Annotated in this window: 29 protein-coding genes, 1 tRNA gene and 3 pseudogenes; 20 read left to right on the top strand and 13 right to left on the bottom strand. The window is 32.9% G+C overall.

Annotated elements, in window-relative coordinates; translation table 11 throughout:
* Window positions 1–208 precede the first annotated feature (208 nt).
* A complete protein-coding gene (locus ACGH6Q_RS09590) occupies window positions 209–1,642 on the top strand; it encodes a hypothetical protein (RefSeq protein WP_411592688.1) in 1,434 nt (477 codons plus the stop codon).
* A 102-nt stretch (window positions 1,643–1,744) separates the two neighbouring features.
* Here ACGH6Q_RS09590 and ACGH6Q_RS09585 read toward each other — a convergent pair whose 3' ends face one another.
* On the bottom strand, window positions 1,745–3,337 hold the full coding sequence (locus tag ACGH6Q_RS09585; RefSeq protein WP_174798174.1) for an ABC-F family ATPase: 1,593 nt from the start codon (window positions 3,335–3,337) through the stop codon (window positions 1,745–1,747).
* A gap of 746 nt (window positions 3,338–4,083) precedes the next feature.
* Here ACGH6Q_RS09585 and ACGH6Q_RS09580 point away from each other — a divergent pair.
* From ACGH6Q_RS09580 to ACGH6Q_RS09560, 5 genes and pseudogenes are all read left to right on the top strand, one after another.
* Window positions 4,084–5,844 (top strand): hypothetical protein, encoded by a 1,761-nt coding sequence (locus tag ACGH6Q_RS09580; protein ID WP_411592687.1) that lies wholly within the window; start codon window positions 4,084–4,086, stop codon window positions 5,842–5,844.
* A 269-nt stretch (window positions 5,845–6,113) separates the two neighbouring features.
* Window positions 6,114–6,200: pseudogene (locus tag ACGH6Q_RS09575) on the top strand (riboflavin synthase); the annotation flags it as partial.
* Window positions 6,201–6,301: 101 nt separating this feature from the next.
* Complete coding sequence (locus ACGH6Q_RS09570) at window positions 6,302–6,856, top strand: YbhB/YbcL family Raf kinase inhibitor-like protein (RefSeq protein WP_065589802.1); 555 nt, start codon at window positions 6,302–6,304, stop codon at window positions 6,854–6,856.
* A 25-nt stretch (window positions 6,857–6,881) separates the two neighbouring features.
* Window positions 6,882–7,664 carry an AraC family transcriptional regulator gene (locus ACGH6Q_RS09565; RefSeq protein WP_085164084.1) on the top strand — a complete coding sequence of 261 codons (783 nt, stop codon included), beginning with the start codon at window positions 6,882–6,884 and terminating at the stop codon, window positions 7,662–7,664.
* A gap of 212 nt (window positions 7,665–7,876) precedes the next feature.
* A complete protein-coding gene (locus tag ACGH6Q_RS09560; protein ID WP_411592692.1) occupies window positions 7,877–8,743 on the top strand; it encodes a carboxylate/amino acid/amine transporter in 867 nt (288 codons plus the stop codon).
* Window positions 8,744–8,747: 4 nt separating this feature from the next.
* On the opposite strand, the gene ACGH6Q_RS09555 is transcribed toward ACGH6Q_RS09560, so the two are convergent.
* Both ACGH6Q_RS09555 and yaaA read right to left on the bottom strand, forming a co-directional pair.
* Window positions 8,748–9,704, bottom strand: coding sequence for an AEC family transporter (locus ACGH6Q_RS09555; RefSeq protein ID WP_411592686.1), 957 nt, complete (start codon window positions 9,702–9,704; stop codon window positions 8,748–8,750).
* Between the two features lie 7 nt (window positions 9,705–9,711).
* Window positions 9,712–10,485 carry a peroxide stress protein YaaA gene (gene yaaA, locus ACGH6Q_RS09550; protein ID WP_411592684.1) on the bottom strand — a complete coding sequence of 258 codons (774 nt, stop codon included), beginning with the start codon at window positions 10,483–10,485 and terminating at the stop codon, window positions 9,712–9,714.
* A 73-nt stretch (window positions 10,486–10,558) separates the two neighbouring features.
* Here yaaA and ACGH6Q_RS09545 point away from each other — a divergent pair, with 73 nt between their 5' ends.
* Both ACGH6Q_RS09545 and rnz read left to right on the top strand, forming a co-directional pair.
* Complete coding sequence (locus ACGH6Q_RS09545) at window positions 10,559–10,786, top strand: YccJ family protein (protein ID WP_034910542.1); 228 nt, start codon at window positions 10,559–10,561, stop codon at window positions 10,784–10,786.
* A gap of 6 nt (window positions 10,787–10,792) precedes the next feature.
* A complete protein-coding gene (gene rnz, locus ACGH6Q_RS09540) occupies window positions 10,793–11,710 on the top strand; it encodes a ribonuclease Z (protein ID WP_085164082.1) in 918 nt (305 codons plus the stop codon).
* A gap of 57 nt (window positions 11,711–11,767) precedes the next feature.
* Here the strand turns inward: rnz and argE are convergent, their stop codons facing one another.
* From argE to cmoA, 4 genes and pseudogenes are all read right to left on the bottom strand, one after another.
* Window positions 11,768–12,925, bottom strand: a complete 1,158-nt coding sequence (gene argE / locus ACGH6Q_RS09535; RefSeq protein ID WP_411592682.1) for an acetylornithine deacetylase — start codon at window positions 12,923–12,925, stop codon at window positions 11,768–11,770.
* Window positions 12,926–13,170: 245 nt separating this feature from the next.
* Window positions 13,171–19,191, bottom strand: a complete 6,021-nt coding sequence (locus tag ACGH6Q_RS09530; protein WP_411592681.1) for an alpha-2-macroglobulin family protein — start codon at window positions 19,189–19,191, stop codon at window positions 13,171–13,173.
* 233 nt (window positions 19,192–19,424) lie between these two features.
* Complete coding sequence (gene cmoB / locus ACGH6Q_RS09525) at window positions 19,425–20,393, bottom strand: tRNA 5-methoxyuridine(34)/uridine 5-oxyacetic acid(34) synthase CmoB (RefSeq protein WP_411592680.1); 969 nt, start codon at window positions 20,391–20,393, stop codon at window positions 19,425–19,427.
* A 37-nt stretch (window positions 20,394–20,430) separates the two neighbouring features.
* Window positions 20,431–21,153: pseudogene (gene cmoA / locus ACGH6Q_RS09520) on the bottom strand (carboxy-S-adenosyl-L-methionine synthase CmoA); the annotation flags it as partial.
* An 81-nt stretch (window positions 21,154–21,234) separates the two neighbouring features.
* On the opposite strand from cmoA, the gene ACGH6Q_RS09515 reads away from it, so the two are divergent.
* Together ACGH6Q_RS09515 and rnd are read left to right on the top strand one after the other, a co-directional pair.
* Window positions 21,235–22,380 carry a metallophosphoesterase gene (locus ACGH6Q_RS09515; RefSeq protein WP_411592679.1) on the top strand — a complete coding sequence of 382 codons (1,146 nt, stop codon included), beginning with the start codon at window positions 21,235–21,237 and terminating at the stop codon, window positions 22,378–22,380.
* Between the two features lie 28 nt (window positions 22,381–22,408).
* Entirely contained in the window at window positions 22,409–23,491 is a 1,083-nt protein-coding gene (gene rnd, locus ACGH6Q_RS09510; protein ID WP_296302576.1) for a ribonuclease D, read from the top strand.
* A gap of 27 nt (window positions 23,492–23,518) precedes the next feature.
* Here the strand turns inward: rnd and ACGH6Q_RS09505 are convergent, their stop codons facing one another.
* Window positions 23,519–24,211, bottom strand: coding sequence for a 5'-methylthioadenosine/adenosylhomocysteine nucleosidase (locus ACGH6Q_RS09505; RefSeq protein WP_065607417.1), 693 nt, complete (start codon window positions 24,209–24,211; stop codon window positions 23,519–23,521).
* Window positions 24,212–24,309: 98 nt separating this feature from the next.
* Here ACGH6Q_RS09505 and ACGH6Q_RS09500 point away from each other — a divergent pair, with 98 nt between their 5' ends.
* Window positions 24,310–25,080, top strand: a complete 771-nt coding sequence (locus ACGH6Q_RS09500) for an SDR family oxidoreductase (protein WP_411592678.1) — start codon at window positions 24,310–24,312, stop codon at window positions 25,078–25,080.
* 27 nt (window positions 25,081–25,107) lie between these two features.
* Window positions 25,108–25,977 (top strand): co-chaperone YbbN, encoded by an 870-nt coding sequence (locus tag ACGH6Q_RS09495; RefSeq protein WP_065589816.1) that lies wholly within the window; start codon window positions 25,108–25,110, stop codon window positions 25,975–25,977.
* 251 nt (window positions 25,978–26,228) lie between these two features.
* On the opposite strand, the gene map is transcribed toward ACGH6Q_RS09495, so the two are convergent.
* Window positions 26,229–27,017, bottom strand: a complete 789-nt coding sequence (gene map / locus ACGH6Q_RS09490; protein WP_174798184.1) for a type I methionyl aminopeptidase — start codon at window positions 27,015–27,017, stop codon at window positions 26,229–26,231.
* A 221-nt stretch (window positions 27,018–27,238) separates the two neighbouring features.
* Between map and rlmC the strand changes: the two genes are divergently transcribed.
* From rlmC to ACGH6Q_RS09475, 3 genes are all read left to right on the top strand, one after another.
* Window positions 27,239–28,381 carry a 23S rRNA (uracil(747)-C(5))-methyltransferase RlmC gene (rlmC, locus tag ACGH6Q_RS09485; RefSeq protein WP_411592677.1) on the top strand — a complete coding sequence of 381 codons (1,143 nt, stop codon included), beginning with the start codon at window positions 27,239–27,241 and terminating at the stop codon, window positions 28,379–28,381.
* Window positions 28,382–28,633: 252 nt separating this feature from the next.
* Window positions 28,634–30,202, top strand: a complete 1,569-nt coding sequence (gene gshA / locus ACGH6Q_RS09480) for a glutamate--cysteine ligase (protein WP_174798185.1) — start codon at window positions 28,634–28,636, stop codon at window positions 30,200–30,202.
* Window positions 30,195–30,974 (top strand): endonuclease/exonuclease/phosphatase family protein, encoded by a 780-nt coding sequence (locus ACGH6Q_RS09475; protein ID WP_296302568.1) that lies wholly within the window; start codon window positions 30,195–30,197, stop codon window positions 30,972–30,974. The genes gshA and ACGH6Q_RS09475 overlap by 8 nt, the downstream gene beginning before the upstream one ends.
* Here the strand turns inward: ACGH6Q_RS09475 and ACGH6Q_RS09470 are convergent.
* The 3 genes and pseudogenes from ACGH6Q_RS09470 to rnhA form a co-directional block, all read right to left on the bottom strand.
* Complete coding sequence (locus tag ACGH6Q_RS09470) at window positions 30,955–32,190, bottom strand: transglycosylase SLT domain-containing protein (protein WP_065639678.1); 1,236 nt, start codon at window positions 32,188–32,190, stop codon at window positions 30,955–30,957. The genes ACGH6Q_RS09475 and ACGH6Q_RS09470 overlap by 20 nt on opposite strands.
* A gap of 40 nt (window positions 32,191–32,230) precedes the next feature.
* Window positions 32,231–32,959 (bottom strand): annotated as a pseudogene (gene gloB / locus ACGH6Q_RS09465) (hydroxyacylglutathione hydrolase).
* Window positions 32,960–33,044: 85 nt separating this feature from the next.
* A complete protein-coding gene (gene rnhA, locus ACGH6Q_RS09460; protein ID WP_065589823.1) occupies window positions 33,045–33,518 on the bottom strand; it encodes a ribonuclease HI in 474 nt (157 codons plus the stop codon).
* A gap of 179 nt (window positions 33,519–33,697) precedes the next feature.
* Here rnhA and dnaQ point away from each other — a divergent pair, with 179 nt between their 5' ends.
* The 3 genes from dnaQ to ACGH6Q_RS09445 all read left to right on the top strand — a co-directional run bounded on the left by dnaQ (window position 33,698) and on the right by ACGH6Q_RS09445 (window position 34,906).
* Window positions 33,698–34,432 carry a DNA polymerase III subunit epsilon gene (gene dnaQ / locus ACGH6Q_RS09455; protein WP_411592676.1) on the top strand — a complete coding sequence of 245 codons (735 nt, stop codon included), beginning with the start codon at window positions 33,698–33,700 and terminating at the stop codon, window positions 34,430–34,432.
* Window positions 34,433–34,548: 116 nt separating this feature from the next.
* Window positions 34,549–34,625: transfer RNA gene (locus tag ACGH6Q_RS09450), tRNA-Asp, on the top strand.
* Window positions 34,626–34,711: 86 nt separating this feature from the next.
* Entirely contained in the window at window positions 34,712–34,906 is a 195-nt protein-coding gene (locus tag ACGH6Q_RS09445) for a DUF454 family protein (RefSeq protein WP_411592690.1), read from the top strand.
* Between the two features lie 179 nt (window positions 34,907–35,085).
* On the opposite strand, the gene ACGH6Q_RS09440 is transcribed toward ACGH6Q_RS09445, so the two are convergent.
* Window positions 35,086–36,138, bottom strand: a complete 1,053-nt coding sequence (locus tag ACGH6Q_RS09440; protein ID WP_411592675.1) for a dihydroorotate oxidase — start codon at window positions 36,136–36,138, stop codon at window positions 35,086–35,088.
* Window positions 36,139–36,659: 521 nt separating this feature from the next.
* On the opposite strand from ACGH6Q_RS09440, the gene ACGH6Q_RS09435 reads away from it, so the two are divergent.
* Window positions 36,660–39,431, top strand: a complete 2,772-nt coding sequence (locus ACGH6Q_RS09435) for a flavocytochrome c (protein WP_411592673.1) — start codon at window positions 36,660–36,662, stop codon at window positions 39,429–39,431.
* Between the two features lie 29 nt (window positions 39,432–39,460).
* Entirely contained in the window at window positions 39,461–40,426 is a 966-nt protein-coding gene (locus ACGH6Q_RS09430) for an FAD:protein FMN transferase (protein WP_085164070.1), read from the top strand.
* Window positions 40,427–40,720 lie beyond the last annotated feature (294 nt).

Genomic DNA, 40,720 nt, shown 5'->3' with positions numbered 1-40,720 from the left:
CACAACACAACACAACACAACACAACACAACACAACACAACACAACACAACACAACACAACACAACACAACACAACACAACATTAATTTATTCTTTGTGTAAAAAAATATTATCAAGTAAATTCCTCAAAAATTCATTCTTTGTTTATAAAAATTGCCATAAATACATTATTTATTATCTTAGATTGATAAAAATACGAAAAATTCAGATGATAAATTTCATCTTTTTTATCTTTATGACATTATTGACCATTACTAATAGTTATGCTGCTTTATCTGCAAAGACAATAAAAACAATTGAAGGTTCAGCCCCTTATATCAAATTAAATGGCTCTGCTATTAATGGACTAGCTGATTTATTGAGTTTTCAAAAACCTGATATTTCCTCTAACTATGTAGTAATTCATCCATCAATAAATAAAGTAATTTATGCGCATAATGGGGATAAATTTAATCAATTTATTACAAAAGTTGTTGCTGATGGACAACCAAAACGTTTATCAAATATTGTGGGAGTAAGTTATGGTGATGATGATGGTGATTTCGCTCATTCAACTATGGGAATAACAGGTACATTAACTGCTACTTGGCGCTATCGACAGTCAGATGGTACGATAAGAACGTTATCTGCTGATGAATTAAAAAACAAATTAGATTCATGCCAAAGCCCATATCAATTGACGATTAGCGCTAATGGTGTTAAAGCGCAATCTCAATATGGTATACCATTTGAACATGCTTATGGTAGTCTTAGTAAAACGTATACAATAAAAGTTGATGATTTCAAAGTTTGCTATATAAAGCCTGCTAGTTTACAAATTTATGATGCTTCTGGCGTTAACAAAAACACTTGTACCAATACAACAAATTGCAAATTTATTGGTGGTTATAATCCTAGAGTTTTCTTCCCTAATGAGGGTTTTTCGGCTTTGGCTCCTACTAAATTCCCCACAACGGCTTTTGATAAAGCAAAATTTACTTTAAGAATGAGTAATGAACAAAGTGATTATATTTATACATCAAGTAATCCAAATTTAGTCTCAATAAGTAATGTAGCGGGAAGTGAAGGTGTTGTTACCTTTAATTCATCCGTTCATCCCAATTTACCTTTTAATGTAATTTTAACAGCAAAGACAAAACCCAATACAATAAGGCCTTCAAAAACGTTTATTTATTCTTTTACCATTAAAAAATGGATACGAGCACTTCCTCCAACACAATATAAAACAGAGGAGTATTTAAATACTGGAAATGGTATTTTTCCTGCAGCTAATGCTTGTGCTGGACGTGATTTAGGGATGATTAGTGCAGAAGAAGCGGCAAGTTATTTTTATTCACCAATGGAACTCAGCAATGCTCCAAGTGCAGCAACAGCTATAACCGGGAATGGAACTGGATCATTTCCTGAATGGTATCATAATCGAGAAGCCCGATTATCTCGAGATATAGATGGGACGTTTTATGGTGAATGGGGGAATTTATATAAAGGTTATCCTAAGAATGGTTTTGATTTATCTCAAGGATGCACTTGGAGTAGTCAGGCGTATACAAATGAACTTATATTTGGCATTGATATCCAAAATGGTTATGTTGGTTATAATTTGCTTAAATATGATGGATGCACTCCTGTTTGTCGAAAATAGCATCGATAAAAAGCTACTTTAGCATTGTATAAAAACAATAAAAATTATTAACATACAGAAAATAGCCACATTCGTATTTGTGGCTATTTTTAGTATGGTTAATTATTCAATCCCTTGGCTACGCAAGTAATCTTCATAATTACCTGTATAGTCAATCACTTTTTCAGGTGTGATTTCAATAATTCGTGTTGCCAACGAACTAACAAATTCACGATCGTGTGAAACAAAAAATAGCGTGCCTTGATAAAGCTCTAATGCCATATTGAGTGATTCGATAGATTCCATATCTAAATGGTTGGTTGGCTCGTCCATAACAATAATATTTGGGCGTTGCATCATCAATTTACCAAATAACATACGTCCTTTTTCACCACCTGATAGTACTTTGACTTGCTTTTTAATATCATCTTGTGAAAATAACAATCGGCCTAAAATACTACGTACGGCTTGCTCGTCATCGGTTGGCTGCTTCCATTGACTCATCCAGTCAAATACAGTTAAGTCGCCTTCAAATTCGTATTCGTGATCTTGTGCATAATAACCAATATTGGCATTTTCAGACCATTTTATATCGCCTTGTTCGGGAGTAAGCTCGCCCATTAGTGTTTTTATTAATGTAGTTTTACCAATACCGTTAGTCCCTAAAATAGCGACTTTTTCGCCCACTTCGACCATTAGGTTTAAGTTTTTAAATAGTGGACCATTATCAAAACCTTTGGTCAGGTTTTCAACAACAAGCGCATTACGGAATAGTTTTTTATCTTGTTCAAAACGAATAAATGGATTTTGACGACTAGAGGCCTTGACTTCTTCAAGTTTAATTTTTTCAATTTGTTTTGCGCGCGAAGTTGCTTGTTTTGATTTAGACGCATTGGCACTAAATCGACTAACAAAAGATTGTAGCTCACTGATTTGTGCTTTCTTTTTGGCATTGTCAGCTAATAAACGCTCTCTCGCTTGCGTTGATGCTGTCATATAATCATCATAGTTACCAGGGTAGATGCGAAGCTCACCATAATCCATGTCTGCCATATGGGTACAGACCATATTTAAAAAATGGCGGTCATGCGAAATAATAATCATGGTGCTTTCGCGTTGATTTAAGGTGTCTTCAAGCCAACGGATAGTATCGATATCCAAGTTATTGGTCGGTTCGTCAAGCAATAAAATATCGGGATTTGAGAATAAGGCTTGGGCTAATAATACTCGTAATTTCCAGCCTGGTGCGATTTCGCTCATTAATCCATAATGTTGCTCAATTGGAATACCAACACCTAATAATAATTCACCCGCACGAGCTTCAGCGCTATAACCATCCATTTCGGCGTATTGGGTTTCTAAATCAGCAACTTTAAAGCCGTCTTCTTCGCTCATTTCGGGAAGTGAATAAATGCGATCACGTTCTTGCTTAATCTGCCATAATTCGGTATGCCCCATAATTACGGTATCAAGCACGGTAAACTCTTCAAAAGCAAATTGGTCTTGGCGTAACTTACCTAATCGTTCATGAGGATCTAAAGCAACATTGCCAGAGGTTGGCACTAAATCACCACCAATAATTTTCATAAAAGTTGATTTACCACTGCCATTGGCGCCAATTAAACCATAACGATTGCCATTACCAAATTTAACTGAGATATTTTCAAATAATGGCTTACTGCCAAATTGCATTGTGATGTTATTTGTACTTAACACTAGAATTTACTCTCTTTAACATGCGTTTCACTCATATAAGTAATAATTAGCCTTTGAGTGAAGTCGCGGAAATATGAATTGGCGCATATTATGCCATAATTAATCATTTTTGAGGATCTTTGTTTTAGATAACGGCATTTAAGGAGGAGATATTTAATTATTAATATATTGTAAAACATATGAAAAATCAGTGATATTTACTCTTTATGATTAAAATAATTCCCTAAATTCTACAAGATGTTAACCGTTTATCAAATTGCTTTAAACAACGTGAATCATTTCTAAAATTTATTTTTATTTTTGTTTCCAGGTTAATAGCGGAAAAATATCATCACTTGATATTACCATAATAACTCATTGATTTCCCTTAAAACCTTTTGAGTGAAAAATTCATTTAAATCAACATTCTATCTGAGAGATTTTTATTGTAACATGCACTAATCTTTTAAACATCTGAAGTGATTGATTTGTCGTTGAAAACTATCGACAAATCAATCCCAACAAAATTTAAATTTTATACTTAATTATTTTTTATACTGAAACACATAGTTACCTGAAACTTTTTGACAACATTCTCAGGGTTTTCATCGCAGACAAAAGCGCCCTAATGAATCAATAATTATCTTTTTACACTCCTTAACAAATACCCTAATTTCAAATTTGAAAAAACCGTTTAACCTATTTATACTTTATATTGAGTATATAAAATTAAAATAAATATATATTGAAACAAAGGAATTAGAAACATGTTAACATGTTGTTTAATAGCTAGCTATCACTTGAGTTTATTTTTTGGATTGAAAACAAGACGTAATTTATTGATGGTAAGCATTACCAATTCGCTAATGCCTTTTCATTTAGGATTAAATTCGAATTTTAATTTACTTATAAAATCTTCAAGGTTTTTATTATCTCATTTTTCCATCACACTATTATTTATTGTTATAAGTCTATTATTAACTGCCAATATCAATATAGCAAATGCGTTAAGTGCGACAACCAGTAATGTAATCAATGGTAGTGCACCATATCTAACCTTTGATGGTGGATTAACTAAGGCAGAAAATACCAAAGCATTACTTGCAATAACTTTAGCAGATGAAATGGAGATAAAAGCAAATGAAGATGTATCAAGCATCATAAAGCCGATAGAGCTACCACAAAGTATAAAAAAGTTTAGTGATATAAAAACAGTGGTGCCACTCCCAACATCAGGGAATAGCTATTATCCAAGTTTTGATTTAAATAATTTAATTGGTACTCCATACAATTATTGGGGCGATGATGATGGCGATGGTGATATAAGTGCCACTGGAAGTATAACTGTAAAGTGGCAAGATAATATGGGTAACGATATAACAGCAAACGTAAAAGCAAACCCAACCGAATTATTAAGTACTTCATGTGCTGCAAATTATCAATTAACGATAAAAGCAACCTCAGGCGAATTATCAACACGGTATGGTTCACCTAAAAAAAGTACTTTTAATGCAATAGAGCACACTTATTATATTAAACCACATAAAAATAATATAACCCCTTGTTCTGTATTATATGCACAACCCAATTTGGCCCATGATGACACTGCTTATGGCGACTATTATAATGAAAATTCAAATGGTGAGACATGGGTTGCTTGGAAGGGGTACAAAGTATCGAGTGCATCAAATAGTGGAAATTACGAAAATGACTCAAGCATAAAAGAAAATAACTTTCCAAGTACAGGATCGCATGGATTGTATTTTTATTTGTTATTTGAAGGTATAACGCCAGCCGAAGTATTAGCAGCCAATGGTAATCTAGTTAGTGCAGAAGAGGGGGGAAATGTCAGTTTAATATTAAGCACCGAAAATACGCCAAGATGGAGGCATGCGTATTATGGACCTAAACCATATGGGTATAGCGAGCCAGGTTTGAAGATAACGTTAAAAGGGCCGCGTTATAACTCAAATGATAAAAGTTTTAACCCTGTAACTTTTAAACTGTATGCTGATAGCAGTAAGAACAAATTATTATATGAATTCAGGCTAATGCGTTGGTATATAGCACAGCCTAATGTTGTGTATAATGGAACAGGAAATGGCACAGATGCTCAAACAGCTGTAAGGAATTATTGTCACAGTTTAGGAAGCGGTTATCGAATACCTGATATGAATGATTATACGAACACTAATTGGAGAGGTTGGTCAGGTGGGATACCTGGACGGAATAAATGGGCTGCTCTTCGTCAATTGAGTTACCAAACTGGAGGAAGATGGATAGGGGGAATATTGAATGAATGGGGATGTATAGTCAATGACTGGAATGCTGCAGGCTCTGGTGGTGCATCCAAATGCAATGGTTATACTGGAACCGATTGGGATAGCTATATGTATTGGAGTGCAGATGTGTCATTAAGTGGTGGTTATAAAGGTAAAGGAATGTGGGTAATATCGAATGTTGGTGCACCTCGTGTTTTCGGGGATTTTTCCTATTCAACTTATCGCGCTGTCTGTGTTACACCATAAAAAGACACTAATGGCAAATCCTTTGCACAGGATAGTTGCTGGTGAAATCTGTTTATCTCTAGGATTTACTAGCATTGTTTACAGTAATTTGAAAAATTGCTGTAATGGATATACATAAAAAACAAAACTAACGCCTTATTACAGACAAGAGATATGGCGCTTATATCATAAACGGTCACTGATTTGGCTAAAAGCTTTATGGTCATTCGCCCAACCATTTAACGTATTAAAGAAAGCCCGATTGAAGCTTTTGCCTTTTTGACAAGTAAGTAGGAGACAAAGTCAAAATTGAAATTGACTCACAAACTCAAGCCATTGTTGATATGGTTGAACGAGTATTAGCCGCAAGAGAATGATAATATTAATCGAATTTGTGTCATATTTAAGCTAATTTGTGCTGATTATAGATTGAAAATTCCTTATGATGGCTTTTATTTAATAGTTAAAAGAGGTTAACATGCGTATTTTGTACAAAGCGAAAGCCATTATTTATAGTACATTATTATTGAGTACAAGTTGCAGTAATGCGGCACAATTACAATTAACTAGCACTGATCTTGTCGATAGCGGGTTTACTGCTCGGTTTATATCCAATCAATTTGGTTGTCAAGGCGAAAATATATCTCCGCAAATTTCATGGCAAAATCTACCCAAAGCGACAAAAAGTTTAGTATTAACTATGTATGATCCTGATGCACCAACGGGTTCTGGTTGGTGGCATTGGGTGATTGTTAATATTCCTGTACAAACGCCGTTTATTAAACAATCAGCAGGAAATAATCCCAATTTATTACCTAAAGGAAGTAGGTTAGTACGTAATGATTTTGGCGTGATAAATTACGGTGGTCCATGTCCTCCGCTAAATTCGACTCATCGATATCAATTTACACTTTATGCACTAGACATTGATCACATTGAGGTTGATGAACAAACCACACCAGCTCTAATTGGTTTTATTGCTAATTCGCATCAAATAGCGAAGGCAGATATGATTTACTCCTACTCACGTTGATATTGGTTAATAGGCTATTAGGATTATGGATTTTGCTTCAATTGGTCGAGTGACTTATATAACACAACGTTGTAATCAAACCCTAAAGCAGATTCAAAGCAATGATCCAATGATTGTCTATGTCATAAATGGCGAAAAACAGATTGAATGTGAGGGCGAATATTTTAAGGTAAAAACAGGTCAATTAGTCCTGATTCCAGCAGGTAATTTAATGAATATAAATAATTTTTATATTGATGATAAGGATTATCAAGCCATCTGTTATTCTTGGCATGCACAGTTAATAGACCAATTTGCTTTATCTCATCTTTATCAGAATAGTCAAATTCTTAAAAAAATTAAAGTTGAAACAATATTACCTGAAACTTTTATTACTCGATTGGTACAAATTAAAACAGAATTATTGACCCATAACCAATGCAATTCTAATCTTGTTAAACATTTATTTATTGAATTATTAATTAGATTATCTGCATTTGGTGTGTATTTTCCCCTGAATAATAACCCAAAAATTAGCCAAAAAATTCGCGAAATTATTAACCAGCAGCCAGACAAAAAGTGGCAGGCAGCAGAAATTGCTAAACAATTTGCTATGAGCGAATCAACTTTACGACGACATCTTGCTTTAGAAGGATATAATTTATCCAAAATTATCTTAGATATAAGAATGAATTTTGGTTTAATGCTGTTACAAACTACCCAAAAAACGATCCTACAAATTGCCCAAGAAGTGGGATATGAATCAGGCTCTCGTTTTGCTTTTTACTTTAAACAACGTTTTGGTTTTTCACCAAAGAGGCTACGTTAGTCAATTTTTTATCACTAACATTTAATTTTATTTATTAAATTTTTTTATGCGTGTTCATTACCGTGGTTTCTCAAATTACTGTATATAGCGACAATTGTTCTTACAGGTTGTCAATTATTTTCTCATAGTAATCAATTTTTATGATATAAAGTTTACAAGTGTTAAGCCAATTGATACGATCTGTATCTAGTTATTTTTTATATTCATCAATTATGCTTTATCTTATTTTTGTGACAATTATTTGGTCATTCTCATTTAGTTTTATTGCGGTTTATTTAAGTGGACAAGTCGATTCTTGGTTTGCTGTTGTAATGCGAGTGCTATTTGCCTTTATAACTTTTATTCCATTTTTACGTTTTAAAAATATTCGTTTTAAGCAGATGTTGCTTTTAATGGGAGTAGGGGCATGTCAATTAGGGATTATGTACTTTTTTTATTATAATTCTTTTCAATATATTTTGGTGCCTGAAGTTTTATTATTCACTATTTTTACACCAATCTATGTCACGGTTATTTATGATCTATTGCAACAACATCCTTTAAGGCTTAGCTATCTTTTAATGGCAATTATTGCAGTAGTTGGTGCAGCCATTATTCGTTATGATCATATTAGTGCCAATTTTATTATCGGTTTTTTATTAATTCAGGGCGCCAATATTGTTTTTGCATTAGGTCAAGTAGGGTATAAAAGGATTATGGAGGTTTATCCAATGCCCCAACATCAAGCTTTTGCTTGGGTTTATTTTGGAGCAGTGATTGTTGCCAGCTTTGGCTGGCTGCTGTTTGGTGATGCATCAAAATTACCAACAACTAATTTGCAATGGGGAATTATTATTTGGCTTGGAATAGTTGCTTCTGGTGTGTGTTACTTTTTATGGAATTATGGTGCAACCAAAGTGGATTCGGGCACTTTGGCTATTATGAATAATGTAGTTATCCCAACAGGAATTTTAGTGAATGTAGTGATTTGGCATCAATCATTAGACTGGTTACGCTTTATATTAGGTAGTGTAGTTATTGTGTTGGCACTATTGCTACACTACAAAATTAAAAATCGATCATTGAGTCAAGCACAATAAGCAGTTAAGGTAAATGTGTCATAATCGATAAAATTAGCGGCGTTGTAATAGAAGACAGCGTCGTTGATATTAGTAAGCTTGAAGCAATAGGTCCTTGTAACACTTCAAACTGTCTTGCCATCATATAACAATTTATTGCAATTGAAACCGAACTAAGTAATACCACTACCTGTAATTCCAAAGTTGGTAAACCTAATAGTTTACCCATAATGTAAGTAACAATTGGCAATGCAGCTAATTTTAAAATACAGATAGAGGTCGTAATAAGTAATTTGTCGCGAATTTTATATTCAGCCAGTCCCATACCTAGCACAATTAATGAGAGTGGTGCAGTCATATCGCTGACCATTTTTGTTGACTGATTGATAAATTTGGGCATAGGTAATCCAATATAATTTACGACAATCCCAGTGAAAATACCTATAATAATAGGATTTTTTGATACGTTTTTTAATGCTTTGATAAAGCTCCGTCCAGAAAATTTACCCATTTGAACAAATTCAATTGATACGGTAGCAAGTGTCCATAAAATCAGAGCGTTAAATATAACAATAATGGCTACAATGGGGATTGCTTTCTCGCCAAGTAGCATTTTGATGATGGGAATGCCAACAAAGACGGTATTAGTATAAATACCACCCATAGCAAAAAGTGTACTTTCTGAACCTGTTAATTTAAATAATTTTGATGCAACCAAACAACCAAACGCAAAGACGATAAATGATCCACCAAAAAAGACAAATAACACATTTATATCGATCTGTGACTGTTCAGAAAAGTGGCTCATGATCTGAAACAGCATAATCGGAAACGCTATATAAAAGGTAAATTTGGTTAAGCTGTCGGTCACAGTTTTTTGCCAACGACCAATTTTAACAGCTAAATATCCTAATAAAATTAAGATAAATAAAGGCAAAGTAGATAAAAACTGTGCCCATAATGTAGTAAGAAATTCCATCATTATTATTTTATTGATGATTGCGTATAAAGTACCATTCTAAGTCAGTTGATCGTTTCGAATCAAATTGATAGCCTTCTAGATTAAAACTTTTAATATCGTCACTCTTTTCAATGCAATTTTTTATAATGTATCGGCTCATTAGTCCGCGTGCTTTTTTTGCATAAAAACTGATAACTTTATAGGTATCTTTGCTTTGATCTAAAAAAATAGGCTGAATTATAGTTGCATTTAATTGTTTTGGTTTGATCGCTTTGAAATATTCGTTTGAGGCTAAATTGATTAATGTGCGATGTGATGTTTTGGCTAGTTCACTATTAAGGTGTTGAGTTAATTTATCGCCCCAAAATTGATAAAGATTAGTGTTACTACCATTTTTTAAGCGGATCCCCATTTCTAACCGATAAGGTTGAATTAGGTCAAGTGGTCTTAAAATACCGTAAAGACCTGATAATATTCTTAAATGGGATTGTGCAAACTTTAGATTTTTATCAGTAAAATCTTCAACATGTAATCCTTCATAAACATCACCTTTAAAAGCAAGTATAGCTTGTCTTGCATTTTCAAGATTAAAATCACTATGCCAATCTTTAAATCGCTCATAATTAAGTTCGGCTAATTTTTTGCTAATAGACATTAAGTTAGCTAAATTCTCAACACTTAGTTTTTTGCAATCTTGAATAAGTTTTTTAGTTGAGTCAATAAATTGAGGAAGTGTGTAATTTGGGGTTAATAATGGAGATTGGTAATCCAAAGTTTTCGCCGGAGAAATAATTGTTATCATACGTATTTAGCCTATTGTGTTTTGCAGTAAATAGGTTTATTTTACCTCTAATTCAACTCAAAGGAGTAGCAAAATGAACATCGATAAAAAAGAAATACATGATATTAAATCTTGGGCTTCTGTTCGTGAAACCTCGATTGAAATTGCTGAGGCTATTTTTGAGCTAGCTAACCATGATGAAAAACTTGCCGAACAAATTTGGTCAGAAGGTAGTGATGAAGTGTTGAAAATTGCGTTTTCTAAAACCAAAGCGGATAAGTTGTTCTGGGGTGAGCAGACTATTGAACGTAAAAATGTTTAAATCTTTATGAATTTGACTTTTTTAGGGACAAGTGCTGGTTCCCCAACATTACAACGTAATGTGAGCAGTATTTTATTGGATCTTAGGCAAGAGCGGGGTAAGTTCTGGCTTTTTGATTGTGGTGAGGCAACTCAGATGCAAATGCAAAAAGCCAAGTTTAGTCTTGCTAAACTTGAGATCATTTTTTTAACACATCTACATGGCGATCATCTGTTTGGACTACCAGGTGTTTTAACTTCCCGTTCCTTGATGCAGAATCAATCTCCTTTAACATTGATCGCTCCGAAAGGAATTAAAATCCTTATCGAAACTGTCATTGAAATTAGTTATTCTTGGTTAACCTATCCTCTTAACATCATTGAGCTTGAAGAAAATTGTACCGTTTTTGAAGATAATCAGTTTCAAGTAGAAGCAAAATTATTACAACATCGTGTGCCGTGTTTTGGTTATCGTATTATCGAAAAAGATCTACCTGCTCAGCTTAATATCGATAAATTAAAGCAAGATAATATTCAGGCTGGTCCTTTTTATAACGATCTTAAAAATGGTAAAACAATTACACTTGATGATGGGCGAATAATTAATGGCACAGATTACTTAGGTCAAATTAAAAAGGGCCGAAAATTAGCCATTTTAGGTGATACTATTCCTTGCCAAACCTCAATTGATCTTGCTAATGATGTTGATTTGCTTGTTCATGAAGCAACCCAAGAACATGCTTTAGTTGATAAGGCTATTGAACGTGGTCATTCCACCACTATACATGCGGCAACGATTGCCAAACAAGCTAATGCCAAAAGACTTATAATGACTCATATAAGCCCAAGATATAATTTGAATAACAATAAAAAGTTAGTTAATGAAGCAAAAAGTGTTTTTGCAAATACTGAAATCGCTACCGATTTTGCAACTTTTTCCATTTAGTTAGATTTATTTTATAAGATTTCGCCGATGTTATTTTATCGGCGAATAAAAAACAGATTAAAGACAAAAATCCTTAATTAGTTGTTCTATTGCTATTTTAGTTGGTTTTAAAAAGTTCATTGAAATAAACTCATCGGGCTGGTGTGCTTGTTCAATTGAACCAGGTCCTAATACAATCGTTGGTGAAATTTGGTTTAGGTAGGGGGCTTCTGTGCTGTAGTTGACTGTCTGCGCACTATGACCGACTAATTTTTCAATGTGTTGTAATGCTGGATGATCTTTTTTACACTCATAGCCCGGAATTGGGGCAACTTCGTATTCTATAGCAATTCGATTTGGATATTTATCCATAACGGGTTGCAGTGCTTCACAAAGCGCATGATAAAGTGAATCAACATCGTTATCGGGCAATACACGAATATCAATCACTAGCTCACAACAACCGCAAATACGGTTGGCTGCATCCCCCCCGTGAATAACACCTAAATTTAGAGTAGGGTAAGGAACGCTAAACCCGTCATTATGATATTGTTCTTTAAATTTTTGTTTTAGTACTAACAAGCGTTCAATGACTAAATTCATCACTTCGATAGCGTTAATACCTTTATCGGGATCGCTAGAATGCCCTGATTTACCAATGACTTTAATGGAATTAGAGATAAATCCTTTATGTGCTCTGATGGGGATTAACGATGTTGGTTCGCCAATAATAGTACAGTCAGGTTGTAATTTAGTATTCTTCGCAAAAAATGCGGCACCAGCCATTGAAGTTTCTTCATCGGCGGTGGCAAGGATATAAATGGGTTTAGTTAACTTTTTAAGATCAATATCACGCAGGGCATCTAAAATAAAGGCAAAAAAGCCTTTCATATCAGCGGTGCCAAGTCCATATAACTTATTATTTTCTTCCGTTAATTTAAATGGATCTTTACTCCATTGCCCATCATCAAACGGAACAGTGTCACTGTGTCCACTTAGCAATAAACCACCTTGGGTTTTATTTTCGCTATTTGAATAAGTAGCTAACATATTATATTTATGACGAGTATTAGGAACAGCTTGGATATCAATAGCAAAACCTAAATCTTCAAACCAACAGGCTAACTTGTCGATGAGTGGTTTGTTAGAATAATCTAATTGCTCGTTAGTAACGTTACTAATTGTAGGTATTGAAATTAGTTCGTTATATATTGTTAAAAAAGACGGTAGGGCCATAAAAATTACCTTTAAATGTTAAACGAAAATATATTATTTTATAATGCTATAAGCATAGCATTTACCTTTTCATTTGCCTATCAATAACCTTATTGTTTCATTTTCTGTTTTATATTAAGCATAAAATTAATTTAATCGTTTGAATATTAAAAGCAAGGTTTAGAATATGTTTTTTATTATTATCGTTATCTTTGATAAAAACGGGCTATAAGCCCGTTTCAGTGATTGATTAACTGTAAAAACAACTATTGTTGTGGGATGATTCTTATCTTTTGCCCACCTTTTGATACCGCTTGAATATCACGATCATACATTGCTTCACCAAATGCAGGTGGAATGCTATAGATTCCTACATTAGTTGCTTTTATTTGATAGGTGAATTCTTGTATTTTATTATTATAAGTTGAACCATAAATAATAACACGATCTTCACGTACATCTGTATATTCAGGATACCAAGTGTATTTTCCTGTTTTTATACTAATTGGTGAAATCCAGCCATAATTTTCATCATAATCATCTTCTTCATAGTCATCATATTCTTCATTATCTTGAATATATTCGTCATAATCTTTTTCCTGAGAATTTATTGGTTGTTGTACTACTTCAAAACCACCTGGTAGTAAATCAACAATGGCAATATTAGTTGCACCTTCATCTGCTAGTGCTCGGATTCTAACTGTTACGTTAATTTTATCGCCAAGTTTGACTTGTTCAACAGGTTTGCCATCAAGATCAGTAAATTCACGATATACTTCAAGCCCCCTTTTAATTGGCTCTTTAGGGATATCTTTGTCATAACCTTGTTCAGACAGCATATACCAAACAGGTAAGCTTGATTTATTAGTTATGCTTAATTGTGCATCTTGATCATTAAACTTGCCTTTAGCTAAAATTCCACTTAAATTTGCAATAATTCTTTGTTTTTCTGCATCCTTTGATATTGCATTAATTTCAAGAGTATCTTTAGATAAATTTGATTGTTCAATGCTCTGCGAATAACTACTTAAAGCCAATATTGTCATTGCTGCTGATTGAGTAGTATATTTTTGTTTATTTAGCATGATAACCATATTTTCTAATGCTTGCGCAGGAATATCTTTTGCTTTTTCAGGAAAATGTTTGCTAATTAAATAGATTTTTCCTGCATTAACGACCAGTGGATCATAATAGTTGTTTAGCCACCAAGCACGATCATATGCAGCTTCTAATTGTTGCCAAACAGGTTTGATTAATTTATTTGCTTCTTTATCCATCTTTAACATTTTATATGATGAAGCTAAATACATTGCTGTTATATCTTTTTTCCATGAATCATCTTTTCGATTAAGATTGCTAATGGTAGAGGCTAAATAGCTTGTTGTAACTTGATTTTGCCTTGTTAATAAATAGATAGCATAAGCACGTACTCTTAAACCATAAGTACTAGTATCACTAGATTCAGCAATTGTTTGCAAATATTTATTAGCATTATCAAGCATTTTTTGGGGAACTTGATAACCCATTTCTTTTGCTTCAAGCATAAAGTTTACTGCATATAATGTAATAAATGGATCAACATTATAAGTTGAGTACCATAAACCAATTGCACCTTCACTATTTTGGCGAGATTGCAGCACTTGGAATAATTCTGATAATGGAGCTATTCCTTCTTTTGAGGCCAGATCAAATTCCTTATATTTACTAGCGATCAAAATAGGAATCGCGCGACTAACAATCTGTTCAGAGCAATAATGAGGGTAATCCTGCAAATAGGTACTTAGGCCTTTACTTAGTATGAATGGTGAATAAGCTGCAGCAGCTTCACGTTTACTTAAATTATTATACATGTCTCTAAAATCAGTAAACGTTTGTTTATGATCTGCCATTCTTCCCATTCTTGTGATTAATCTGTATTCAGTTAATGGCCGTATTGAAAGGCTAATATCACGAGTAATTGTTATATCATTATAGTTGGCGGAAAAGTGAAGATCGCCATTACCAAGCTGATCTGTTGCTTTAAAGTTAAATTTTAAAACCCCATCTTTGCCATTAGCCAATTCGATGGTTTTTTTATTATCACTCGTGATTGATAGATTAGGAGTGGTTGAAACTTTAACATTAATAGGAATTACTTTATCACCAATATTTTCAATAAGATTAGTTACGTTTAGTGAAACTTCAAACTCATCATTTGGTGCAGCAAAATATGGGACATTAGGTTGTAAAACAATATCATTATGTACTGTTGTTGACATTTGAGTATGTCCCATTGTTTTGTCACCAACTGATACTGCCATGATACGAATTTTGCCATTAAAATAATCAGGCACTTTATATTCAATGGTTTTATCGCCATCGACATCGATAATACCTGACCAATAAGCTACTGGTTCATCTATTTTCCGTTTAAATGGATTTAAATGATTTGATAAGACATCATCATTATCACCATCACCACCAGGTGCTGAAGCTGTTATTAAATGTCGAAATTCTGGCAATATAAGATCTAAAATTTGCGACGTTCTTACAGATAGTGCTTTTTTGCGTAAGAAGCTATTTAATGGATCTTTCAGTTTATAATTTGAGACTTGCAAAATTCCTTCGTCTACGGCAAATACAACTGCTTTTTGTGGCGTATTTGTGTGTATTGTAATTGGTAGCGTATCTCCAGGTTTTATTAGTGATGGTGCTTGTAATACGATTTTATCGTTAAATTGATCATTTGAAATTTTGAAAGGTATAACACCGTAACTAAGTGGACTCATAAAAATTTCATCAGAATTTGGATCACGAATAAATTGGACATTAATATAACCATTACCACCAATGTCTTTTGGTAGGGTTATTTTTTGTATTGAGCTTGTTGTATCTGTGTGGAACCACTTCCAAGCATACACTTTGTCGCGCTCAATAGTAATAATACCACTACCTACATAAGGAGCTGTGATTGAGACTTCTATTTCATCACCTGGATTATATTGTGCGTCTTTAATTTTTAATGAAAGCTCCGCATTACGGTCTAAATTACGAGTAACATTCGCTTTACCTACAATAGAGTATTTACCTTGGTAAAGTAATTTGTCATCATTATTTTTGATTTGAATAATATAATTACCAGGGTTTTTACTATCTAATTGATACCTAGTTTTATCTTGATTAATCTTAAATGGTTGTTCAGATAGAACCGATTCTTTACGGCGTGATTCATATTTATAAACACCTGAAGATTGTCTAACTAATACCGATAGATATTTTTCTTCAATTAAAACAAGTTTTAGATCAGATAACTCTATTTTTTCTAAAGTCGGATTTATCGCTATAAAATCAATATGACGAACTGAATCCCTGTTAATATATCTTAAATTGCCATCCGCTTTAGCTCCGACTAAATAATCATTTGGTGAAATAAAGGTGCTTGCAGTTGTCGCAACGCTTCGTCCACTATCAGGCTCAAAAACATCGGTTAACATTCTTAGCGTGTAGTTTCCTTCAAAGCTTTGTATATTGTCATTGAGATTGAGTTTTACTATACCGTTTTCATCTGTTGTTTTTTCATCTAATTCAACTTTAAAACTATTTCTTTCACCAGAAATATTTTGGTAGAAATAGTAATCTTCATATTTTTTGAAATAAGGTGTTGATGGTTCAAGAATTAATGTATTTGTGACTCGACGATTAGTTGCATCAGTACCGATTAGGTTTTTGGCTTTAATCTCAGCTTGGATATTTTCAGGTTTTAACCAACCATCTTTTATTTCTGGCAACAACTTAAGAGAAACAGCAGTTTTATCTGGTTCAAATTCACGAACTACAACCGAACTTGAGCCTAATAGGATTCGCGATTCTTCATCATCATTTTTCAAATATAAATTAATATACCAATCACCAGTAGGGGATTCATAGTTAGTTTTATAGCTAAGTTCATTAAAACCTGATTTATTTAGTACAATCGATTTTTTGAGTGCTAGATTGGATTTTGGATCGTAAATTTCTGCTTCTACGGTGATCCCCTCTAAGGAATTAGTCCATTTTTGAGCTCTAACTATGGTACCTATATGGAATGTGTCGCCAGGGCGATAAACACCTCGATCTGAAAAGATGTGAGATCGTAACTCCCCACCTTCAAGGGTTTCACGAATGCCGCCGATATCAAAACGAGATAGATTTAAATTTCTTTCATAACTTTTGATTGGTAAAAATGATAGGTCACGGTCTTTTTCAACAACATATAAAAGAGGCTTGATGCCTTGATAATATTCAGACAATGGCGCAAAACGAACATGACCATTATCATCTGTAGTTTTAGACGTAATAGCAATCCCATTCATGCCTAGAACTGAAACTTTAGCACCGCTAATGGGTTCGCCTGAACTTATTGATTGAATAAAGAGATCATTGGATTGATCAAGTGACTTTTTGGCGATAATTCCTAAATCAGTAACGACAATAAAGCGTGAAGCCATGAACTCATATTTAGTATCTTTTTTATCTTTTCCATAAAGCCTTAACAAAAAGACACCACGATTCTTATTCCCATTTGTGTTAGCTGTTAAGTAACGAGTTAAATCGACATTTGTGTATTTAACTTCTTCAGGAGCACCTGTAACATCTTTAGTTATGCTATATTTTTCAACAAAATGATCATTATCTAATTCGCCAAAATTCATATCGTTAAATTCATAGCTTTCATTAAATGCTACTAAATGTTGAAGCTGTGAAGGGATAACGCGATCTATTTCTAACTTCATCTGCTCTATATTGCGCGATACTATAGGTAGTTTTTTCTCGCCAGATAAAGATAATAAAGAACCTGATGCGGCAAAATCAAGATAAGTTGGGTAACTAGGAACTGTTAATATTGTCTGATAATCTTGTTTTAAAAAATACCCCTCTTGAGAAGATAAAGGTTGATTAACTTCAATATATACCTTTGAGTTTTGTTCAGTTTTAAATTCAAAGCTAATTTGATTCTGATAAGCAAGTTCAGTATCAATTGGTTTTATTGATATTGGAGTTGCTCTTTCGAGTATTTCTGGTGTTACATTGTATTTTGTTTCGTATCTACCAGAAGATCTATTGTAATAGCTTTCACTATAAGAACCATTGTTATTTTCAGGTAATTGCCAAACTTTGATTGCTTTCGATACATCTTCAGATCTTACGGCATGACTTAATGATAAAACTAATACCTGCTGTATTTTTTCATTGCTTTTTTCAACCAATGTAAGCTCTGTTCTTGTAACACTTAAATGATATTTATCTGGTACAGTTACACTATTAGTTATATCATAATTCATTGAGTTACCACCTAAAGTTGATCTAACCCCTTTGTTAATTGTTATTTTTAAATAACCTTCTTTATCAAGTAAGGGAATAGGTGTGCTCTTTATATATGCGATTTTGTCATTATCACCATAGGTTATAGTAAAATCGACATGGTTTAAGAATTCATCATAGTTTTTTTCGTATGAATTGTCAGATTTCTTCTCTTTTTCATAAAGCGATAAAATAATATTTTTTTCAAAGCTTTGCCTATCAACAGGATGACTAAATCTGATTGTATTTATGACGTTCCTAATATTTGTTTCTGTAGGGTTGGAATAAAGCTCACCTCGATTTTTGAAATTATATTCAAAATTAGGAGAAATAAAGGAAAAGGTTGCACTATTTTTTTCTAGTTCGCTATTTTCAGCCAATAATTTTGACTTATCCAATATGACTGTATATTCAATACCAAGTGGCCACTTTCTCTCTTTTGGTGTGAATTTTATTGTTGAATCATTTGACCATATCCATTTTCCCTCAATGTTTGGTGAAATACTAATACCTTCTGTTATTTCATCTTTATTGATTGATTCTAGGGGAATTGGTGGGCGTTTAGCACCGGTGAATTGGATATATATTATATCGTTACTTGTACTTGGTGGGACTAATTTAGCTGAATAGGTATTTATTACTATAGGTGCTGGTTCAATCGGTTTTGGGCGGTTTAAATACCAATGATAGGCATAATTTCCTGAAAAATAAGCAATAAATCCTAAAATAATACTTGCGCTAATTATAGTTTTTATTTTTTTTAATACAGAACCTGTCGCATAGTAAAATCTTTTTGCATCAGGTAACCAACTTGGTGTTGACCATTTAATATCGCCAATAATTGGGCTAAATAGCCAAAAAATTCCTTTTATTAAAATAAATAAAAAAATAAGAAAGGTACTAATTATTTCCCAAGCCTTTTGCAGTATATTAAAAGGTAACAGCAAAATAAATTTGAACAACTCCATTGTTTATTTCCTATTTCTAAAAAAAATTAATGATTTATATAAAATAATTATATTTAAACACATAGTTACCTGAAAGTTTTTGACAACACTTTTTTTGTCTTTTAGTGATAGATGTTAGTCAATTAAAAAATAAACCAAATATAACTTAAGATACTATGATTTCTTACATTTCAAGGCAACCTGTAGCGGAACCTTAATTCATAAAGCTAATAACGCTTTTTTTTATTATATTATTATTTTTTTGCGATAAAAACAGCTCGCATTGGGGCAGGGTAGCCTTCAATTGTTTTGGTTGAATCATCTGGATCTAAAAAGTTGGCCAGAGAATCTGATGTCATCCATTCAGTTTTGCGTTGTTCATCAAAATTAGTTAATGATATATCAACCATTCTTACATCTGAATACCCACATTTTTCCAGCCAATTAATCATTGTAGGAGTAGAAGGTATAAAATAGACATTACGCATTTGTGCATAACGATCACCTGGCATTAACGCTTGATGTAATTCTCCATCAATAACCAAAGTTTCAAGTACTAGTTGTCCACCTTCAACCAATTGATCCTTCAATTGGAATAAATGGTCAAGTGGCGAGCGGCGATGATATAAAACCCCCATTGAAAATACGGTATCAAAAGCATTAAGTTTAGGGAGATGTTCAATTCCAAGTGGTAATAAATGTGCTCGCTGATCGTTACCTAGTAGTTTACGAATAGCTTCAAATTGGCATAGATAAAGCGCCATAGGATCAATTCCGACAGCAAGTTTTGCTCCAGCGCCAATCATTCGCCATAAATGATAACCACTGTTACAACCCACATCTAAAACAATTTTATCTTCTAAACAATCAATATGTTTAATTAAGCGTTCCCATTTCCAATCTGAACGCCATTCTGTATCAATATCAATTCCATACAAGTGGAAAGGGCCTTTGCGCCATGGCATCATATTTTTTAATAATTGTGTTATCCTCTGCCGTTCACCCGTAGAAAGAGGCTCTTTTGATTTCGCTGTGACACTATGTAATAAATCAATTTGATAAGGTGAGATGGATGGTAAATGTTTAATACTGTTTAGCCATTGATTAAAGCGACTATCTATGTTTTGTTTTTGCCAATTTGCGAGTTGTGCAGGTAATACTTCAAGCCAACTACTAAGTCTATTTTTTGCGATAATCTGGTAAAAATCACCAAAATCAATCATTCTGTTATCCTTTATCAATTACGCTTAAATTAATCTGTTATTTTATGGCAATAATAGATCCAAAATTAAAACATTGGAACCAAGTGTCAATGTGTTTAAAACCAGCTTTAGATAGTCGCTGTTTATGTGTTTCGATAGTATCTGTTAGCATGACGTTTTCCAGCATGTTACGTTTTTGACTGATTTCAAGCTCACTATAGCCGTTAGCACGTTTAAAATCATGATGCATATTAAATAGTAATTCATCAATGCAGGTATCACTAAAACTAAATTTTTCAGATAGGACTAAAATGCCATTTGGTTTTAACGCATTATAGATATTATTTAAAACACGTTGACGATTTTCAGGAGTTAAAAATTGTAAGGTGAAGTTGAGTACAACCATTGATGCGTTTTGCATGTTAATATGGCAAATATCATCACAAATTACGTCTACAGGTGTGCTTGATTTGTAGGATTCAATATGCCGCTTACAACGTTCAACCATTGGCTGAGAATTATCAACCGCAATAATATGGCAATTTTCTTGGTTGACATTGCGTCGAATAGATAATGTAGCAGCGCCTAATGAACAACCTAAATCATAAATCATTGAATTAGGTTGTACAAATCTTTCGGCTAGCATGCCGATCATCGAGATAATATTAGAATAACCAGGAACAGATCGCTGCACCATATCAGGAAAAACTTCGGCAACTTTCTCATCAAAAGTCCAATCCCCCAATTTTTCAATAGGTGTGATGAATAATTGGTCTTTTTTAATATCCATAAAAAGTTATTGGTACGAAAAAAAATAATTTTGTTATCATATCATTATTCGTCTTCAATTGTTCAGATAATTATGAGTTTTATTTATTTTTCTATTTTATTTATGATGATAGTGATCAGTATTTTAATGATTGCTTATTTAGGTAAACGATGGGCATTTTGGTTCAATTTTCATTTTACTGGTTATTCTAAAATCATCTATTGGTTAATTGTTGCAATTGCTGGATTATCACTGGTGCTTTCTAGGGCATTAGATGGTATTTTTAATAAGCTATCTCTGATTTTTAATATTATTTTTGCTGGATTTTTGTGTAGTATTTTTATTTTATTGATTTTTGATGCGATCTATTTGCTCTGCAAAAAAAAATTAAAGCCTAACTTACTGCTTAGAATTGTTTATGTAAGTTTAGTTTTTTCACTATTTTATTACAGCCATGAAATGGCAATTAGTCCGAAAACCGTTTATTATCAAGTAAAAATAGATAAACCTGCTCATGTTGAAAATCTGCGTATTGTGCAGCTTAGTGATATTCATATTAATGAATTAACTTCGAGTGGATTTATTCAGCAAATGATAGATAAAGTAAATCAATTAAATGCAGATTTTATTGTAATTACAGGTGATACATTAGATAAACGTTTGGCGCCCTTTACTGAACAAGGTTTTGATAAACAATTTCAGCAATTAAAATCGAAACATGGTACCTACGTTATTTTTGGAAACCACGAATATTTAAATACTAGAAAACAAAATAATAGCGAAGAGGATATTATTAATGCTTTTAAGCAAGCAAAAATGAAGGTTTTAAAAGATGATATTGTATACCTTGATGATATAGGAATTACATTAATTGGGCGAGATGATTTTTCTTCTGTGCTTTATGATGTGAAAAGATCCACATTAGCTGAGTTGATGATGTTTGCTGATAAAAATACACCCGTTATTTTATTAGATCACCAACCCAAAGATCTTACTGAACCAGCAAATTTAGGTGTTGATTTAATGATTTCTGGGCATACTCATGCTGGGCAAATATTTCCAATTAACCTTATTGAAAAATTAATGTATAAAAACGCTTATGGTTTGTATCAAAATGAAGATAATAACTTTACTAGCATAGTAAGTAGTGGATATGGTTTTTGGGGACCACCTATTCGCTTAATGACTCGCTCTGAAATTGTGGTGATTGATGTTGTATTTAAAAAAAGTACACAATAAATAGATTTATCTAAATAGGAATTTTACTTTGTCTTATCAACTTATTGTTAATAATGATCAGCTAACTGAGTTTTGTTCAAAAATCGAAAAAAGCTCAGCGATTGCATTAGATACAGAATTTGTACGTACGTGTACATTTTATCCACATTTAGGGCTATTGCAGGTCTTTGATGGAAAACATGCTGCATTAATTGATCCAATCACTATTAGTGATTGGCAAGATTTTTTAACGATCTTAAAAAATCCTAAAATTGAAAAGTATTTCCACTCGTGCAGTGAAGATATCGAGGTTTTCCTTTATTACTTTGGAATGGTGCCGACTCCTATTATTGATAGCCAAATATTGGCTTCTTTTTTAGATAATCCGTTAAGTTCTGGTTATGCCAGTCTAGTAAAAAAATATTTAGAAGTAGAGCTAGATAAAAGTGAAACTCGAACAGACTGGTTAAAACGACCATTAACCGAAAAACAGTGTGAGTACGCTATTAATGATGTGTTATATCTTTTTCCATTGGTAAACATTCTAAAATCACAATTAACCGAAAATGATTATTTGCAAGCCGCTTATCAAGAGTGCCAAATGGCGGTGGCTCGTAAATGTACAGTGATAGATCCAAACAATGCTTATCTAAATATTAAAAATAGTTGGCAATTGAAAGGGAAAAGTCTAGGTCAATTGTATAAATTAGCAAGTTGGCGATATAAATTGTCCAAAGAGCAAGATATCGCTTTAAATTTTGTTATACGTGAAGAAGTTTTGTGGAAAATAGCACGTTATTTACCCTCTTCATTAGCTGAACTTGATAAATTAGGGATGAAAGGTAAAGAAATTCGTTTATATGGGCAAAAAATTCTCGATATTTTATCTGAACCGATACCCGAGGTACCACTTATTCGTAGAATTAATACTTATCCCGATTTCAAGAAGATCTCGGATGAATTAAAAAAAGCGGCTCAAATCATTTCATCAAAAACAGGGCTTAATCAAGATTTGTTACTTTCACGGCGATTAATCAATCAATATATTAAATGGAAAATTGATAAAAAAGGTGACGTACCAGAAATACTAACTGGTTGGCGTCAACCCTTGTTTAGTGAATATTGTTTGTGACATCAGTATGCTATTTTTGAAAAGAGTTTAGGCTAGCTCGCTTAACATTGATTCAACAATTAAGGACGATTGTGTGGCTGCAAGTTTTAAAAATGACTGAAAATCCATTGCAGATTCATTATCACCATTATCTGAGATTGCTCTTACCACTACAAACGGTACCTTAAATAGCCAGCAGACATGCCCAATTGCTGCGGCTTCCATTTCTACTGCTATGGCATTTGGAAAGGTTTGTTTGATTCGTTCTAATGTATCTTTACCATTAATAAATGCATCACCACTACCAATTGAGCCTTCAACTGCATTAACACCTTGTTTTTTTATACATGATTTGGCTAATGATTGATATTGTTGGCTTGCTTCAAATACAACTGGGCAACCGGACATTTGCCCTGGTTTATAACCAAAAGCGGTTAAATCGACATCATGATAAAATACGTCTTTTGATACGATAATGTCACCAATATTGAGTTCAGTTGAAAGTCCTCCAGCTGAACCGGTATTAATAACGGCATCAACCTTGTAATTATTTAATAATAATGTTGTGCCTGAAGCTGCGGCTACTTTACCAATGCCTGATTGAAGTAGAACTATTTCACAACCGGCAATTTGACCAAGGTGAAAATCACAACCTAAATGGCGTTCAACTTGATAATGGGTAATTTTACTTTTTAAGATGGCAACTTCTTCTTCCATTGCAGCAATAATAGCGATTTTCATACGATCCTCTGGCTTATTTTGGGTAACTTCTATTTAAGTGTGATATCATAATTGCAGAAGATTAGCTTGACAATATGTGAATAAAACGGAGATAAAAATTGAAAACAATTTTTATTACAGGCTGTTCAAGTGGAATAGGACTTATTTCAGCCATTGCATTAAAAAAACGTGGTTATCGTGTTATTGCGTCTTGTCGCAAAAAGTCTGACCAGCAAAAATTAATTGAACAAGGATTTGAAACCGTATTACTTGATTTAGATGATCCTGATTCTGTTCATTTAGCCGCTAAAGAAGTGTTAACTATGACAGGCGGACAATTATATGCATTATTTAATAATGCCGGCTTTGGAGTATATGGGCGATTAGCAACAATTAGCCGAGAGCAGTTAGAGTCACAATTCTCAACCAATTTCTTTGGTGTACATCAGTTAACTCAGTTACTACTTCCTGCAATGCTTGCAGAAAATGAAGGACGTATTATTCAAACCAGCTCAATTGTTGGCATTGTTGCCACTCCTGGTAGAGGAGCTTATTCAGCAAGTAAATATGCTTTAGAAGCATGGTCTGATGTACTAAGATTAGAATTAGCTAATACCAATATCAAAGTTAGTTTAATTGAACCTGGGCCATTAAAAACGTATTTTTCAAATAATGTTAATCAAATAGAAAAAGAAAATATTGTAAAAAATCCACCTATTGCCAAACGATTTACGTTACCGCCAGAAGCTTTGTTACCTTACTTATTTCATGCGCTTGAGCATAGAACTCCCAAAATACGTTACAGGGTAACAAAAGTAACAAAAATAGCGGCTATTGCTAAACGTTTGCTTCCTGATAGATTAATGGATAGAATTTTAAAAAATAAATAATGAATCAAAGTATTCTTAGGACATAATATGCAAAATCAATTTATTTTTGATGTTAATGAACAAAATATTCAAGAGATTATAAAAAGATCTTCTCAATCCCCTGTGTTGTTTTATTTTTGGTCATCAAGAAGTCCCAATTATGAAGCAATGACTCAAACTTTAACTAAATTAGCTAATGAACATCATGGTCAATTTATTTTGGCAAGTGTTAATTGCGATGAAGAGCAAATGCTGGCTGCTCAATTTGGTTTGCGGGCCATTCCAACTGTTTATTTATTTCAAAATGGTCAACCTGTTGATGGCTTTCAAGGTCCTCAATCCGAAGAAACCATTAAAACTTTTTTAGAAAAAGTGCTACCAAATGAAGATGAGCTTAAATTAATTGAAGCACAAAATTTATTTCATGAAGCTAAATATGAAGAAGCATTACCACTGTTACGGCAAACCTGGAAATCATTAACCGATCATTTGGGTAAACCGAGAACCGATATTGCATTAATGCTAATAAAATCACAAATTGAACTTAAACAGCTAAGTGAAGCAAAAGAAGTGCTGGCAACTATTCCGCTACAAGATCAAGATTCAAGCTATCATGGATTACAAGCCGAAATTGAATTACTTGAACAAGCGGCTAATTCACCAGAACTACAACAATTACAGGCAGAATTTGCTCAACATCCTGATAACGTTGAACTAATGATTCAATTGTCTTCCCAATTAATGCATGTAGGACGTCATGAGGAAGCATTAGAGTTGTTATTCAAACCATTGACAAAAGATCTTAATGCTGGTGACGGGCAAGTGAAGAAAACATTACTCGATTTATTGGCGGCATTAGGAACAAGTAATCCGTTAGCTAGTAGTTATCGACGTAAATTGTATACTTTATTATATTAAGATTTATGAAATTTAAACTGGAACAAATTTTAAGCGTTTACTTATAGGTTTATTGTTTTTGCTAAGTATAAACAGTGGGTTTGCTATTATATGTGCTTCTTATGTTCGTTCTCTAAAAAAAGATATACATAGAAGTAAAATCGATGAACTAAATAAAAAATTAGCACAAAAAAATTCGAATATAAAAATTATTGATAGAGACTTATAAAGTTAAACGATTCAACAATAAGCTATTGTTGAATCGTTTTTATTTAGTGTTCAATAATTCGAGGGAAGTTTTCATTACTACGCAATGTTAAGACTTCAACTCCATTATCAGTAACTAAAATAGTATGTTCATATTGAGCGGAAAGTCCATGATCTTTGGTTTTAACTGTCCAGCCATCTTTCATGGTACGAGTACGCCAATCACCCGTATTTATCATTGGTTCAATGGTAAAGGTCATTCCTGGTTTTAAAATTACACCGCCGTCATCAGCATCATAATGTAAAACTTGAGGTTCGTCATGATAGACTTCACCAATACCATGACCACAGTATTCTCTAACAGATGAAAATCCAAATTTATCAACATGTTTTTGAATGGTTTTACCAATTTCTTTTAGACGGATACCTGGTTTTATAATTCTAATTGCTGCATATAGACTTTCTTGCGCTACTTGACACAGTTTTTCACCAACAATTGTCGGTTTACCTGCTATGTACATTCTGGATGTATCACCATGATAGCCATCTTTAATAACTGTCACATCAATATTTAGAATATCGCCATCTTTTAACTTTTTGTCAAAACTTGGAATACCATGACAAACCACATCATTAATTGAAATACAACTGGTGTGTTGATAACCATGATAACCAATATTAGCCGGAATAGCCTTTTGGACATTGACGATATGTTCATAACAGATCTTGTCTAGTTCACCTGTAGTAATACCAGGTTTAACATAAGGCTCTATCATTTCTAAAACTTCAGCAGCGAGTTTGCCTGCTATACGCATTTTTTCAATTTCAGCAGGGGTTTTTAACTTTATAGACATTAATTTTTTCCTTTAATATTAATGACAATATCCTATCATACAGCACTATTTCGTCAAATTATACCAGAGAATTAATTATACCTTTTTCTTATATTCCTATAATTTTTTTGTAAAAAAGTTTCAGGAAAATATATGTTTTAGTATAAAATTCAAAACTATTATTATATTCGTTCGATATTCTGTATATAATTATACCCATTATAAAAAAGGCTTTAATCGCAATGCAATGTCACTTTTACCAACAAAAAAAGTGTTTATCTTGCCAATGGATAGAACATCCTTATCATGTACAACTGGCAGAAAAACAAAATAAGTTATTACAAAAATTAATCCAATTTAAACCAAACAAGGTTGAAGAACCTTTTGCTAGTCATGAAACCGCTTTTCGTAATAAAGCAAAGATGGCAGTGTTAGGTAGTGTTGAAAAGCCCGTTTTAGGTATACAAACGGGGAATGAGGCCGTCGATTTATGCGATTGTCCTCTTTACTCAAACAGTATGCAAAATATCTTAAAACTTGTTCGAACTTTCATTCGTAAACAAGGGCTTATTCCTTATAATATTAATAAGCGTAAAGGGGAGTTGAAATTTGTTATAATTACTGAAAGTAAAATTGAGAGTACGAGCAACTTTATGTTGCGATTTGTTTTAAAATCACACAAGTTTGTTGCTAAAATAAATGATTCTATTAAACAATTACAAGACAAAATTCAAAACTTAGACGTAATCTCGATAAATATTCAACCAAATCATGCGGCTATTTTAGAAGGTGAAGAAGAAATAGTCTTAACTGATAATTCATTTCTTCCGATAACTTTAAATAACACTCCTCTTTTTATTAAACCTAAAAGCTTTTTTCAAACAAATCCATATGTTGCCAGCAGCCTTTATAAAACAGCAAGTGACTGGGTCACAGATTTACCTATTCATTCTATTTGGGATATGTTTTGTGGGGTAGGTGGTTTTGGGTTAAGTTGTGCTAACCTTGTTGCTGAGAAAAATATTAGCCTTACAGGTATTGAAATTAATTCAGACGCAATAGAGTGTGCAACTAGATCAGCAAAAAAATTAGGTTTTAAACAATTAAACTTCAAAGCATTTGACGCAACACAATACGCTACAGCTCAAAAAAATGTACCGGATTTAGTTTTACTAAATCCCCCAAGACGAGGGGCAGGTAAAGTACTTATGCAGTATTTGAAACAAATGGCACCTAATTATATTATGTATTCAAGTTGTAACTTATTTTCATTAGTTGATGATTTAATGTTACTGCCAAATTATCAAATCCAAAAAGTAAAATTATTTGACATGTTTCCGCATACTTCACATATGGAAGTATTAGTTTTATTGCAACGATTATAAATAAAATAGATTTATGATAAATATTATATGTGCTATTTCCTATCCATGAAATAGCTGTTATTTTTTTAAGTGGCCATGTATTTAAGATCGAATTTTTTGTAATAAAAATAGTAAATTATAGTTTTTAGGATTGCTATGTTACGGCGTATAATACTAATTTATTCCAAGTGTTGTCATAAATTAGCCCATCGCATAATTTTAAATTATGTTAATATAAATATTAAATAACTACATTTTGAGGAAGCGCAAAATATGATTCCTGATGTCTCAAAAGCACTTAGTTGGTTAGAAAAACACTACACCATTTTACAAGGTATTCAACGTGGTATTGAACGAGAAACTTTACGTATTTTGCCTGATGGATCATTGTCAAAAACGCCATTTCCTTCAAAAATTGGTGCTGCGTTAACCCACCCTTGGATAACAACTGATTTTGCCGAATCAATGTTAGAATTTATCACGCCAGTTAATACTAATATTGATTATATGTTGACGTTTTTGCGCGATTTGCATCGTTATGCTAGCGTAAATATTGGTGATGAAATGATGTGGCCTTTAAGTATGCCTTGTTTTGTTGCAAACGAAAAAGATATTATTCTTGCTCAATATGGTACTTCTAATGAAGGCCGCTTTAAAACGATTTATCGTGAAGGATTGAAAAATCGCTATGGTGCAATGATGCAGACCATTTCAGGTGTTCACTATAATTTTTCACTACCAACCGCATTTTGGCAAGCAAGAGAAGGGGTTAAAAATACCGAAGAAGGTAAAGCTGTAATTTCTGAAGGTTATTTTACCTTAATACGAAATTATTATCGTTTTGGTTGGGTTATTCCTTATTTATTTGGTGCATCGCCATCAATGTGTTCTTCATTTATTCAAGATCCAGTTAAAGCACAAGCCTTTATTGAACAAACAAATGGCAACTGCTATTTACCTTATGCAACTTCTTTAAGATTAAGTGATATTGGATACACCAATAATGCTCAAAAACAGCTTGGTATTACTTTTAACCATTTAAATACATATGTTGAGGGACTAAAACGTGCAACGCGCACAAAGTCTGTAGATTTTGCTAAGTTGGGAATTAAAGCGGATGGGCATTATCGCCAATTAAATGATAATGTATTACAGATTGAAAATGAGTTTTACGCACCTATTCGACCTAAACGAGTGCCAATGGCAGGGGAATCTCCATCGGATGCACTTTTGCGTGGTGGTATTGAGTATATTGAAGTAAGAGCATTAGATGTTAATCCATTTTCGCCAATAGGAATTACTGAAGATCAAATACGTTTTATAGATCTATTTTTAATTTGGTGTGCACTAGCACCAGCACCAGAGATGAGTAGTAAAGAACTTGAATGTGCTAAATTGAATTGGAATAGAGTCATAATAGAAGGGCGAAAACCAGGACTTGAGATTGGTATTGGCTGTGAAAGTAATCGAGAGCCATTATCTAAAGTTGGTCACGAATTATTTAAAGATTTGTTACGTGTTGCTGATGTTTTAGATCATCAAGATGATATGCAGCGTTATCGTAATGTTTGTGAACGTCTAGATTTAATGTTTGATCAACCAGAATTAACTTTATCAGCAAGAACGTTGCAAGCGATAAGTGATTTAGGTACAGCTGAATTTGGTTTAGCTTTAGCAAATCAATATAAAAAACAACTTATGGTAGAACCTTTAGCATTATTAACTGAAGGTGATTTTGTACAACAACGACATTTATCTATTGAGAAACAGATAAAGAAAGAGCAAGGAGATACTTTATCTTTTGATGAATATTTGGAAAAATTGAACGCCAAAAATGTTTAAAAAGCGCTGTTATACTTTACGTTATCAGGCAGATAACAAAGTTGAGTTGGTTTTACCTAATCAATCAATAATAGTTAATACGCCATTAATTGATCAAACATCGTTTTCTATTTTAGTTTGGAATATTTTTAAACTAAAAAGGGCTGATTGCATTGATATACTCAAAAACTATGTTGATAAGACTAAACTTATTTTGTTACAAGAAGCTCAAACAACATCGCCGTTACTAAATTTTATTTCACAGCACAATAAAATTGCGGATCATGTTCCAGCATATTGTTTTAACGATATTTATGCTGGAGTCATGACAATTTCAGACTCTTTGCCAACCTCACTTTTTTCTTTTAGAGAAAAAGAACCATTAATCCGTGTCCCTAAATCTGCTTTAATTACTATTTATCCTATTAGCAATTCCAAACAACAGTTATTAGTTGCTAATATTCATGCCGTAAATTTCAGTATTGGTGTGAAAGTTTATCGCCAGCAAATACACATGCTATTAAATCATATAAAAGAGCATACTGGTCCAGTGATTTTGGCCGGTGATTTTAATGCATGGAGTCGGCAACGATTAAATTTGTTGTATCATTTTGTCCGTTCAATTGAACTTAAGCCGGTTAATTTTTCAGTAGATGTTCGAAAGAGATTTATGGGCAGACCACTTGATTTTGTTTTTTATCGAGGATTACAACTTAATGCGGCTGAAATTATTAGCACAACCGCATCAGATCATAATCCTTTATTAGTAAATTTTAGATTGGATTTGCGTTGACAAGATTAATTGTCAACATATCACCTTCTTGAACTCTAGAATTCTTTAGATTATTCCATTGCAAGATATCGGTAATTTTCACACGATAATTTTGAGCTATAGAGTAGAGGCTATCTCCTGCTTTAACAAGATAAACAATCTTTTTTACATTTTTGGAAAAACTATCCTTACTTACTATACTGTTACTTTGAATAAAACTTGTTCTAAATTCAAACGCCATATTAGAACGAGGAGTATCTTGTAAAAGTTCTGTAATTTCATTCACAACAAGGTTTTCTGCTTGTAGCTTTTTGAATAAACTTTTAGCATGAGCATAAGGAACAAGCAAATGGAAAGGGCCATTTACTGTTTGTTGCACATATCCAGCATTATAAGTAGCTAACTCATCAAGTGATAGTTCTGAGTATTTAGCAATTTTAGCAAGAGAAATATTTTTTGATATATCAATTCTAACGAGTGAATTTTCATAATTACAATCAGGTAATTTAATTCCATATCGTTTATTATTCTTAACAATATCAATAATTGCTAAAATTTTAGGCACATAGTGCATAGTTTCTGTTGGTAAGTCTAGCGACCAATAATTAATTGGTAAACCTTTAGCCTGATTTCTCTCAATGGCTTTTCTTACTCTACCTTCACCTGCATTATAAGCAGCCAAGGTTAATAGCCAATCACCATCAAAACGCTTATTTAAATTTTGTAAAAGTGAAATAGCTGAATTAGTCGATGCAATTAGATCTCGACGAGCATCAAACGAACTACTTCGCTGTAGTCCATACTCTTTAGCTGTAATAGGAACAAATTGCCATAATCCTGCAGCTTGAGCAGAGGATGTAGCAAGTGGGTCATAAGCGCTTTCAATAAGAGGAATTAAAGCTAGCTCAGCAGGTAAGTTATTTTTATGAAGCTGATTAATAATGTAATAAACATAAGGCTCTGAACGTAACGCAACGGCTTCAAAACCTTTAGGATTACGTAATAATCGTTCTCTTTCCGCGCTAACGCGACTATTTTCTGGAACATTAGCCTCAATCTGATTCAGCATATATTGCCATGGATTTTGAGTGATAGATACATAATTACTGGAACTATTTGTATTATTAGCTGTGTTTTTTGAATACTTTATTCTAACAACAGGATTATATCGTGGTCCATGATGCTGACATGCGATTAAAAACAAACATAACGCTGTAAATATTAATAACTTTTTCATTAGTCCGTAAATTTTACCTAAATTAAGATTAGCATTATACCTAAAAAATATCTTTTTGGCTTCTAAAAAAAACAAACAATTCTAATTCATTATTAATTTTGAACTTATTTTGTAATTTAGTTTCATAACATCGTAAAAATAAATTAATTTTTTTTTCGTCAGATAAATTAGACGGTAATGTTATTAATTTATTAGAAATCGAATCTAAATAGCTTTCGATATTTTTGTCATCGGGCAGCATTTGGGACGCAAATGCTAAATTTGATAAAGTATATTCATGACCTGCACAGATTAAAGTATCATTAGGCAGTTGTTTTAATTGTTTTAAAGAATTTAACATTTGTTCATGAGTCCCTTCAAAAATCCTTCCACAACCGGCTGAAAATAAAGTATCTCCGGAAAATAAATAGGGCCTGCAATAATATGCCAAATGACCAAGAGTGTGCCCTGGTACTTCTATAACTTCAAAACTAAAATCACCAATACATACTTTATCTTGTTTGATAAGATAATTAATTGGTAAATTGATTTCACTTGGACCGTAAACATCAATATCTTGATATTGAGCTTTTAATTCGTTTACTCCTCCAGTGTGATCAATATGGTGATGAGTAAGTCAAATTCCAAGGGGTATTAATTTATGCTTATTAATATAATTAATAACAGGTTCGGCTTCCCCAGGATCGATAATTATGGCTTGGTTACTGGCATTGGTTAGAATCCAAATATAATTATCCTTTAAGGATGCAATGCTATGTAGTTTATACATTTTAATTTTTTACCATTAATTATAAATTATGTCGTTAAAAGCAAATAAACTTTTTAAAATTGAATAAAAATATTTAATTAATACATTAACCATTTATGCATTGTTCAAATATAGTATCTTGTAGTGTAGGGGATTGAGCTTGTGTTTTAGCTATAATGTCACAACGCTCGTTTTCAATATGTCCAGCATGACCCTTTACCCAAATCCACTCAATTTTGTGAGTTTGTACTACTTGATCAAGCCTTTTCCATAAATCAACATTTTTTACTGGTTTTTTGTTGGCGGTCTTCCAACCATTTTTTTTCCAACCATGTATCCAATTAATAATTCCATTTCGCAAATATTGACTATCAGAATATAATTCAATTTGACAAGGCTGCTTTAATTGCTCTAAAGCAACAATTGCAGCTAATAATTCCATACGATTATTCGTAGTTTTAAAAAAACCTTCTGATAATATTTTTTCGTTTGTTTTATATTTTAAAATTGCAGCATAACCACCAGGACCGGGGTTACCTAGGCAAGAGCCATCAGTATATATTTCAATTTTTTTTAACATCTTTTTAATTTCATTTATGACTATTTAAATTTTTTATTAATTCATTTACTGTAATTCTGTGACTTAAATAAATTAAGGACTATATTAATTTTTGAATGTATCAACTTTAAGGGATTTTGGTGCTAGACTATACCACTAAATAAAAGTTTTTCCCAACGATTGATATAAAAGAGAAGAAAGTGATCCATAATTCTACACGACAAATTGTATTAGATACTGAAACGACAGGTATGAACCAAGAAGGTAATAATCATTATGAAGGACATAAGATTATTGAAATTGGCGCTGTTGAAATTATTAATCGACGTTTAACTGGTAACCATTTTCATGTTTACATAAACCCCGAACGCTTAATTGATGAAGATGCATTTAAAGTGCATGGAATCAGTGATGATTTTGTTAAAGATAAACCTATATTTAAAAATGTTGCTCACGATTTTATTAAATTTATAGATGGTGCCGAGTTAATTATCCATAATGCATCATTTGACGTAGGTTTTATGGATTATGAATTTCGTCTTTGTGGTCTGGATTTTAAAACAGCTGATCATTGTATTATTACTGATACCTTGGCTATCGCAAGGCGTTTGTTTCCAGGTAAACGTAATAATTTAGATGTGTTATGTGAACGTTATCAGATAGATAATTCCCACCGAACATTGCATGGTGCATTATTAGATGCTGAGATTTTAGCTGAAGTCTATTTAGCTATGACAGGTGGGCAAACGACATTGTCTTTTAGTTCTGAAGATAATAACTCATCTTTATCAGAATCTAATTCAATTAAAAGAGTAGAACGTAATGGTGTGCCTTTGAAAGTAATCAGAGCCACAGGACATGAACTTTCTGAACATGAGATTATTTTAAAAAAAATTGACAAAAAAAGTGGGGGAGCATTGTGGAATATAAATTAATGATTGTTTTGTATTCAATTGATCGTATATTTTAAAAATTTTATTGACGAGAATAAAAATAATCTTTAATATCACGCCTACTTTAACGTTTCGACGTTAAAGCTATCAAATAAAGCGGAGCGGTAGTTCAGTTGGTTAGAATACCTGCCTGTCACGCAGGGGGTCGCGGGTTCGAGCCCCGTCCGTTCCGCCAATTCAAATTTTTTAATTGCACTTTTATAATATAATCAACGTCGCCATAATTGTATTGAATTGAATACTTAAACCTTTCTAAGTCACATATTAATAATATTTAAAAAATGGCTTTTTATAATTATAGGTAGTACTTTATTTTTATTGGGGACAGTTAGTATTTTCGTGCCGCTCCTACCAAAAGTGCTTTTTTATTTATTAACGACCTATTTTTTGAACAATATCTCAGATCGTCTTTATAGCTATTTTACTGATAATCATTACTATCAAACTTATATATAAAAAAAGAAAGCAACAAAAATAAATTTGTTTGAAATGTTAGCAATGGTCTTAATTGTATATGTAAATACCTTTTATTTTATTATTTTAGGAAAAACTAAGAATGCAGTAGGGTATATAGGCAGTAAAAAATTACAGGGTAAGTTACCCTGTAACAAATGTGAGCCTAACTGTAAATAATTTTATTTAAGATTTTTCTTAATTTCTATAGCAAGCATTGGGTTCCACATGGCACCCGTAGCACTCATGACCGCATCTGCGCCATTATCGATAAACTGACGATAATGTTCACTAGAACTAACACCACCAACACCAACAATAACAAATTTTAGATCCATTTCTTTTCGATATTTAGCTAATCTACTTACCATATCTAAACCAGCCCAACGAATTGCATCTCCACAGACACCGCCTTCTTTTCTATTTTCCCCTAAGGCAGGATTACCTTTAGCATCAACTGGTTTAGCGGACAGTGTGTTAATTGTACTTAAGCCGTCGATAATAGAACCGACACGAGTCAATAAAGAAACGATCCTTTTATCATCAGGGAAATAGGCTAGTTTTAAAATAAGTGGGCGATCAGGAACAGCTGTTTTAATAGCGTTAACAATTCGTTCGACTTTATCTATATCAAAGCAAAGTAGTTTACTTGCTCCTTCGTTTGGGCAACTTAAATTTGCTTCAAGAATAGGCGCATTGGTTTCTCTAACTAATTTTGCAGCTAAAGCATAATCGTTTTCTATTGCTTCATTGCTTTGCGTCCCCTGAAAACTACCAATTACATATTGCCCATGACCTGCAGATTTTACTGCATCAGCCATATCTGGTTGCCAAATATCTGGAGAAAAAGAAGGAACCCCAAAAGAGTTGGTAATTGATAGAGGTTGATTGTAAGCAGTATCAGCTAATACTGTATCTAAATTACACGATAATTTACCTTTAGGATGAACTGATAACACATTCGGTAATGGATGGCATTTATGTAGTTTGGTTCGAACTGTTTTATATACGCATAAATCAAATCCATAGGCAAATGCGGCTTTAATGTAGTTTGCATTCAATAAAGGACCTGCCGGTATACCAAATGGTAAATTAACGTCATGGTTTAAAAATTTTGAAGATTTTGTTGGGATTTGCTCAGCTTTATCTAATTGTGTAAAAAGCCCAAATGGTCCTTGAGCATAATTATCTTCGTAGCTTATAGAAGGATTATAAAAAGGTGTTAAAGATTCCATACTATCTCCTGATCATGCATGTTCTTAAAGTGAAGTTGGGTATTAAGTTGTAATAAAAATTAAATGAATAAGGTTTTAGAGCCAAAAAAAATCCTCCATAAGGAGGATTAAGAAATAGGAACAATAGAGAGTAGAAAGATGGGGTAGATTCAGAACTGCTAATTGGAATTGAAGACATTAAGTTATTCTCTATTGTATAAATTTGTACACATTTTATCTGAATAAAATTAAAGTTCAATATAAAAATCATAAAAATATTTAACTAAATGAAAAGGTTATAGTATTTTTTTCTAGATTTTAAATCATAAATCCGACAATATAATCTCTCTAAAATACCCAAAATAAGCATGATCTTATCCTATTTATCGTGATAATTTTATAATTGCTTAATAACACTAAAAAAATTTCTGTCTAAAAAATGATACTTGTTGTTATTAATGTAGATAATCCATGTGGAGAGTAACTATTGTTAATGTTATCATAATTAAAAAGTTTAAATACTAGCGAGTAGGTATATAAAAATGAAAAATGAACATATTTTTAGTCCAATAACTTTACCTAATGGCGTTGAACTAAAAAATCGTATAATGATGGCCCCAATGACAACTTGTTCTGGTTTTTATGATGGTTCAGTTACTCAAGATCTAATTGAATATTATCGTGTACGATCTGGTGAAATAGGGACAATTATTGTTGAATGTGGATTTGTTGATAATAAAGGATTAGCTTTTCCTGGTGCAATTGGTTTAGATAGTGATGACAAAATTGAAGGATTAGCAAAGATTGCGAAGGCAATCAAAGAAAAAGGCTCCAAAGCAGTAATTCAAGTTTACCATGGAGGGCGAATGGTTGAGCCAAAATTAATTGGTGGACAATCGCCTGTGGGGCCAAGTGCAATAGCAGCACCACGCCCTGGTGCAGCAACACCAGTAGCACTAAGCGCTGATGAAGTTGATGAAATGATCGAAAAATTTGGCCAAGCAGTGCGACGCGCTATCCAAGCTGGATTTGATGGTGTTGAAATTCATGGTGCCAATACTTACCTTATTCAGCAATTCTATTCACCAAATTCAAATCAACGAGATGATAAGTGGGGGGGAAGTCGTGATAATCGTACTCAATTCCCTTTAGCCGTCTTAGATATCACTCATAGTATGGCAAAACAATATGCATCCCCAGAGTTTATCGTTGGTTATCGCTTTTCTCCAGAAGAATTAGAAATCCCAGGCATTCGTTTTGATGACACAATGTATTTGCTTGAAAAATTGGCCCTAAAAGGGCTTGATTATGTCCATTTCTCAATGGGAACAACGCTTAGATCGTCGATTGTTGATACTCAAGATCCAACTCCATTAATTAAAAAATTTGTTGCGATGCGTTCACCAATTTTATCAAAAATTCCTGTTGTAGGTGTCGGTAATGTTGTTAATCAAAGTGATTTGGATAGTGCCATCGACAATGGCTATGATTTAGTTGCGGTTGGTCGAGCTTGCATTGCTTATCCTGATTGGGTTAGTCGCATAAAGAAAGGTGAAAAACTAGAGCTATTTATCAATAGTGATAAACGTGAAGATCTGAATATCCCAGAACCTCTATGGCATTTTTCTCTCGTTGAAAGTTTAATTCGTGATGTGAATCTTAATATTAAAAAATTCAAACCGGGAAATTATCAAGAAAAAGTTAATGACGAATCTTACGAATTCCTTATTAATGTGGAATTAGCTAAAGACTTTATAAAAGATATGGAATTGGTAAATGCTAAAGAGTTTGATAGTAACATTCTAGATAATTTTTCGATCATTAAAAATAGAATTATTGATTCAAATAGCCCTCATGTTGATACCATTTCTGGCGCAACAACTCAATGCGAAGCCTTCAAAAAAGCTGTGACCAAAGCAATAGCCAAATCTAACAGAGAAGCGATTCTTGCGGAAGGTGGTGATCCTAATGACCAATCTTTTGATGTTGTGGTTGTTGGTAGTGGTGGTGCAGGGCTTACTGCTGCGATCCAAGCTCATGATCTTGGTGCAAATGTGGTTATTGTTGAACAAATGTCTGTAATTGGTGGTAATACCAATAAAGCTTCAGCTGGTATGAATGCGGCAGAAACCAAATTCCAAAAACTCAAAGGTATTACAGATAGTAAAGAACTCTTTTATAACGAAACGATGATAGGCGGAAAAAATAAAAATAACCCTGATTTATTACATTATTTTGTTGAAAATGCACCAAATGCCATTGATTGGTTAGATGAAAATGGTATTGAATTAAGTGGTATTACAACAACTGGTGGAATGAGTATTGATCGAACTCACCGTCCTGAAAGTGGTGCTGCAGTAGGTGGTTTCTTAATTAGTGGCCTAGTTAAAAACATCAATAAGCGTGGTATTGATGTTATGCTTGATACTGTAGTTACTGAAATTATGACAGAAAATAATAAAGTGGTTGGTGTTAAAGTTTCAGAAGAAGATGGCTCAAATCACGTAATAAAAACAAAAGTAGTTATTATTGCAACTGGTGGGTTTAGTGCCAATACCACAATGGTTGAAAAATATCGACCCGATCTTAAAGGTTTTGTCACCACTAATCACAAAGGCGCTACTGGTTCAGGCATTATGTTATTGGAAAAACTTGGTGCAGGAACCGTTGATATGGGAGAGATTCAAATCCACCCAACGGTTGAACAAACAACATCTTATTTAATATCTGAATCGATTCGAGGTGGAGGCGCAATACTTGTATCACAAAATGGTCAACGATTCGTTAATGAACTTGATACAAGAGATAAAGTTTCAGCTGAGATTATAAAATTACCTGAGCACTATGCTTATATCTTATTTGATCAGCAAGTCCGTAATGAAAACAAAGCAGTGGAAGAATATGTTTCAAATGAACTTGTATCACAAGCAAATACCATTGAGGAATTAGCACAAAAATTATCAATTGATACTAATACATTAACTAAAACTGTAAAGCGTTATAATCAGTTTGCTATTACCAAACAAGACAAGGATTTTGGTCGAACAACAGGTATACGTCATCCAATAGAAAAAGGTCCTTTTTATGCAATAAAGATCGCACCAGGTGTTCACCATACCATGGGGGGAGTGACAATCAACACCCAAACACAAGTCCTAGATGCTAATAAAAATATCATCCAAGGAGTCTTTGCCGCAGGCGAAGTTGTTGGTGGTGTACATGGTGCTAACCGTATTGGTGGCAATGCTGTTGCTGATATCATTATTTTTGGTAGACAAGCAGGTAAAAAGGCTGCTGATTATATTAAAAATTAAATTATTACAACTAGCTGAGCTTGTTTAATATGGTATGTTCGAGATATGAATATTCTCAAACTTTAATGGGAACAACGGTGTCATTAACGCTTTTAGAGCCAAATGAAGCCGTTGCACACACTGTTTTTCAAATTATAAAAATGCTTGAGGATAAATTGACTGTTAACCGGCTATTTTCAGAAGTTATGTCAATTAATTTAGCTGCGGGTAAACACCCAGTGACAGTGAGTCGACCTATTTTTTCCCTAATTGAACAAGCTCAAAAAGTCAGTCTGTATTTCAATAGTTGCTTTAATTTTGCTATTGGCCCATTAGTTAAGCTTTGGAAGATTGGTTTCCAAGGTTATCAAGTACCATCTGCTGAATTAATAAAACAACAACTATTGTTAATTGATCCTAAAAATGTCGAACTTGATACAAACACACATTCCGTTTTTTTAAAAAAAACTGGAATGGAAATTGATTTAGGTGCAATTGCTAAAGGGTATATTGCTGATATTGTCAAATTGGTTTTACTCGAAAATCAAGTGTATCAAGGTATTATTAACTTAGGTGGAAATGTATTAACTTTAGGTGAGTGTTTAACAGAACAAAGTGGTTATTGGAATATAGGATTAAGAAAACCGTTTTCAATTAGTGATGAGCTGTCTGGCGTTATTAAAGTTAAAAATAAATCAGTTGTCACATCGGGAATTTATGAGCGCTTTTTTATGCAAAATAATAAACTTTATCATCACATATTTAATCCCAAAACAGGCTATCCGTTGGACAACGAACTTGAAAGTGTGACAATAATTTCAGATTCTTCATTAGAAGGCGATATTTATTCGACTGTTTTTTATGGATGGGGGATTGAGAAAAGTAAGGCGTATTTGCGAAAGAATCAAAATTTATCAGCCATATTTTTGCTAAAAAATAAAACTATAGCATTAATAAATCCTGATAACTTTAGTTTTCAAAAAACCGATACTCAATACACTATAAAAATAGATTAATTATTCAATTTGCAATAAATGCGATTTTAGTTAACGATATAATTTTATTATTTTTTATGAATTTTGTTTTTGTGTAAATGACTTAATATATAGGTCTTTTCACAAAAAACATTCAGGTGGATTATTGATTTTATTGAATTTTTTTGATTATGCAAACATGAGCAATTATAAATAATAGCCAAACAAAGAATAGTATTATTGTAACTGAATTAAATCTTAGGGACTGTTGATCTTTGCTGTACATAAATTACTCAACAATACATTGGCAGCCACATTAACATAAATGCCAGTGAT

It is taken from the genome of Gilliamella sp. BG2 (genome assembly GCF_046635645.1).
Classification (GTDB): Bacteria; Pseudomonadota; Gammaproteobacteria; order Enterobacterales; family Orbaceae; genus Gilliamella; species Gilliamella bombi.
The sequence above is the reverse complement of the archived record's forward strand: the minus strand, read 5'-3'. Positions and strand labels throughout refer to the sequence as shown.

Bases quoted from the DNA above. Each gene is read 5' to 3' on its own strand.
- ACGH6Q_RS09565 (WP_085164084.1), top strand. From the start codon at position 6,882: ATGGATTTTGCTTCAATTGGTCGAGTGACTTATATAACACAACGTTGT.
- ACGH6Q_RS09545 (WP_034910542.1), top strand. From the start codon at position 10,559: ATGAACATCGATAAAAAAGAAATACATGATATTAAATCTTGGGCTTCT.
- ACGH6Q_RS09470 (WP_065639678.1), bottom strand. From the start codon at position 32,190: ATGAAAAAGTTATTAATATTTACAGCGTTATGTTTGTTTTTAATCGCA.
- ACGH6Q_RS09475 (WP_296302568.1), top strand. From the start codon at position 30,195: ATGTTTAAAAAGCGCTGTTATACTTTACGTTATCAGGCAGATAACAAA.
- ACGH6Q_RS09505 (WP_065607417.1), bottom strand. From the start codon at position 24,211: ATGAAAATCGCTATTATTGCTGCAATGGAAGAAGAAGTTGCCATCTTA.
- map (WP_174798184.1), bottom strand. From the start codon at position 27,017: ATGTCTATAAAGTTAAAAACCCCTGCTGAAATTGAAAAAATGCGTATA.
- ACGH6Q_RS09515 (WP_411592679.1), top strand. From the start codon at position 21,235: ATGAGTTTTATTTATTTTTCTATTTTATTTATGATGATAGTGATCAGT.
- ACGH6Q_RS09495 (WP_065589816.1), top strand. From the start codon at position 25,108: ATGCAAAATCAATTTATTTTTGATGTTAATGAACAAAATATTCAAGAG.
- ACGH6Q_RS09440 (WP_411592675.1), bottom strand. From the start codon at position 36,138: ATGGAATCTTTAACACCTTTTTATAATCCTTCTATAAGCTACGAAGAT.
- cmoB (WP_411592680.1), bottom strand. From the start codon at position 20,393: ATGATTGATTTTGGTGATTTTTACCAGATTATCGCAAAAAATAGACTT.
- argE (WP_411592682.1), bottom strand. From the start codon at position 12,925: ATGGCCCTACCGTCTTTTTTAACAATATATAACGAACTAATTTCAATA.
- rnz (WP_085164082.1), top strand. From the start codon at position 10,793: ATGAATTTGACTTTTTTAGGGACAAGTGCTGGTTCCCCAACATTACAA.
- ACGH6Q_RS09570 (WP_065589802.1), top strand. From the start codon at position 6,302: ATGCGTATTTTGTACAAAGCGAAAGCCATTATTTATAGTACATTATTA.
- ACGH6Q_RS09530 (WP_411592681.1), bottom strand. From the start codon at position 19,191: ATGGAGTTGTTCAAATTTATTTTGCTGTTACCTTTTAATATACTGCAA.
- yaaA (WP_411592684.1), bottom strand. From the start codon at position 10,485: ATGATAACAATTATTTCTCCGGCGAAAACTTTGGATTACCAATCTCCA.
- ACGH6Q_RS09580 (WP_411592687.1), top strand. From the start codon at position 4,084: ATGTTAACATGTTGTTTAATAGCTAGCTATCACTTGAGTTTATTTTTT.
- ACGH6Q_RS09590 (WP_411592688.1), top strand. From the start codon at position 209: ATGATAAATTTCATCTTTTTTATCTTTATGACATTATTGACCATTACT.
- ACGH6Q_RS09555 (WP_411592686.1), bottom strand. From the start codon at position 9,704: ATGATGGAATTTCTTACTACATTATGGGCACAGTTTTTATCTACTTTG.
- rlmC (WP_411592677.1), top strand. From the start codon at position 27,239: ATGCAATGTCACTTTTACCAACAAAAAAAGTGTTTATCTTGCCAATGG.
- ACGH6Q_RS09430 (WP_085164070.1), top strand. From the start codon at position 39,461: ATGGTATGTTCGAGATATGAATATTCTCAAACTTTAATGGGAACAACG.
- rnhA (WP_065589823.1), bottom strand. From the start codon at position 33,518: ATGTTAAAAAAAATTGAAATATATACTGATGGCTCTTGCCTAGGTAAC.
- ACGH6Q_RS09435 (WP_411592673.1), top strand. From the start codon at position 36,660: ATGAAAAATGAACATATTTTTAGTCCAATAACTTTACCTAATGGCGTT.
- gshA (WP_174798185.1), top strand. From the start codon at position 28,634: ATGATTCCTGATGTCTCAAAAGCACTTAGTTGGTTAGAAAAACACTAC.
- ACGH6Q_RS09560 (WP_411592692.1), top strand. From the start codon at position 7,877: ATGCTTTATCTTATTTTTGTGACAATTATTTGGTCATTCTCATTTAGT.